Source organism: Bacillus timonensis (assembly GCF_004799755.1).
Classification (GTDB): Bacteria; Bacillota; Bacilli; order Bacillales; family Bacillaceae_L; genus Ferdinandcohnia; species Ferdinandcohnia timonensis_A.
Map to the genome: position 1 here is coordinate 1 of NZ_SLUB01000004.1, position 57,671 is coordinate 57,671.

The window sequence follows — 57,671 nt, forward strand, 5'->3', positions numbered from 1 at the left end:
ATGTGTATAAGAGACAGGTGCAAATAGTATTTATATAGCGGTTTTGATGTTGGTGTAAGGACACAAAAAAGTCATAAATTCTTAACGAAATGTTCACAAAAAACATAAAAAATGTGATTTAATATACAGAAAGGATAGTTTTTAATATAATTTATAATATATACAGTATAATAACCTTGATAAGATAAAAAATGTTCTCATTTTACATACCCCGTAACCCGAAAACGCTTTATTTATATGATTGCGTTTTTTAAGACTGATATTAGTGAAAAATGGTTAAAGAGAAATTACTTTATTACATATATGGAATTAGGTTGAGCAAGTTCCTGTATGCAGGCGATATATTGTGATGTATGAATGGATGTACGAAAATGACAAGGAGGCTTCTCGATGACGACGACAAGGTCTGTACTTGGTACAGATGAAAAAATACAAAATAAAGAAATTCGGGAACAGGAAAATGTAACAACTGCTTATAAGGATTTCCTTGCAATTATTAAAATTGGGATTGTTAATTCCAACCTAATAACGGCTTTTACTGGTGTTTGGCTTGCTTTGTTTTTTACAGAAAAAAGCTTCTTGCAGGAAATAGATATCGTCCTATATACGCTTATAGGTACAGCGTTAGTAATTGCTGGTTCCTGTGCAGTGAATAACTACTATGATCGCGATATTGATCATGTAATGGAACGTACGAAAGTACGACCGACTGTAACTGGTAGAATTAATCCAAAACATGTTTTAGGATTGGGAATATTACTCATACTAATAGGAACTGGATTTCTGCTCCTAACTACAGTTACCGCCGCTGTAATTGGTTTAATTGGAGTTTTCTCCTATATATATTTATATACAATTTGGTCAAAACGAAAGTATACAATTAATACTGTAATCGGAAGTATATCCGGGGCTGTACCTCCACTCATTGGATGGGCAGCGATTGACCCAGACTTACACGGGATTGCGTGGCTTTTGTTTTTGATAATGTTTATTTGGCAACCACCTCACTTTTTAGCACTTGCAATGAGGCGGGTTGAAGAATACCGTGCAGCAGGGATTCCAATGCTGCCAGTTGTACACGGTTTTGCAATGACAAAGAGACAAATTATGATTTGGGTTCTTTGCTTGCTGCCACTTCCTTTTTATATGTTTTCATTAGGAGCCCTATTTGTTACAATCGCTACTCTCCTAAACATCGGATGGTTAGTCCTTGGAATTAGGGGATTTAAAATGAAGGATGATATCAAATGGGCAAAACAAATGTTTGTTTACTCGCTTAACTATTTAACGATTATGTTTGTAACAATGATTATCGTGACATTAGTATAAGTGAGTTTCAAAATATACATAATTCTTCTATTTCAAGTAGGGGGATTTAATATCTTTATTATAAAGATAGCAGCAAAATATTATTGAAAGAGGGGTTTGAATAAGCTATGAAAAAATGGCTACCAAAAGTGCGCTTGTTAACACTGTTTAGTTTCATGGCGCTGCTGTTAGCGGGGTGTGGGGAACCATTCGTATCTGCACTTAGTCCGGCAGGGGAAGTTGCAAAAATGCAATTCGATTTAATGATTCTCGCAACATTAATCATGGTAATCGTAATTGCAGTTGTAACAATTATCTTTATTATTGCCTTAGTCAAGTTTAGACGCTCAAAAGTTGGTGAGGACAAGATTCCAAAGCAAGTTGAAGGAAATCACACCTTAGAAATCATTTGGACTACTATTCCAATTCTTTTGCTTTTGATTCTTGCAATTCCAACAGTATCAGCTACATTTAAATTAGCTGATGTTAAAGCGATGGAACAAGATAAAGATGCAGTTGTTGTTAATGTAACTGCAAATTTATATTGGTGGGAATTTGAATACCCTGGTCAAGGCGTTGTAACTGCACAGGAGCTAGTTGTTCCTATGGATGAAAAAGTCTATTTTAACCTCATTGCTGCAGATGTAAAGCACTCATTCTGGATTCCAGCAGCTGGTGGGAAAATGGACACGAACACAGATAATGTCAACAAATTCTGGTTAGAGTTTGACTCAGAAAGTACTGAAGAAGCAGGTGGCTTACTATATGGTAAGTGTGCTGAACTTTGTGGTCCTTCACATGCTTTAATGGATTTTAAAGTTAAGCCAGTTCCACGAGCTGAATTTGATCAGTGGATGGACAAAATGGTAGCTGCTAAAGACGCTGAACATGTTCCAGCAAATGATGTTGCTAAAGCCGGTGAAGAATTATTTACATCTAACGGCTGTATCTCATGTCACGCAATAAATCCTGGTGAAAAGCGTCCGACTGCACCAAGTTTAGCTAATTTCGGTGATCGCTCAAGCATCGCTGGTAAATTAGAATTTAACAAAGATAATTTAAAGGATTGGTTAAAGGATCCTGAATCAATTAAGCCAGGCAACAATATGACTGGAACTTATGATAATAAAGGTTTATCTGACCAAGACTTGGATGCTTTAGCTGAATATCTAATGGGACTTAAAATCGAAGAGTAAGATTAAGGAATAAGGAGGTCACATTGTGAGTACTTTAACTCAGAAAAAAGGGTTTGGTGCTGTTTTATGGGATTATCTAACTACTGTTGACCATAAAAAGATTGCTAAACTTTATATAATGGCTGGTGGCTTTTTCTTCCTACTTGGTGGAATCGAAGCCCTCATTATCAGGATTCAGCTTGCTATACCTGATAATAACTTTGTAAGTGCTGGCTTTTTTAATGAAATTTTAACAATGCATGGTACAACGATGATTTTCTTAGCAGCCATGCCACTATTACTTGGATTTATGAATGCCGTCATGCCACTTCAAATTGGTGCACGTGACGTTGCATTCCCATTTGTAAATGCTTTAGGTTTCTGGTTATTCTTCTTTGGAGGAGTATTTCTTAACTTAAGTTGGTTTATGGGTGGGGCGCCTGATGCAGGCTGGACTTCTTATGCATCGCTTGCCTTACACTCAGAAGGTCATGGTATTGATTTCTATGTACTAGGTCTTCAAATTTCTGGTATTGGTACTTTAATTGGTGGTATTAACTTCTTAGCGACAATTATCACCATGAGAGCACCAGGAATGACTTATATGCGTATGCCATTATTTACCTGGACTACGTTTGTAGCATCAGCATTAATTCTATTTGCATTCCCTCCATTAACTGTAGGGCTATTATTAATGATGTTTGACCGTATCTTTGGTACAGCATTCTTCGTTCCATCAATGGGCGGAAACACAATCATTTGGGAGCACTTATTCTGGATCTTTGGTCACCCAGAAGTGTATATCTTAATTCTCCCAGCGTTCGGTATTTTCTCTGAGATCTTTGCTACATTCTCAAGAAAAAGACTATTCGGATATTCTTCAATGGTATTCGCAACTGTATTAATTGGTTTCTTAGGATTCATGGTGTGGGCTCACCACATGTTTACAACAGGTTTAGGGCCAATTGCAAACTCCATTTTCGCGGTTGCTACAATGGCAATTGCCGTACCAACCGGTATTAAAATCTTTAACTGGCTCTTCACAATGTGGGGCGGGTCCATGAAATTTACTACACCTATGTTATATGCAGTTGCATTTATTCCATCTTTCATCATGGGTGGGGTAACTGGTGTTATGTTAGGTTCTGCTCCAGCAGACTATCAGTATCACGATTCGTATTTCGTAGTTGCTCACTTCCACTACGTTATTGTCGGTGGGGTTGTATTAGCAGTATTTGCGGGTACTCACTATTGGTGGCCAAAAATGTTTGGTAAAATGCTAAATGATACGTTAGGAAAAGTCACTTTCTGGTTATTCTTGATTGGTTTCCATTTAACATTCTTTATCCAACATTTCTTAGGTTTAATGGGTATGCCACGTCGTGTTTTCACTTTCTTACCAAACCATGGTTGGGAACTTGGAAACTTAATCAGTTCAATTGGTGCTGCATTCATGGCAGCAGGTGTGATTGTCCTTCTTTACAATGTTGTCATTACATCTATTAAAGGAGAAGACGCTAAAGCTGACGCATGGGGCGATGGACGTACACTTGAGTGGGCAATTCCATCACCGCCACCATATTATAACTATAAGCAATTACCATTAGTTCGAGGCTTGGATGCTTTCTGGGTAGAAAAAATGCAAGGCAAAAAAGAAATGACTCCTGCAGAACCTCTTGGAGACATTCACATGCCAAATAGTTCGATTTTACCTTTATTGATTTCTTTTGGACTTTTTGTTGCTGCATTTGGTTTCTTACACCATCCAGATGGTGTAGCTTGGTCAGTTCCAGTTATGATCATTGGAGGAATCATTACTTTCGGTTCTATGTTCTTACGTTCAATTATCGATGATCATGGATACCACATTCACAAAGCAGAATTAATGGATGATGATGACAAGAAAGGGGTTGAGGCATAATGCAAGTGGAAGAAAAATTAACAGCTGAAACATTTCCTGCAGAGCCTGAAAAAGCGACCCTAGAAGGAAAAAATAAATTTATTGGTTTTTGGCTCTTTCTTGGAGGCGAAACAGTACTATTCGCTTCCCTTTTTGCAACATATTTAGCACTAAACAAAAGTAATGGTACAGGACCAGCATCACAGGATTTATTTGAAATACCACTAGCTTTTGCGATGACAATGATCCTATTGACTAGTTCATTAACTAGCGTGTACGCGATGTATCATATGAAGAACTTTAATTTCAAGAAAATGCAGCTTTGGTTAGGGTTAACTGTACTACTTGGTGCCTCTTTCTTAGGATTAGAAATCTATGAATTTCAACATTATGTACATTTAGGTCATACTATTACAGGTAGCGCATTTGGTTCTGCATTCTATTTACTAGTTGGAACGCACGGTGCTCACGTACTATTTGGATTATGTTGGGCTCTTACCATAATGATACGAAACGCGAACCGTGGATTAGATTTATATAATGCACCTAAGTTTTATGTCTTCAGCCTTTACTGGCACTTTATTGACGTAGTATGGGTGTTCATCTTTACTGTTGTATATCTAATGGGAATGGTGGGATAAACACATGGCAAATAATTCAAATAACACGAATGTCGATTTAGCCTATCGTAGAAGAAAAAGTGCAGAAGAAATGAAACAACATGTTATTTCTTTTGCTCTTATGATTTTTCTTACTATCATTGCCTTTATTGCAGTGGGATCTGAGCAATTTTCACCTTATGTTGTTGTACCATTAATCCTACTTTTGGCTGTGATTCAGGTCATCTTACAATTGTATTACTTCATGCACATGAATCATAAAGGACATGAAGCACCAAAAATGTTCATGTTTTCGGGAGTATTAATTGCTGCTGTAACAGTTCTATGCTTCATGACAATCATTTGGTGGTAAGATTTTAGAAAAAGTCGGTGTAATAGCCGGCTTTTTTTTCAATTTGAAGCCTATTTTAATTTAGACAAGAAATGTTCATAATTGGTTTGTTTGCATGGCTATTTCCCTAAGAGTATAATTAATAGTATCTGAACATTGTCAATACTACTAAAAGGGGTGAGATGGAGATGTCTATCGATATCTTTGGTTTTCGGGCATTATGGAGTCCCTATTTTTTAGCATCACTATTAATCATAACGATTTTATATTTTATGATAGTCGGTCCTTGGAGACATCGATTTGCTCATTCTGAACCTACTTCGTTTAAAACGAAAATATTATTTGTAATTGGGATCATTTTACTTTATGTATGTAAGGGAAGTCCGATTGATTTATTAGGACACATGACCATGACAGCCCATATGACACAAATGGCGATTCTTTATTTAATCGTACCAGCATTTTTCATTTTAGGTGTCCCAAATTGGTTATGGCGAAAGTTTATAAATCTCAAGGGAATAAAACCAGTTTTTAAATTTCTTACGAAGCCATTAATTGCTTTAGTTCTGTTTAACGGTTCATTTTCTATGTATCATATTCCCCTCGTTTTTGACTATGTAAAAACCGGTGTATATATACATGCTGCAACGACCATTTTTATTTTTATTGCTGCCTTCTTTATGTGGTGGCCATTGATCAACAAACTAGAAGAGTGGAACACATTGAGTGGTCTCAAAAAAGTTGGCTATATTTTTGCTGACGGTATGTTATTAACACCTGCATGTGCGCTCATCATTTTTGCAGATACAGCAATGTATGCAACATATACCGATCTTGGGTCATGGATGAATGCACTCGCACTATGTGTACCAGAATCTATGTTGTCGAGTATTAATCTTACGGGGCCAGAGATGTTTAACTTTATGCCACCGCTTGAAGACCAACGTACTGGCGGTGTCATTATGAAAATAATTCAAGAGTTCGTATATGCGATTTTACTTGGCAAAGTATTCTTTGAATGGGTTCGTAAGGAACGTGAAGAAGAAAAATTATTAGATGAGCGATTAGATGAGCAATTACTAAAACCACAAACAAATTAAAGAAGAGAGACTGTGAGAGAGGTTTAACATGAATTTACCGATTCTGCCTACTATAAGCACCACTTTTATCGTGTTAAGTGCAGTAACTGTTGCCATCGGTTGGTATTTAATCAAACAGAAAAAAATTGAGGCTCATAAAAAAGCGATGACAACTGCTGCGATTTTTGCTTTGATTTTCTTCATTATTTATATGTCAAGAACGATGTTTGTCGGAAATACTTCATTCGGTGGTCCTGACGATGTGAAAATCTACTATACGATTTTCTTAATCTTTCATATCTTTTTGGCAACCACTGGTGCGATATTCGGAGTCATTACATTATATCTTGGCTATAAAAATAAAATTGCAAAGCATCGGAAGCTTGGACCGATTACAAGCATCATTTGGTTTTTTTCAGCTATAACGGGCGTAGCAGTATACTTTTTGCTGTATGTCTTTTATAAGGGTGGAGAAACAACATCCATGTTGAAAGCAATTTTAGGCTTTTAACAAGCGACAAAGAGGATTGTTTGTAATATGTATAAGGTGTTCTAGAATACAATATTCTAGAGCACCTTTTTATTTTGTAATTCGTTTCACATAATTAACACCACAGCCATTATTCATTTTCGTAAGAGGGGAGTGTTAAGGATGATTGAAATTTTTACAGAAAACTTATTATTGGTTCCATGTTCGTTGGATATTGCCAAATCGTTAGTATTTCATCGTATAGAACTTGAAAAACGATCACCTATAACGATTCCACAAAACTGGCCATCTCCATTAATAACAGGTATTCTTCCGTTTTATATAGAAAAGCTTGAAAAGGATGAGAGTTATTATGGATGGGGATTATGGCTAATTATTAATTACGCTGATAAACGAATTATTGGCGATATTTATCTTCATGGCAAACCTGATAAAAAAGGAAACGTCCAATTAACGTATACGATGAATCGTGATGATCAGAAGTCCAATTTAACGTATGAAGCCGTTGATGCTTTAATTGATTGGTTAGTTACTCAAGCCGATGCGAAAAAGGTATTAATGGAATGTAGCGACAGTAATTATCAATCCATTCGGTTGTTTGAAAAACTTGGGATGAGATGTACGAGGAAGGATGGCAGATTTTTAACTTGGGAACTTCGTAAGGTCATTTAATACAACCGATTTGGCAAAGAAATTTTCTAGACTAGTGCCCAATACAGCCCTTCTTGCATATGGTAGGAGTAACCTTTTGGCTTTGAAAATGAGAAGGAGTGTGGTTGGGATGGTTCGTAAATCATTGGAAAATGGTTCTCTTTATATTAAGAATGATGTGTTGGCAATGATTGCATCCATATGTGCTGAAGAAACTGAAGGCGTAACAATTGTTTCTGGCTTGAAGGATGGTGTTTCCAGCATTCTACACCGGAATTTCCATAAAAATGGGATAACGGTTATTGAAGAAGAGGAAGGGATTGCCCTTGAAGTAAAAATTGCCGTTGAATACGGTTTAGAAATTAAAAAGACCTGTGAACGACTACAACAAGCAATTTTACATGAGATAAAAAGTATGACTGACATTAGTGTTTCAAGTCTAACGATCAAGGTAGAAGGACTTACAAATTCAAAAGTACTAGTGACAAACTAACAAAACAGGAACAGCCTTGGCTGTTCCTGTTTTTGCTTTATTATGCGTTTACAACTGCGTCAATATCTTCTTTTACTTTTGCAAGGATGCGGTTGCATTGATCAACTAAGGAAGCTGGGAAGTTTTCATCTTCGCCATATTCAACTCCATGTGGGTAATAGTACTTACCAACAAATGGAGTAAGTAGTTTAATTACTGCATCTTTTGCATTTTCTTCGATAATTCCTTCAACCGCATACCCTTGAACACGAAGGTAATAAATATCCCCCTTGATTTCAAACTTACGGTCGTATGTAATTCGTTCATAATCCCACTGACCTGCGAGAATAAATCCTTGTGATCTCATTATGTCAGTTAATCTTGGTAGTTCGATTGTGATGTTCTCAATCCCCGTTTTTTCAAATCTCATATAAAAAATCCCTCCAAAAACCGTCAACCAACGATTTATATGTTCTCAGTATAATAATAGTACGAAAAGATACAAGTTGCAACGTTTGACATTAATATGTCACGAAAAATAAAAAATATTTTGGTGAAATTTTTCAATTTTGGTCAAACTAACATCGAAAGGAGGGACAAGATTGAAAAAAATACTTGTTATTTTTATGAGTTTATTGTTTGTTTTAAGTCATCCATTTATAGCGCATGGACAAGGTACAACTACATACACCGTACAACGAGGAGACTCGTTATGGAAAATTGCGGTACGCTACCAGGTAGGTTTGTCGGAAATTATTTCAGCGAACCCGCAGTTTAAAAATCCCAACCTGATCTATCCTGGTCAAAAAGTTACGATTCCTATCTTAGATAATGTCAAAAGTATTGAAAATCAGGTTATTTCATTAACCAACCAACAACGTGCAAAATATGGTTTGCCGGCATTAAAGACTGATTGGGAACTGTCACGGGTAGCACGCTATAAATCCATAGATATGAGAGACCGAAACTACTTTGAGCATACATCACCGACATACGGTTCACCATTTACAATGATGCGAAACTTCGGTATTTCATATCGTACGGCTGCAGAAAATATTGCAGCTGGACAAAGAACACCACAAGAAGTTGTGAATGCTTGGATGAACAGCCCAGGACACCGTGCGAATATTTTAAAGAGTGATGTTACACATATCGGTGTTGGATATGCAGAAGGTGGTTCGAAACGACATTACTGGACACAAATGTTTATTGGGAAATAGGAGGTTACAATGGATTCTGTACGCGATGTAATGAGCACTGATGTTGAATATTGTACGCCCCTTGATAATGTTTATGAAGTAGCTGTAAAAATGAAGGATTTAGATATCGGTGCGATTCCGATCTTAGAAGATAATAAATTAATTGGAATGATCACTGATCGTGATTTGGTGGTTCGTGGATATGCAGAAAAAAGGTCAGGATCAAATAAAGTGACAAATGTGATGAGTGAGGACTTAATTACATGTACACCAGATACTTCTCTTGAGGAAGCATCTGAGTTAATGGCGAAACATCAAATTAGACGCATTCCAGTTGTAGAAAATGACCAATTAGTTGGAATGTTATCACTTGGTGATTTATCGACGAATGAAAGATCTGATAATTATGCAGGTGAAGCTTTAAGTGATATTTCCGAACAAGATCAACTTCATTGAATGCAGGCACCAGATGGGTGCCTGTTTATTTTTTCTCCAACAACGCATAACTCTAGCAAAATTTTAATATACATAGTAGAAATACCTTCGATGTTAGGAAGTGGTTATTCTGAAATTGACTAAGATTGCAGTAACCATCTTACTATTGGCTTCTGGCTTTTATTATATTTCTAATAATCACGGAAGAACAGGACTCGTGAATGGTGTTGAGCATACACCAACCAAGCTAAAAGATAAAAGCATAGCGAAACAAAATATCCCTCTTCAAAAAGAAATTCACCAATATAACGGCCTAATCTCTTTCATTGGTATGGATGGTACACAAATAAAAGAAAAACTAGGAGAACCCCATCGCATTGATCGCTCATCCTATGATTATGATTGGTGGGTATATAACACAAATCCTCAAAATTATATCCAGGTGGGAATTGAAAATGGTAGAGTTGTCACCGTATTTGGAACGGGCAATGACGTTCTCGTTGAACCCTTTGAAATTGGACAACCAGTATCTGAAATCCGGTCAAAAGGGTTAATAAAGCCAAAAATTTCATTAAACGTGGATAAGAATCCTTATCGATTTGAGTTAACAGATCAGGAAATGGAAGTAAGACCATTAATTGCAATGGGAAATGTCTATATTCAACTATACGTGGATACATTCACGGACAAAATATCAAGTGTTCGTTTTTTAGACGGGAGAACTTTAGTCAAACTTCGTCCCTATGAATTAGCCTACCGAGGAGAATTACTCTCCGCAAAAGAGATCACTGCGGCAGAGTGGAAAGAAATTGAGCAGGGTAACAAAGCGCAAATCCTTGATATTACGAATGTCATCCGGAGAAGACATGGAATACATCCATTAAAAAGCGACGAACAATTAGCAGAAGTGGCTTATTTACATAGTAAAGATATGCAAGAAAATCAATATTTTGACCATGTTTCCCCAACAAAAGGTGGTCTTGCGGACAGACTTGAGGAAGGAGAGGTTCGGTATCAATTGGCAGGAGAAAACATTGCAGCAAAATATGTGGACGGAATTGCTGCTGTCGAAGGCTGGCTAAATAGTGAAGGTCATCGTGAAGCCCTTTTAAATGAAGAATACAATTACCTGGGAGTTGGGGTGTACGAAAAATACTACACACAAAACTTTATACAAGCATGGGACGAAGAAGACCAGTAAGCGAACCTAACATGGTTTTGCTTACTGGTCTTTTATCTCCTGTTTTTATTTTGTTGGTCGATCAATAATAAAGAAACTTCCGGTTGCATGTGCGATTAATCTTCCGTCATCACGGTATACCTTTCCTTCGGTTACACATATTTTTGTTCCCTTATGAATCATGTGTGCTACACACCGTAATTCTTTTCCGATTCCTGGCGCCACGTAATTTATTTTCATTTCAGTTGTTACAGCGGCTTTTTCTCGAGGGAGGACATGGTGTACTACTGAACCCATTGCAGAGTCAAGTAAAGTGGCAGTGATACCACCATGAACAATTTGTAATGGATTTTGAATTAGTTCCGTATTTGGAATAATAATTTCATAGGTTTCGTCATCAACAACACGTCGATTTGTTTGCAATAAGGCTCCAATATAGGAGCCATTTTCTTTTGTTTGTTTACGAATCACCGCATCGATTACATGCTCCATTATTTGTTTTTCTGTTTCATCTGCCTCATGGAAAAATGTTTGTAATTTATGTAGAATCCGATCTTCCATTATCATAACCTCAAATCCATAATATTTTTATAATTCTCATTTTATCAATATACATCTCGTTTTGGCAATTTGGGCGAACCATTCAATTTAATAAAGATAAACTATAGTAGGCAATTGTATGAATATCGAGGTGATTTAAATGGGGAGAAAACTTCATCCAACCGTTCAGGAATTTAAAGCCTTCGTCAAAAAACATCCTTTACTTGTTCAGGAAGTGAGAAAAGGAACACTTAAGTGGCAGGAAGTATATGAAGACTGGTATATACTCGGTGAGGAAGATGAGAAGTGGATTAAGTTTAAAGACAAGGATAGTAAAAAAGAAGATAGTGGAAAAGGCGATTTTATTGGAAAAATTTTTTCATCCATTAAAAATGCAGATATGGATAATCTCCAGCAGACAATCACAAATGTAGGCGAAGCCATTTCAACCATTCAAGCCGTGATTCACCAGTTTCGTGGGGATGATAATCAACAGCAGGTGAACACTACCCAAAAGCATCAACATCCTTTTGCTTTTCGAAAAGATTAGGTGAGAAGGGAGTTTAGGATGCGACAAGAAACATATGAATACCTCAAATCCAAAAAACAATTACAAGCGTTTGTCCGTCAAAATCCAATTTGGTACCGAAAATTAACGAGAAATCCAAGAGACTTTCAAGTCTTGGAAAATGAGGCAAAAGCTTATTTCAAACAAACCATTCCACATAAAGTACAAAAAATAAACCAGTCTTTAGAGATGGCCTCATTTATGCTACAGATGTACCAAGGGATGCGACAAAGTGATTAAGAATGGAGCCGCACCTTTTTAGGGCTCCTTCTTTTTAATGTTCAAGGATATTTGAAGGGTTCAAGGAAAAACTAGGAAAAAAGGAGTTGAAGAATGTGTTCCAGTTTTTTTTCCTTCTTTCTTTTCTATGCTTCCCGATTCACATAAATGAAATATCCGTTGCAGCCCAGAATATTAACCAAACCTCTTTTAGCGAAACCAGTGAGGTAGAAAATGAACGATTCCTTCAAGTGGAGCATCATGTTAGAGGGAATGATGTATATCTAGAGTGCATAATCCCGAATTTTACATTCAAACAAAGTGGTGGTCAAAAAAGAGATGGTGAGGGCCATCTAAATGTCATAGTCGACGGGAAGAGGATCGAAAAAGTTTCGACAGCAGCCTTTATTATTAAAGGTCTTTCTAAGGGAGAACATACATTAACGATTCAAGTTGTACATAATGACTTAACTAAATATCCTCTTGAACATAAAATTCATGTCCAAATTCACTAAATTTTATTAGCTTTTCGTTTTCGCAGTAGATGCGATTCACAAAAATTCGTGGTATAGTGATAATGGAGGTGTTAATTTTGATTGCCACAATTGAAAAAATTGAAATTCTTGACGAGGCTCAAGAAATTTCATCGATGATTCTACATTCAGAACTAGCAGAGGAATACCGAAGCTGTTTATATAATTTACAACAAGATAGAGAAGCACAAAAGTTAATCGCTGAATTTCAAAGAATGAAGGAAAAATATGAAGAGGTTCAACGATTTGGAAAATACCATCCTGATTTTCGAACAGTTTCTAAGGAGACCAGGGAATTAAAAAGACAGCTTGATCTTCAAGAATCCATTGCTAATTTTAAAAAAGCTGAAGATAATTTACAAAAGGTGCTTGATGAAATTAGCGTACTACTTGGTGAAGCTGTATCGAAGCATATTAAAGTCCCAACTGGGAATCCTTATTTTGATTCCATCTCAAGCTGTGGTGGCGGCTGTGGAAGTGGTGGAGCTTGCGGTTGTAAGTGATGCTAGTAAAAATATACCAAGCTAAGGTTATTTTCAGAAAAAGGTAAGTTTTCTACTTTATTTCATATTGTAAAATTTTAACTTGTTATGCTACACTATTAAATAATCTAATGTAATCTAATGAAATAAGGAGAAAACACAATGATTGGACAACGCCAAGGAATTATCGTTTGGCTACATTCGCTCAAACATTCAAAAATGCTGCGTAAATTTGGCAATATTCATTATGTGTCTAAACGACTAAAATACGTGGTCCTATATAACGATTTGGAAAATACGGATTCAATTGTAGAAAAATTAAATTCTCTAGCCTTTGTAAAAAGGGTGGAGCCGTCCTACAAACCATTTTTGAAGATTGAATTTGAGAATAAAAAACCAGATCGTGCAAAGGAATACGACTATAAGATTGGTTTATAAAAAGCTTATCAAAGGCAGCTTGCTTTTGATAAGCTTTTTTAAGGTTTGTAAGTGCAAATCAACGTGTTTTCGGCTTTTGTTCTTACTTCATCGGCGGGATATAGCGGTTCATTCGTAAAATTCCAATTAAATGCTGATAATACAGTTCTTTTTCATGGAACATCGTAGAAGGCTTTACTTCTAGTGTGATGATTTGTAAATCTAGTTCTTTCGCTACTTCCTCAAATAGAGTGTAGCGTTGATTCGGTTTGATAGTAGGATTAGGAATTCCTTCTCTACAAATATAGACCGCTTGGAAATCCCCAGGAATCGTCGGTTGAAATGCTACAGCCAAAGAGGTAACCTGTTTATCCTGGATAGTTGTATGAAATGCAAATAGCTTTGAAACTCTGTGTTTATTTCCTCTTATAAGCTCAAGGAGTTCACATATATCTGAGTATCCTTCACCTATCTCAATAAAACGTTGTATCATACTAAATTCCCCTCAAATTCATATTTTCCATGTCTACTTTATCATGAATAGAATTGAATTAACAAATAAAACAAAAAAACCCTGCAAGTTTGCAGGGTCCTTCCATTCCATGTTTTTCGTTACCGTTCACATGGAAGAAGGCAAAGGGAGAGGAGAAACCGGAGGAAGAACTTATGGGGAAACGTAAGTCTTCTCCGCGGTTGGCAACAACATCCTCGAATGATGTTGTTATTACTAATTATGACCAATTGAAACTTGTGTATACATCAAGTTACATATTTTTATTATCCGAGAAAAATTTTTGCTAGACATAAGACCTAGAATTTTTCATATTTCATTAACAAATGTTTATGTTTATGATAGGATTATGATATTCAATTTACATAGACAGTGGTGATTAAGTGAGAGTCGTATCCGGGTCGAAAAAAGGTATTCACTTGAAAGCGGTACCAGGTATGTCAACTAGACCAACAACAGACAAAGTGAAGGAAGCCATCTTTAATATCATCGGTCCTTATTTTGATGGAGGGATTGGACTTGATTTATTTGGAGGAAGCGGAGGACTTGGAATTGAGGCTCTAAGCCGTGGAATCGAAAGGGTCATCTTTGTTGACCGTGATCAAAAAGCAATTCAAACGATTAAAGGAAATTTAGAAACATGCCGACTTGATGACCATGCGGAAGTGTATCGAAACGAAGCCTTCAGAGCATTAAAGGCCATTGTAAAACGAGATATTCAATTTGATTTAATCTTTTTAGACCCACCATATAAACAACAAAAATTAACAGAGTTAATTGAAGAAATAAGCAAACATCAGTTGTTAACGAAACAAGGCTATATTGTAGCGGAACATGGGTCAGAAGTTTTGTTAGAGCAATCCATTGGCAACCTTCGTTTAGTTCGTCATGAAGTGTACGGAATCATAGGGGTATCGATCTATAGACTTGAAGAGGAATAGAAAGGGGAAACGAAATGACTAGAATTGCCGTCTGCCCAGGGAGTTTTGATCCAGTAACAAATGGTCACCTGGATATTATCAAAAGGGGAGCAAAGGTGTTTGACAAGATGTACATATGTGTATTAAATAATTCTTCTAAACAACCCTTGTTCACCGTAGAAGAACGAATAAAACTATTGCAGGAAAGTACGAAGGAATTACATAATATCGAAGTTGAATCCTTTTCTGGTCTATTGATGGACTATGCAAGCCAGAAGAATGCGAATGCCATTTTACGAGGTCTTCGTGCTGTTTCCGATTTTGAGTATGAAATGCAAATTACTTCAATGAATCGTATCTTAAATGAAGAAATTGAAACTTTTTTTATGATGACAAATAATCAATATTCCTTTTTAAGCTCAAGCATTGTAAAGGAAGCTGCTAAATACCATGGAGAAATTTCTGAACTTGTACCAAAGCCAGTTGAGTTGGCACTCAAAGAGAAATTCAAAAGCCCTGCACATTAAGTGCGAGGGCTTTTCATTTTAGTTGAGTAAACGACAATATAACACATTAACGAAATAATCGTTACGAGTGGTCCGTACGTTAATAACCCGTTCCATAACGATTCGACCCATAGGGAAGTCTGTTCCGAAACGAATGGAGAGAAAACACCGAGAGTTTCCTTTGAACCAGTATTTTTTGCATAAAGTGGATTCCATAAAAGAAAAGTGATGACCCCAGCTAAAAAGCCGTGCATAATTCGCGCAATAAAAAATGGTGTAAACCTAACATCTGTTTCTGCTAAAATGCTTGCAACCTGTGCTTGTACAGAAAGTCCACAAAATCCTAGGATAAAACTTACAGTTATTACTTTAGGGAGTAGGTCAATATGTTCCAATTTACTTGTCATCATGGAACCCGTCGTTATTTCAAAAATTCCAGAAATAAGAGGGATGCTAAGTTCTGTAGGCAACTGAAAGAGTTTTAATAAGATGGATAGTCCAGCCCCTACTAATGCGATCACATTAATGAGTGAAAGGAGCTTGTTAAAAACAGAAAATAGAATGATAAATCCGCCGATCATTAACAATGTATGAATAGAGGTAGTTACAGCGTCACCTAATAATTGACCAAATGGTCTTTTTTCCTTTAGTCTGGTTCGGTGAAGTTCCTGTAAAGCTTTTACAATGATGCTTTTCTTTGCTTCATCTTTAGGTGTTTGTTCATCCCCTTTTTTACCATGGAATCTCATGATTAAACCTACACAAAAATTGCCAACATAATGGCTGACTGCAAGTAAAATGCCTAACTCTGGATTTTCAAAAAAACCGACGGAAATAGCGGCAAATATAAAAAGGGGATTTGAAGCATTTGCAAAAGAAACAAGCCTTTCTGCTTCCACCCTCGTAATCTGTTTCTCCTGTCTTAGTCGTGCAGCCAATTTTGCTCCTGCTGGAAATCCAGAAGCCATCCCCATGGCCCATGCAAATCCACCCACACCCGGGACTCGGAATAGAGGTCTCATTAATGGCTCGAACAGCACACCAATGAATTTAACAATCCCAAAACCAATTAATAACTCTGATAGTATTAAGAAAGGGAGTAAGGAAGGAAATACAATCTTCCACCACATTTCCAAACCAACCCTTGAAGCTTCCAGTGATTCTTTTGGAAAATAAATAAGTGCAATTGTTAATAATGAAATTCCTGCTGCAATTGTTACTGTTTTAAATCTAGAACTTATCAATGGTACTCCTCCTACTGAAGTCTTCTTTTTATACAGTGAGATCATATAAGTGATAGAATAAAAGAGCCCACAATTTTTCACAATCCCCTATTGTTTTCTAGAATGCTCATTAGAAAAAATGAAAAATGCAAAACAACCGTATGGTTTGTGCATCTATTTAAATATACGTGGACAGGTAGCAAATTTAGACCAAAAGAATGTACAAGTTTTCAATTCTTTTTTCATATAATGATATCAATTTAATCAAATTAATGCAGGGGATGATTCTAATGAACAAACCTATAATTGGATTGGCACTTGGGTCGGGTGGAGCAAGAGGATTCGCCCATTTAGGGGTCATTAAAGTACTTTTAGAAAATAAAATTCCGATCGATCTTATTGCAGGAACAAGCATGGGTTCATTGGTCGCAAGTTTCTATGGAGCGGGGTTAGATATCGATCGACTGTATAAGCTTGCACTTGCTTTTAAGCGGAAGTATTATTTGGATTTCACTGTACCGAAGATGGGCTTTATTGCAGGAAAAAGAGTAAAGGAATTAATTCGTGTCTTTACCCATGGGAAAAACATCGAGCAACTAGATATTCCTATAGGTATTGTGGCAACTGATTTATTAACTGGTGAAAAAGTAGTGTTTCGAGATGGACCTGTCGCAGATGCAGTTCGAGCAAGTATTGCCATCCCCGGAATTTTTGTACCTGAAAAAATAGAGGGGCGAATTCTTGTAGATGGTGGTGTAATTGACCGGGTTCCTATTTCCGTGGCAAAAGATATGGGAGCTGATATAGTTATTGCGGTTGACGTCTCACATGTTAAAATAAATGAAGAGGTTTCTTCAATTTTTGATGTGATTTTACAAAGTATTGATATTATGCAAAAGGAGCTTGTAAAGTATGGAGAATTTTCTTCTGATATTATGATCCGGCCACATGTTGGACATTATAGTGCACGTGCTTTCACAAATATTGAGGACATTATCCTAGCTGGGGAAGAAGAAACGAGAAAACATCTTCCCGCAATCCAAGAGGCAATCGCAAAGTGGAAGGAGTCTTTGTTGAATGAAGAAAAAGAGAAATAAGGCTTATTTAAAAGCTCTTGCAGTTGGGGTGGCGCTAGCGATTCTAGGCACCTTTATCCAACTTCCCTATTACGTAACGAAGCCTGGAATGGCGACAGAGCTTGCGCCAATTATTGATGTTGAAAATGGCTTTAAAGATGAAGGCGAATTCATGTTAACGACGATTCGCATGGGGCAAGCAAATATTTTTAGCTATGGGTTAGCGAAATTACAAAAGTATCATGAAATTTTACCGATTAATCATGTAAGACGGGACAATGAAAGTGATGAGGAATATACCATTCGACAACTATTTTATATGGAGGACTCACAGGAATCAGCAATCACAGTTGCTTATCAGCATGCAAACAAGCCGGTAACGGTCAAAAATCATGGAATTTACATCATGGGTATTGTTGAAGGAATGCCTGCGGAAAAAGAACTAAAAGCAGGTGATCGCATTTTTGAGGTAGACGGAAAGCCAATTGAAGAACATACAGAATTTATGGAGTATGTAGCGGGAAAGAAAGAAAATGAAGTCATTAAAATCTCAGTTGAACGAAATGGCGAAGAGAAAACAGTTTCTGTTCCACTTTCCCCTTTTCCAAACAATCCCGATAAAATTGGAATTGGAATTGAATTAATTACAGATATTGAAGTGGTGACCGATCCGAAAATTGAAATAGACACAAAAAAAATTGGAGGTCCTTCTGCAGGACTTATGTTTACTCTTGAAATCTATAATCAATTAACGGAAAAGGACCTAACCCATGGTTTGCGGATTGCGGGTACAGGGACAATTAATATCGATGGACAAGTTGGTCCAATAGGTGGAATTGGTCAAAAAATCATTGCTGCCAACAATTCCGATGTAGATATTTTCTTTGCGCCAAATGAAAATGGGGCAGCGGATTCAGATTATCGCCAAGCCTTAGAGACGGCGAAGGATATCAAGAGTGATATGAAAATCGTACCTGTTGATACATTTGAAGACGCCCTCCACTATTTAGAGAATCTTGATAAGAATAAATAATGCAAAAACAGTCGCTGCCATTTGTGCGACTGTTTTCTTTTTATAGGTATATTTGTTGTTCTTCATTAAATCGAATGGGCGGTTTGGCGTATTCCTGTCGTAGAAGTTGGGTGCGAAGAGGTTCAGGGAAAATAGCCAAATAAGTTTGAGCAGCCTTCTGGTCAAGTGTAAAGAGGTCATCAGAAAAGCCTGTGGCTTTTGAAAGAATGGGTATTTCAACATCCTTCTTCACATGATTTAAAAAGCGCTGTCCTTTTTGGGACATCCCAAGCAAGCGAATATAGGTTGCAACCGGGTTTTCATTGATCTTTTTTAGTTGATCCTTTGTTGTATTAGTTAAAATATGTACGCATAATCGTTGTAATCTGGTCCATGTGTAGCGTTTTGTTTTAATTTTTTCCATAAAGTCTTGGAAAGAAGTTGATTCCGAAATAAATGCGAGTAACCTATTTTCAATTCCTTCTTCAGCCTCATATATATTAGCTAATTCAGATGGCGAAGATGTGAGAAGCTTGTATTTTAATAATGTAAAATATTCCTCCCACCGATGGAAAAGCTTATATTCCTCGAAATAAGCAGAAAGCCATTTGGTAGTGGATTGGGGTAGATAGTTTTGAATTTCTTTGATGTCTCTTTCAGCAGAAAATAATGCTTTGCGAATGCTAGTTGCACTAGCAATGGATTCGTGTGAAAAACGTTCATCATGATAACCAGCAGATGTCCTCATAATGGTTTCTGCTTTTAGTGAACTTTTCTGGTCGTGGATGGCTTTAACGTAATGATAGCCCAAAATATTATTGGGTTTTGATAAATCTACATATGTATCATGATTGGCAAGTGAAGAATAAGCAAGCGATGCTGATTTTGGATAGCTATATCCTTCTTTCAAGTATTGTCGGGTGGTGTGGTCATACGCTTGTTGATTTTTTTTCATAAATGAAACAGTAGATGTAAAGTCGTCGATCGTTCCATTTTCACTGCCGAAACAAACTTCTTCACAATGAAGTGCACTCAAAAGTGATATTGCTCCGTTTGCAAAGTTTTCTGCTTTTTGAGTCGCAAATGCATATGGCAATTCAATAACAAGATCAATGCCAGCTTCCAATGCCATTTTCGTTCTTGCCCATTTCGAAACTAGGGCAGGCTCTCCACGTTGTAGAAAGTTTCCACTCATTACTGCAATTGTACAATCCGGGTTTGTCTTCCGCTTCGTTTCATCAAGATGGTACTTATGTCCATTATGGAATGGATTATATTCAACGATTACACCAACAGCCTTCATTATTTCACCTATTCATCCTTTAGTATTAAAATCTTCTTTTTTTTTAGCACTTCTTTTATTTTGAAAAAACCACTGATTGAAGTTTCACTTTAATGGAAAAGCTGATATAGTAGAAAAGTATCTTACACTAAGTATAGTGTAAAGAAAAAATATTGACAAATGTAATCTGCAAAGCTATAATTACCTTTGTTGCGCTTCGAGGTGATTTCAATTGAAATGGACAATTAATCAATTAAATCAGTTGGCTCATAAAGGCCTAACGATTGATGAAACTGTTGATGTAAAAGACATAATGGAGCTTGAAAAATCGATACGAGACATTTCGCCGGTGCACGTAACCGGGCGTGCTGATCTTAGTTCTACAAAAGCGAGCTTTCATATAACAATTTCAGGATCAATGATTCTGCCTTGTTCTCGAACATTGGTTGATGTAAAATTTCCATTCGAAATCGGAACAACTGAAACGTTTCTACTCAAAGATACATCTGTTTATGACCTAGAGTCGGACGAGGATGTTCATCTAATTCGAGGCGAAGTAATTGATTTACTTCCGATAATCAAGGAAAATATTTTACTTGAAATTCCAATGCAGATTTTTTGTGATGATTCGAACTCAGAAGATGCTGCGCCACAATCAGGACAAGATTGGGAAGTTATCACCGAAGATGAAAATAAGAACAAGATTGATCCTCGATTGGAAGGACTAGCAAAATTCTTTGAAGACGAATAAAGTCCATCTTTATCTATTCATTTTTTTAAGGAGGTGGGAATAATGGCTGTACCTTTTAGAAGAACATCTAAGACAAGAAAAAGATTACGTCGTACACATTTCAAATTACAAGTGCCAGGTATGGTGGCTTGCCCAAACTGTGGTGAAATGAAATTAGCACACCGCGTATGTAAAGAATGCGGTACTTACAAAGGAAAAGAAGTTGTTAGCAAATAATTTTTGTTAACAAGTTAAAAGCGTATGAATAACATTGTTATTCATACGCTTTTTAATTTGTCTAAGTTGCGAATTCTTGTTTTTTACCAGTACAATTAGTGTAAAAAGCGATAAAGGGGAATACGATGTCTAAATACATAGTTAACCGTGATGCACAAGGGATTGTTTGGTTTACGATCAATCGTCCTGAAAAATGGAATGCCATTGATTATGATGTTATGAATGGACTTTTACAGACGATTACAGAGGTAGAAGAGAACAAGGATGATCGGATATTCGTACTAACAGGAGCTGGTAAAAAAGCGTTTTGTTCAGGTGGAGATTTATCGGTTTTCCAAAACCTTCAAACAGTAGAAGAAGCATATCAAATGCTTAGCAAGATGGGTATGATCTTATACAAACTTGCAACATTATCCAAACCAACGATTGCTCTATTGAATGGACTAGCAATTGGTGGAGGATGTGAGCTTGCAACAGCCTGTGATTATAGACTAGCATCCCGTCAAAGTAGATTTGGTTTTGTACAAGGGAAGCAAGGGATCACGACAGGGTGGGGTGGTGCAACGCTCCTACTAGAAAGAGTATCTATTGATAAAGCATTTCACCTTCTTATGACAGGAGAAGTTATTTCTGCTGAAGAAGGAAAAGAACTTGGCTTTATTCAACATGTCCTATCAGGCGACGATGTGATGAAGGATTGTGAAGAGTATATATCAAAAGAATTCTTGCATACTCCAAAAGTAGTAAAAGCTTATAAAAAAGTAGTGATTAGAAAATGGTTGGCTACAGGATTGAAGGAGAGAATGCTCAAAGAAATGGAGGATTGTTCAGCTTTGTGGGTAACGGACGAACATCTTGAGGCCGTTCGGAAAATCATGCGAAAAGAATAATTATTTTCTTACTAGAGTGAGAGTAGTCTATCTTTTCTACTACATGCATATGTATAAGTAAAAAAGTATAGGAGGGAAAGATATGACTTCAACACGTCAAGATGCATGGACCCAAGATGAGGATTTATTACTTGCTGAAGTAGTATTGCGCCACATCCGTGAAGGCGGAACACAATTAGGCGCATTTGAAGAGGTAGGTCGTACACTATCACGTACTGCGGCTGCCTGTGGGTTTAGATGGAATTCATATGTGCGCAAACAATATAAATCTGGAATTGAACTTGCGAAAAAACAGCGTAAAGAATTAAAAAAGCAAAATAATGGTGAACAGCTTCAGGAAAAACAAGCACCTGAAACTACTGAAATTACTACCAGTCAATCGTCTGAGCTACATCTAAGGGACGTCATCCGTTTCCTTGAAGAATATGAAAAAACAGAAAAAGAGCTCCAGTCTGTTGTTCAAGAGAATCAGAGCTTGAACAACCAAATAAGCAAACTTCAAGAACAAGTGAAAGCCCTGAAGGCTGAGAATAATACATTAGAAAATAATATTCAATTAATTGAAGAAGATTATAAGGCCTTAATTGAAATTATGGAACGTGCCCGCAAAATGGTGGTTCTTCAAGAAGATGAACGAAGTAAAAAGGTGAAATTCCAAATGGACAGAAATGGAAATCTTGAAAGAGTTGAAAAATAAAGAAGAAAACAGCTGACATGGTGTTCAGCTGTTTTCTTCTTTTAGTATCTAAACATTGTTTAGTCGATTTCATGTACACCTTTAGGAAACCAAAGCAGTGGATTTTCCCCAAGGTCACGTTCCATATTATATGCTGCAGGTGTAAAACCCATTTTCTCCCAAAATTCAGACGATTTTACACGTGGATTTGTTTTGATCGGTAGATTATAGGATTTTGCATAATCCACTAATGCCTTACCAAAGCCTTTTTTCTGATAATCAGGAAGTACTTCAAGTTTCCACAGTTCTAAGTAGTCCTGTGCGGGTTCAAAGTATTTGTTGAATTTTTTATCAACACGATAAAGGCTCATTCGTGCCACTAATTTATCACCAAAGAATATCCCATAAAAAGGTGAAACGCTATCATTTTCAATAATATTTGATTCAAGGTCTTCTAGCATGGAAAGCTCCTGGAGACCGTATTCCTTAAATGCTTTAAATTCTTCAAGAGTTTTATAGTTTACTAATAATTTTTCAACCTTTGCCGTATACATTTGATATCCCCCTTGCAATTCTACTATATAAAAACTGTTTTAATTTGAACTTACATTCATTATATAACAAAAAAACAAAAAATTCTGTAGAAAAATATAGAAAGCGTTTTCAATTCAGTGCAGGAATATGTAGATATGTGTAGAAATTATATATTGCACCTTTTAACTTTATTCAGAAGAAGTCCTCTATTTTTATATGTGGGGGATGAAAGCATACGGGTAAACAATTGAGTTGGTGTTCAAACCCCGCCTGAATAAAGTTAAGCCTCCGGCGGATGCCACGATTTTTCAAATGAAGTTTTTCGAGCGTAAGTTCAAAGACTAAGAACGCCACTTCCTGTGGCAACGTCTTTGTGACCCACCTCGTGTGGGCCTAAAAAAATCGGGCACAAATACGCCGAAGCATATTTGATTTTTTGGCGAAAGGGGAAATGAGCTTGAAAAAAGTGCTAGTTGCAAACAGAGGCGAAATTGCATCACGGATTATAAAAACATGCCATGAGATGGGGATTGAAACAGTCGCTGTCTATTCTGATGCTGATCAAGAATTACCGTTTGTAAAAAATGCAACTGTAGCTCATCGAATCGGCGAGCCGCCGGTGATGAAATCATATCTTCAAATGGATAGGATTATGGAAATTGCAGAAACAGAGCAAGTTGATGCAATCCATCCTGGTTATGGATTTTTATCTGAGAATGCAACCTTTGCAAAAGCAGTAGCTAAGAAAGGGATTGTTTTTATTGGGCCAACCCCCGAGGTCATCTCCTTAATGGGGGACAAGGTAAAAGCAAGACAAACCATGATTGATGCAGGTGTACCTGTAGTGCCAGGCAGTGATAAGGACGTTCAGACTTTAGATGAAGCCTTGAAGCTTGCAAAAGGATTTGATTATCCTGTCATGTTAAAAGCAAGTGCTGGTGGAGGCGGAATTGGAATGATATGTTGTCATACGGAAGAAGATTTACAAAAAGCCTTTCAAACAACAAAGACAAGGGCGAAATCGTATTTTGGAAACGATGACATGTTTATTGAAAAATTCATTCCGAACGCAAGGCATATCGAGGTGCAAATTTTTGGTGATCAGCATGGAAACATTGTCCATCTTTTTGAAAGAGATTGTTCCATACAACGCCGCAACCAAAAAGTGATTGAAGAAACACCATCTCCTTTTCTTTCGGAAGCGACTCGTGAAAAAATCTGCCATGCCGCAACAATGGCTGCAGAATATGTAGGCTATACAAACGCCGGAACAATCGAGTTCATTGTGGATGAACAGGAAAATTTCTATTTTTTAGAGATGAATACGAGGCTTCAAGTTGAGCATCCCATTACAGAGATGATAACCAATCTTGATCTAGTAAAATGGCAGTTGCTTGTTGCAAGGGGAGAAAAGCTTCCATTGACTCAGAATGAAATCATGCGTTCAGGACATTCAATCGAATTTCGCGTGTATGCAGAAGACCCGTTAAAATTTTTCCCTTCCCCAGGAAAAATTGAGGAATTTACGTTACCTCAAAACGTGAAGGGTGTCCGAATTGATAGTGGTTATGAAGCAGGGACGACGGTCACACCATTTTACGATCCAATGCTTGCCAAAATAATTGTGAAAGCAGAAAATCGTCCAGAAGCAATTCAAATAGCAAAGGATTACTTTAGTCAAATTGAGATAAAAGGAATCAAAACCAATATCCCTTTATTTCAAGAAATTATCGATGAAGTATTGTATACCAAAGGCGAATATAATACGAACTACATTTCGTTGATGAAAAAACACTAGGAGGAATGATTATGAATGAAATCACAGCAAGCATGGCAGGGACTGTTTTACAAGTATTAGTTTCAGAAGGTGATGAGATCTCAGAAGGTCAAGTAGTTGTCATGCTGGAATCAATGAAAATGGAAATTCCGATTGAAAGTGAGCTAAATGGAAAGATTGCTAGTATAAAAGTAAATATTGGTGATTTTGTAAATGAGGATGAGGTACTGCTTGTACTAGAATAATCTCAGAAGGAGGGTAATCATGCTTCGCACTACTAAGGATTTAGACCAAAAGCTCGTTGAAAAAAGCAATGAAATCGAAGCGGGGGGCCATCAAAAATACCATCAAAAGTTGAAGGAACAAAATAAATTATTTGTTCGTGATCGTCTCGCCATTCTATTTGATCATGGAGTTTATCAAGAAGATGGAAAATTTGCCAACAATATAGCGGGAGACCTTCCGGCGGATGGTGTCGTTACTGCGATTGGAGAGATAAATGGACAAAAAGTATGTGTGATGGCGAATGATTCCACCGTAAAGGCGGGATCATGGGGCGCTCGTACAGTTGAGAAAATTATACGGATCCAAGAAACGGCTGAGAAGTTACGCGTACCACTTTTGTATCTAGTAGATTCAGCTGGGGCACGAATTACGGATCAACTTGAGATGTTCCCGAATCGACGCGGAGCGGGGAGAATTTTTCATAATCAGGTAAGGTTATCAGGTATGATACCTCAGATCTGTATTTTATTTGGTCCATCTGCAGCGGGAGGCGCCTACATACCTGCTTTTTGCGATATCGTCATCATGGTTGACAAGAATGCCTCCATGTATTTGGGTTCCCCAAGGATGGCTGAAAAGGTCATTGGTGAAAAGGTTACGTTAGAAGAAATGGGTGGTGCTAGAATGCACTGTACCGTTAGTGGCTGTGGTGATGTGCTTGCTGAAAATGAAGAGCAAGCAATCCAAAGTGCGCGGGATTATTTAAAATTTTTTCCTGCTAATTATTTGAATAAACCGGCGATTACAGAAACAGTCTCACCAAAGGAAGGCAAGAGCCTACAAGAAATTATTCCTGTTAATCAGAATGCTCCTTTTAATATGTACGAAGGGATTGATGCCCTCGTTGATGAAGGAAGTTTCTATGAGATAAAAAAACTATTTGCCCCTGAAATCATTACAGGTCTTGCTCGTATTGATGGTAGACCAGTCGGAATCATTGCAAATCAGCCTAAGGTGAAGGGAGGCGTCTTGTTTGTAGATTCAGCAGACAAAGCAGCTAAATTTATTACTTTATGTGACGCGTTCCATATACCTTTAGTGTTTTTGGCTGATGTTCCAGGATTTATGATCGGTACAAAGGTTGAAAGAGCAGGAATTATTAGACATGGTGCAAAGTTAATTGCGGCCATGAGTTCTGCAACTGTTCCGAAAATCTCAGTCATCGTCAGAAAAGCATATGGTGCAGGTCTTTATGCAATGGCTGGTCCTGCATTTGAACCTGATTATTGCGTTGCGCTGCCAACAGCTCAAATTGCGGTAATGGGACCAGAGGCGGCGGTAAATGCTGTTTATTCAAATAAAATTAATGAAATTGAAGATCCGAAAGAACGCATTGCTTTTGTACAGCAAAAGCAACAAGAGTATAAAGAGACAATCGATATCTACAAATTAGCCTCTGAGCTTATCATCGATGATATTGTTCCAGCAGCTGAATTACGGAATGTTCTCATCCGACGCTTAGTTGTATATGAGAAAAAAGAACTCAATCTCCCGCAAAAGAAACACCCTGTATATCCGGTTTAGGTTATTGGTACAGACCCCAAAGAAAGAACTTTGGGGTTTTGTCATGTTCATACGTTTTTACGCATTTTTCATTGTCGAGGTACTAGGCATTTTGTCGGACTTTTTGGTAAAATGAAGGGAAGGACAAACTATGGAGTTGGGGCAATGAAAATTGGAATCATTGGTGGTGGGTCCATCGGATTGCTTTTCGGAGGATATTTGGCAGAACAACATGAAGTAACCCTCTATACACGAACCGAACACCAAGCAAACGAAATAAACAAAAATGGTGTAACCATTGATCAACAAAATACGTCAAAAACATATAGAGTACAAGCTTTTACAAGCACAAGTTCTGTAATTGAAGAGGATATCGTTATCTTTGCAGTAAAACAATACATATTAGAAGAAGTATTATCAAAAACTCTGGACTTAGACAAAGTACATACGGTCTGCTTCCTTCAAAATGGAATGGGGCATATGGACATCATTGAAAAATTGAGGAATCCTACGATTCTTATAGGTGTTGTTGAACATGGCGCACTTAAAGTTAGTGAAAACCAAGTCATCCACACAGGTGTCGGTCGCACGAAAATAGCTGCAATTAAGGGTGAAAATAAGGCATTCGACGTTAAACTCAATGAGTTTATATTTGAATACCATGACAATTGGTATGAAATCGTAACATCGAAGTTAATTGCAAATGCTGTCATCAACCCATTAACAGCCCTTTATGGTGTGAAGAATGGGAGGTTGCTGGAAAATACGTATTTTCACAACCAAATGAAAGCATTATTCAATGAAATCACCTCTGTCATCCCTTCTAATCATGAAAAAATGTGGGAGCTTGTGAAGAACATTTGTAAAAATACAGCCCAAAACAAATCATCCATGCTGCGCGACATTGAAGAAGGAAGAAGAACAGAAATAGATGCGATTCTAGGATATGTTTTAGCTGAAGCAGTAAAAAAGAACATGGAAGTAGCGATTACAAAGTTTCTATATGATTCAATAAAGGGTTTTGAAAACTAAAGGGGGATAAGGAATGGTCGACTTTTTTGCCGGAATAGCTGCAACATTTGTAACAATTCCACTACTAGGATTCATCCTAATCTACTTGATTAGTAGATTTATCATAAAAAACACTCGGAAATCTTTTTTTCTATCAGTTGATGTAACGACCGTATTTTTTCTTATTGCAGTGCACTATTTATTACTTGTGATTGTTGGCAAAAGCATGCTTTGGCTAATCCTCCTTATCCTCTTTATGACCATTTTGTTTATTGGCTATATGACCTGGAGGAAAAGCCATGAGATTGAGACAGTGAAAGTGTTAAGGAAGTCTTGGCGTTTCGTTTTCCTTGCTTCCGCGGTTGCGTATTTTCTACTACTATTTATAGGACTCGTTCAACGTATTTTTGTCACGGCATAATTTTTTGAAACACTGAGCAGTAATTTTTGGTTTCTCAAAAAAGCGTGCTATACTCAACTAAGATATAAACTGGATATGAAAGGAAGAACAAGAATTTATGGAGGTTTTGGATCTCTCTTTGCCATCTTCAAATCGATTAGTGAACGATTATCTTTCTAATAAAATGGATATACATAAATTTTTTGATTACGATATCCAATCACCCCTTATGTATGAGGTGAGAAAAAAAGAGTTAGAAAAGAGACATTTTGAACGTGAGAAACTAGTAGAGCATCTAGTTTCTTTTAATAAACGATTCAATTATCATCCGAATACGATAGAGAATATACACAAGCTATTAGACCCACAGAGTGTCGTGGTGATTGGCGGACAACAAGCGGGTGTATTGACTGGACCGTTATATACGATTCATAAGATCGTTTCTATTATTAAGCTAGCAGAAGAACAAGAGAAAAAGTTACATGTACCAGTTATACCGGTATTTTGGATTGCAGGAGAGGACCATGATTTTGCAGAAATCAATCATCTCTATGTGAATCTTCAAACGGGCATTCGAAAAAGAGCAGTTCCACAATATCACAACCGTAAGACAATGGTTTCTTCAATAGAAATTGAACAGAATGGTTTCATGGACTGGATCGAAGAAGTGTTTGAGACCTACGGTGAAACCAATCATACGAATGGTCTTTTAGAACTTCTGAGTGAATTTGTGGAAAAGTCAAAGACATATGTTGATTTCTTTATACAGATTATCAATGAACTTTTTGGGGAAGCTGGACTGGTTCTTGTGGATTCAGGCTCAAAAGAAATTAGAGCCCTTCAATCCCCTTATTTTCAAAAGATGATTGAAAAAAACAGAGAGATTCATGATTCGTTGTTGGCGCAACAGGAAGTTTTATCTTCTTATCAATACCCTAAAACAATTGAGATGAATGAATCTAGTGCAAACCTTTTTTATACGCAACATGATGAACGGATTTTGCTTGAGTACAATGTGGAGCATGATATTTTCAGCGGCAAAAATAATGAATGTATCCTTTGTGGCGACGAATTGCTGGAAGTTGCGCAAGAAAAACCGGAACTATTAAGCAATAATGTAGTAACAAGACCGGTTATGCAGGAGTTCTTATTTCCAACACTTGCTTTTATCTCAGGACCTGGCGAAGTATCATACTGGGCAGAACTTAAAAAGGTATTTGAAGTGATGGAAATAAAGATGCCGCCTGTCGTTCCACGGTTAATGATGACAATCGTAGAAAGAGCAATTGAATCTAATATAGAAGAAATTGGTTTGACTATTCAAGCGGTGTTGTCAGGGGAGCTTGCAAAAGCGAAAGAAACATGGCTGGAAAAGCAAACCGCTGATGTAGATGGAATCATCTTAGAAGCAAAGAAAGAAGTCGAGAAAATTCATAAAAAGGTTAGAAATGTGGGGCTAGAAGTGGACCCTGGGCTGGCAGACCTTTTATTAAAGAACGCCCAGAATATTCAATCACAATTTGATTTTCTAAAAAATACATTTAATCGAAGTATTCTAAAACGTAATGAAATTGAATTGAATCGTTTTGAACGAATTGAAAAATCACTTCTACCACTTGGCTCTCCACAGGAGAGATTATGGAATGTTTCTTACTATTTAAATAAATATGGCGACGATTTTATCAAAGATTTATTAGCTCTTCCGTTTGAATTTAACGGAAAACATAAAGTGATAAAGATGTAGTTCGTATTGAAAATCCTCGGAATTTCCGGGGATTTTTTTATTTGGTAAAAATTTATAAAAACTGGTGGTGGAAAGTGGGGGATTGTGGTAAGATAAATACAGAAAGTGGGGACAATGGATATGTTCATGGGAGAATACCATCATACTGTTGATATGAAAGGCCGAATGATTATACCTGCTAAGTTCCGAGACAATCTTGGTGAAACATTTGTTTTAACAAGAGGGCTTGATCAGTGTTTGTTCGGATACCCACAATCAGAATGGAAAATACTTGAGGAAAAATTAAAAACACTCCCATTAACAAAAAAAGACGCCCGTGCTTTCACACGATTTTTCTTTTCTGGAGCCATTGAATGTGAACTTGATAAACAAGGAAGAGTGAATATTGCATCGCCACTTCTTTCATATGCAGGCCTTGAAAAGGAATGTGTGGTGTTAGGAGTATCAAACCGCATAGAAATTTGGAGTAAGGACAAGTGGGAAGAATATTTTGCCGCTTCTGAGGAATCTTTTTCTGATATAGCTGAAAATATGATTGGTTTTGATATATAATTATTCTTTGTGAAATGCTAGTAAGGATATTACACAGATGATTATAAGAGGTGCTAACATGTTCGAACACAAAACGGTTCTATTAGAAGAGGCTGTAAATGGATTAAAGATTGACCCAGATGGCATTTATGTAGACTGCACACTTGGTGGAGCAGGACATAGCTCATACATAGCTTCAAAGCTTTCAAACAAAGGTAAGTTATATGCTTTTGATCAAGATGATATTGCGATCGAAAATGCAAAGGACAAGCTTGCAAAATATGGGGATATTGTAACCATCATCAAAAGTAATTTTGCTAATATAACTGAAAAATTACATGAACAAGGAGTAACAACTGTTGATGGTATTTTATTTGACTTAGGTGTTTCATCCCCGCAATTGGACACCCCGGAAAGAGGATTTAGCTATCACCACGATGCCCCACTTGATATGCGAATGGATCAGGATGCAACATTATCTGCGTACGACATCGTAAATCATTGGTCATATGAACAAATGGTACGAATCTTTTTTCAGTATGGTGAAGAAAAGTTTTCAAAACAAATTGCTAGAAAAATAGAGGCTGCACGTGAGAAAAAACGAATTGAAACCACAGGGGAATTGGTGGAATTAATTAAAGAAGGTATTCCAGCAGCGGCAAGAAGAACTGGCGGACATCCGGCTAAAAGGATTTTTCAAGCCATTCGAATTGCGGTTAACGATGAATTAAAAGTATTCGAAAATGCGATTCATCAGTCAATTGAGCTTCTTGCACCAGGAGGAAGAGTAAGTGTGATTACCTTTCACTCACTAGAGGACAGAATTTGTAAAGTTACTTTTAAAAAGGCAAGCGAAGGTCCGCCACTACCACCTGGCATTCCAATTATTCCTGATGAATACAAACCAAAATTAAAACTTATTACAAGAAAACCGATATTACCTACAGAAGAAGAAATTGAGGCAAACAAGAGGGCTCGTTCTGCAAAGTTAAGAATCGCAGAAAGACTTTAAACAATATATTACGATAGGTACTTGAGGAGGGATATGATGGGTAATTTAGCATACAAAGTAAGGCAAACAGAAAACTACCAACCAGATCAGACACCGAAGACACAACCAACTATTAAAAAGAAGTTTCGATTTACGTTAGGAGAAAAGGTATTAGGGATTGTATTCTCCGCAGCAGTGATGTTCTGCGCAATTTATATCATATCTAACCAAGTATCGATTTATCATACAAACATCGAAATCCAACAAATCGAAGCATCAATTAGTCAACAAACAAAAACAAATAATGACCTTTATGTACAAGTCCAGGAATTAAGCGAATACGAACGTCTTTGGGAAAAAGCGAGAGAACTTGGCCTTGTTTTAAATGAAAACAATGTAAAAGTTGTTCAAGGGAACTAAACCATGAAAATGAAGGTTAAAAATAACAATATAAATAGAGGAGCAGCATGTATTAGTATAATATTTGCTTTGCTCTTTTTTACATTGATGGCAAGATTTGTGTATATCCAAGGTACTGGTAAGGTTGATGGTGTTGTTTTAGCGGCGTTAGCAGAAGAAAAATATACGAAACAAAGGACAATTGAAGCAAATCGAGGAACGGTATATGACCGTAATGGAAATCCGATTGCCGAGGATACTTCTTCTTACACCGTTGTTGCGATCCTTGATAAAGATTTAACCGTAGATGAAGATAACCCACAACATGTTGTGGATCCTGAAGAAACGGCTCGCAAGCTTTCACCTCTCTTAAATATGGATGAGAACGAGATGTATAAAATATTAACAAAACCTGAAAGGAAACAGGTTGAATTCGGGACTTTTGGCCGTGATATTAGTACAGCACTCAAACAGGAGATTGAAGCACTAGAATTGCCTGGGATTGCCTTTAGAAGAGAATCAAAACGCTACTATCCGAACGGAACTTTTGCCTCACATGTTGTTGGTTATGCACAAATGGTGACTGATCCCAAAACGAAAGAGACAGAAACAATCGGAAAAATGGGGATTGAAAAAAGTCTTGATAAGTACCTTCGAGAAAAAGATGGCTACATGAAGTTCCAGAGTGATAGGAAAGGTTATAAATTACCGGATGCAAAAGAGCAAATCGTCGCACCTGATAATGGTAGTGATGTTTATTTAACAATTGACCAAACAATCCAAACGTTTTTAGAGGACGCCATGAACACGACGATGAAGGAATATGAACCTGAAAAAATTATTGGCGTTGTTGCAAATCCAAAAACGGGTGAAATCTTAGCGATGTCCTCAAGACCGAGCTTTGACCCAAATGTTCGAAACATCCAGAACTACTTGAATGATGTGATATCCTACCCGTTTGAGCCAGGTTCAACGATGAAAATCTTTACCTTAGCTGCAGCGATTGAAGAAGGAGTCTATAATGGGAATGCAACCTTTGCTTCAGGAAGCTACACAGCCGGAGGAGAAACAATCCGTGACCATAACAGGAGAGGTTGGGGAACAATTACCTATGATGAAGGTGTCCTTAAATCCTCAAACGTTGCGTTTGCGAAGATCGCAAATGAACAGTTAGGGACGGATAAATTATTGGAGTATTTGGGACGTTTTGGACTTGATCGACCAACCGGCATTGATTTAGCAGGTGAAGTTCAAAACACAATTAATTTTAAATGGGAGATTGATAGAGTATCAACGGCATTTGGCCAAGCATCCTCTGTTACTCCAATTCAGCAGATACAAGCGGCTACAGCAATCGCCAATGGCGGCAAAATGATGAAACCATATGTTGTTGATAAAATCGTCGACCCTGATACAGATAAAACGGTTGTGGATCACAAGCCTCAAGTCGCAGGACAACCTGTTTCAGCAGAAACGACTAAAAAAGTGTTAAATTTATTACGCCAAGTTGTAACAGATGGTACGGGTAAAGCCTATGATCTTGAAGGATATCAAGTTGCTGGGAAAACAGGTACTGCTCAAATACCAAGTCCACATGGTGGATACTTAACGGGAAGAGGTAACTTTTTATACTCATTCCTAGGTATGGCACCAATGGATGACCCAAAATTAATTGTGTATGTTGCTGTAGAGAAACCTAAGCTTAAAGATACCGACATTGGTCACGAACCTGTTGTGATGGTATTTAATCATGTGATGAAAAATAGCTTACAATATTTAAATATACAACCAATTGAACAAAAAACAGAAAATAATGTGAATGTTGATAAAGAAGTTGAAGTTGCTTCCTATGTAGGAAAATCAATTGAAGAGGCTAAATCATCAATTGATAAGCTGCAGCTTAAAGCAACTGTGATTGGAAAAGGTAAGAATATTATCGCTCAAAGTCCAGTTCAAGGTGAAAAAATACTACCTAACGAACAGGTCATTCTACTTACTGATCAGGAAGCGACTTTGCCAGATATGACAAATTGGTCAATAAGAGATGTTATGAGAGTTGCTGATTTAACAAATATTAAAGTTTCATATAGTGGTAATGGGTATGTCGTACAGCAAAGCTTAGAACCGGGTGCTATTATTAAAGACGGTGATACATTATCCGTCAAATTAGAACGACCGTACTCTCCACAAAAGGAAACAACTGAGGAACCAGTAGTTGAAGAAAATAGTGAGAAGGAACAAGAAGGGAACTGATTTTTTTCAGTTCCTTTTTTTTTATGACCAAAGCAATTCGATATCCATACAATCGTTCTATTCATTCTTGTACAAGCATATAATTAGACGAGCCTTGATTTGTAAGTTTAATAGGAGGTACATCTATATGCGTGTTTCGAATGTAACAGTACGAAAAAGATTATCATTAGTACTATTTATAGGTTTTTTATTATTTTTGATTATTGATGTGCGACTGGGATATGTTCAGTTTTTTGTGGGAAATAAGCTAACTGCACTGGCAAAGGATTCATGGAGCCGGGATATTCCATTTGAGCCGGAACGAGGAAAAATCATTGACCGTAATGATGTCGTCCTTGCAACAAACCAGAGTGCACCGACTGTTTTAGTGGTTCCACGGCAAATTGAAAATCCTGCAGAAGCAGCAGAAAAACTTGCTGCTGTTTTAAATATGTCAAAAGAAAAAGCGTATAAAAAAATAACTGAAAACGAATCAAAAGTCTATATCAATCCAGAGGGCAGAAAGATTTCTCACGAAAAAGCGAATGAAGTTCGCGCGCTAGGGATTAAGGGCGTCTATATTGCAGAGGACTCAAAACGTCATTATCCATTTGGTAGCTATCTTTCCCATGTATTGGGCTTTGCTGGGATTGATAATCAAGGGTTAACAGGACTGGAGAAAAGTTATGATAAAGAGTTAAAGGGTGAAAAAGGGAGTGTGCAATTCTATTCCGATGCAAAAGGAAGAAGAATGCCAGATATCGCTGATGACTATACACCGCCAAAGGATGGTCTTGATTTAAAGCTAACGATTGATACAAGAATTCAATCCCTTATTGAACGTGAACTTGATAATGCCGAAGCACAATACAATCCAGATGGAATTATTGCGATTGCAATGAATCCCAATAATGGTGAAATCTTAGGAATGTCTTCAAGACCTGATTTTGATCCAGCAAACTTTCGAAATGTTCCACAAGAAGTGTACAACCGTAATCTCCCTGTTTGGAGTACCTATGAGCCAGGTTCTACCTTTAAGATCATAACTCTAGCTGCCTCATTAGAAGAAGGGAAAGTAAATCTCGATAAAGATCATTTTAATGACCCGGGTTTTGTAAAGGTCGGGGGAGCAACGCTTAAATGTTGGAAACGGGGCGGACATGGCCACCAATCGTTCCTAGAGGTTGTTCAAAACTCTTGTAACCCTGGTTTTGTCGAGTTAGGAACAAGATTAGGGAAAGATACATTGTTTAAGTATATTCGCGATTTTGGATTTGGACAAAAAACAGGCATTGATCTTCAGGGGGAAGGTACTGGAATCCTCTTTAAACCAGAAAATGTAGGTCCCGTTGAATTAGCAACAACATCCTTTGGGCAAGGGGTAGCGGTAACGCCGATTCAACAGGTAGCAGCGGTTTCTGCAGCGGTAAATGGTGGAACCTTATACCAGCCATATGTCGCGAAGGAATGGATCGATCCGGTTACAGGAAAAGTAGTAAAGAGTAATTCTCCTATAGCGAAACGCAAAGTCATTTCCGAAGAAACGTCCAAACAAGTTAGATATGCACTTGAAAGTGTTGTAGCAAAAGGTTCTGGTGGGGGCGCTTATGTGGATGGATACCGTGTAGGTGGAAAGACGGGTACAGCTCAAAAATCCAAAAAGGGTGGAGGCTACCTTCAAAATAACCATATCGTATCCTTTATTGGCTTTGCACCTGCAGATGACCCGCAAATTGTCGTCTACATAGCTGTTGATAATCCGAAGGGTACCGTTCAATTTGGTGGGGTTGTTGCGGCACCAATCGTTGGAAATATCATGCGTGAAAGCCTGCCGTTGTTGGGAATTGAAAAGCGAGAGAATCAGATTGAAAAAGAAATCAGATTGTGGACGGATAAAAAATATCTTGAAGTTCCAAATGTAATTGGATTAACAAAACGGGAATTGCAGCAGCAATTAATGAATATAAAATTAGATATTACCGGAGAAGGAAATGTAGTTGTTGACCAAGCGCCAAATGCTGGAGAACGGGTTCAAGAAGGGACAACATTACGGATCCATCTTGGGGAAGCAACAGATCAGAAAGAAAAAAATGAGGAGAACTAACTAGTCAAGGGGGATTTCCTCCCTTTCTAACTTCTTTTTTCTGTAAAAAGGAATACCTTTAATATAGAAGAATAAAATTTTTGGTAAGGTGTCCTTTTTAACCGATGGATTAATAGGAAAATAGGGTACTAGACAACACACGGGGACTAGCGTATTATGTTAATCTGATGCAATTCCTGAGTGAATTTTTCGAGAGGGAATGGTAAAATTCATGATGAAATTACAGGACATATTAGCGAACCTGCATGATTTTACGGAAAAAGGTAATGCCAATCCTTTTATCACATCTCTTGAAATGGACTCGAGGGAGGTAGAAAAGGGATGTTTATTCTTTTGTGTAAAAGGTAGTACATTCGATGGTCATGTATTTGCATCAGAAGCTGAATCAAAAGGTGCGGTTGCGATCATCGCTGAAAAGGATGTGGAGGTATCCATTCCTGTTATCAAAGTGAAGGATACAAGAAGAGCAATGGCTGTATTGGCAGATGCTTTTTATCAGCAACCGACACATAAACTCCAGCTAATAGGGGTAACCGGGACGAATGGGAAAACATCAATTAGCCATATTGTTGAAGAAATTTTTAAAGAAGCTGGCGAAAAAACAGGCCTTATTGGAACGATGTATACGAAAATCGGAGAAAAAACAATTGAAATGAAGAATACGACTCCGGAATCAGTAACACTTCAAAAGTTTTTTCATCAAATGGTGTCTGATAAAGTAACAAGGGCTGTAATGGAGGTCTCTTCCCATGCCCTCGATATTGGCAGGGTACACGGATGTGATTTTGACATTGCGGTGTTTTCGAATTTGACACAAGATCATTTGGATTACCATCGAACAATAGATGAGTACCGAAGAGTGAAAGGTTTATTGTTTGCTAGTTTAGGGAATCGTTTTGATAAAGATAATCCGAAATACGCGGTTCTGAATAATGATGACCCTGCTTCAGAGGAATACACAAGATCCACTTCAGCCACAATCGTTACATATGGAATCCAACAGAAGGCAGATATTATGGCTGCTAACATTCGGATGACTGCCTCTGGGACAGAATTTGATTTAAAAACACCGTTTGGTTCATATGAAGTGAAGATCAATTTAATTGGACAATTTAGTGTTTATAACGTATTAGCAGCAGTTACTACTTGTATCGTGTCTGGAATCCCGATTTCAACAATCATTCGTGCAATCAAAAAGGTAAAGGGTGTACCAGGAAGGTTTGAAATCGTAAACCAAGGGCAAAATTTTACTGTAATTGTAGATTATGCACACACACCCGATAGCCTAGAAAATGTATTAAAAACGGTTAAACAGTTTGCGAAAGGGAAAATCAACGTAATTATTGGGTGTGGTGGAGACAGAGACCGTTCAAAGCGTCCAATCATGGCCAAAATTGCAACAGAATTCGCGGATGTCCCCATTTTTACATCTGATAATCCTCGCTCGGAAGACCCTCTTGAAATTTTAAAGGAGATGGAGGCAGGTGTAGAAGGAAAATTTTATATCACCATCCCGGATCGTGAAAAAGCAATTATTTATGCTATTTCAAATGCGTCGGAGAATGATATAATAATCATTGCTGGAAAAGGACATGAAACCTATCAAATCATTGGGAATAAAACTCATTCATTTGATGACCGCCTTGTTGCTGCTCGTGCAATTAAGGAGTTGAATTAATTGTTATCCAATCAAGATATGTGGACTCTTTTTGAAGAAGCGTACGGGTTTAATCATGAGAATTTTGAGTTTGAGGAAGTGATCACTGACCCTAAGATTGTAACGAAAAGAGGACTTTATATTTCAATTGAACAAGAAAAAAGGGATGAATTTTTAAAGCAAGCACTTTATAATGGTGCTGTTGCAGCAGTTTGGCCAAAGAATGAAAAATTACCCCTGTTTCTTCCCAATCATTTCCCTGTATTCGTAGTAAAAGATCCACTACCAGCACTCAATCAAATCTTGGAATTTTATCTTAAAAAAATTGAAGAAAATGGGTATGATACAATGACAAAATTTAAACTATTTACAAACGAAGTGAAAAGTATGAAGCAAAACGATCAAACAGTAGAACAAATAAAAATGATTGCAAGAAAATTAGCAACGTACGAAAAAGGGAGGGGAAAAAGATGATTGAAGAAGTCGTCATCTATTCGATTGCCATAGGATTTATCATAAGCGTCATTCTCTCCCCCATTTTTATCCCTTTCTTACGTAGATTAAAATTTGGACAAAGTATCCGTGAGGAAGGTCCTAAATCACATCAAAAAAAGTCGGGAACACCTACGATGGGTGGAATCATTATATTAGTGTCGATTTCACTTACGACGATTTTAGTGTCGACTCGATTAGGGGAATTGTCGGTTACGACATATTTACTATTATTTGTAACATTGGGATACGGGGTATTAGGTTTCTTAGATGATTTTATTAAAGTAGTACTAAAGAGGAATCTCGGTTTGACCTCCTTACAAAAACTACTTGGTCAAATCGTCATAGCCATCATTTTTTATTTTATTTATAAACAGAATAATTTCTCGACTGCCATTTCAATTCCAGGGACAGACTTTGAATTTGATTTAGGAATTCTCTATGTCCTCCTTTTAATTATTTGGTTAGTTGGATTCTCCAATGCTGTCAATTTAACCGATGGTTTAGATGGATTAGTTTCGGGTACGGCTGCGATAGCGTTTGGTGCGTTTGCCGTATTAGCTTGGAATCAAGCACAATATGATGTTGCCATCTTCTCTGTTGCTATAGTTGGAGCAGTACTTGGGTTCCTTGTATTTAATGCAAACCCAGCAAAGGTATTCATGGGTGATACAGGATCACTTGCACTTGGTGGGGCGATTGCAACAGTTGCCATTACTCTAAAGCTTGAGATCTTACTGATTTTAATCGGTGGTGTTTTTGTAATTGAGACATTGTCTGTTATTATTCAAGTTATCTCTTTTAAAACAACGGGTAGACGTGTGTTTAGAATGAGTCCTTTACATCATCACTATGAATTGGTGGGTTGGTCCGAATGGCGGGTTGTTGTAACATTTTGGACGGTAGGATTATTATGTGCGATTCTTGGAATTTATATCGAGGTGTGGATTTAATTGAAAAATGCAAATAAATTTTCTAACAAACAAATTTTAATACTGGGTCTTGCGAAAAGCGGCTTCGCTGCAGCTAAGGTTCTTTCTAATCTCGGCGCACGCCTCACTGTTAATGACCAGAAGCCATTTGAAGAAAACGAGCCCGCACAGGAACTCGAAAAATTGGGAATAAAGGTAGTATGTGGAGGTCATCCAATCGGAATTTTGGATGATCATTTTGACTTTATTGTTAAAAATCCGGGAATCCCATACAGCAATCCCCTTCTTGTTAAGGCGAAAGAAAAAGGAATTCCCGTCATCACCGAGGTTGAACTTGCCTATCATATTACTCCTGCAGAGTTTATTGGTATTACAGGATCTAATGGAAAGACAACCACAACGACATTGATTTTTGAAATGTTAAAGCATGGTGAGAAATCTCCTTTAATCGCAGGAAACATTGGGACAGTGGCCTGTGAGGTTGCACAAGGGGCAGAGAAGGAAAATATGATCGTGACCGAACTATCCTCGTTCCAATTAATGGGAATTGAAGATTTTGCACCAAAGATTGCCGTTTTACTAAATATTTTTGACGCGCATCTTGATTATCATGGAACGAAGGAGGAATATGTGAAAGCAAAGGCAAGAATCTTTGAAAATCAAACGGAAGATGATTACAGTGTGATCAATGTCGATGACAAAGATGTTCTATTTGCAGCAGAGGGTAGCAAAGCTAAGAAAATACCATTCTCCACTACGAGGGTATTACAAACGGGTGCCTATATGAAGGAGCAAAGTATTTATTTTGATGATGAAAAAATCATTGAAATTAAGGATATTGTTTTACCGGGTGTCCATAATCTTGAAAATATATTGGCTGCTGTTGCGGTTGCCAAGCTCGTCGATACACCAAATAGTGCAATTACCCAAGTGTTAACAACTTTTACGGGGGTAAAGCATCGATTACAATATGTTACTTCCATTCAGAATCGCAAATTTTATAATGATTCTAAGGCAACGAATATCCTGGCAACGAAAAAGGCAATATCCGCTTTTGAACAACCGATTATATTGTTAGCTGGCGGACTTGATCGTGGAAATGAATTCGATGATCTCGTTCCTGAACTAACCCATGTAAAAGCAATGGTTCTGTTTGGTCAAACAGCCAAAAAGCTTGAACGCGCGGGGAGACTTGCCAGAATAGAAATGATAAAACTGGTCGATAATGTTGAAGCAGCGGTTAAAGAAGCTTATACTCTTTCAAATGAAGGTGATGTCATTTTATTATCACCTGCGTGCGCTAGCTGGGATCAACATAAAACATTTGAAGAAAGAGGAGACATTTTTATAAACGCCGTGCATAAGCTTAAGTAAGGGCTTGGACAATCTAGAGCTCTGAATCTAGAATGTAGAGGTGGTTTGATTGTGACCCAAAGAACGACTCCGGATATTATCTTAATTATTACTACTCTTACACTTTTAGCAGTTGGATTGATCATGGTATACAGTGCCAGTGCGGTATGGGCTACATATAAATTCGATGATTCATTTTTCTTTGCTAAAAGACAGCTCCTGTTTGCGAGTGTTGGAGTCATTGCCATGTTTTTTATTATGAATGTAGACTATTGGACATGGAGGACGTGGGCAAAAGTCTTAATCATCATTTGTTTTGTATTATTGGTAGCTGTATTAATTCCTGGAATTGGAATGGAACGTAATGGATCGCAAAGTTGGATCGGAGTCGGTGCATTTTCCATTCAACCTTCAGAATTTATGAAATTAGCGATGATTGCTTTTTTGGCCAAATTCCTATCTGAAAACCAAAAAAAAATCACATCCTTTAAAAAGGGGTTAATGCCCTCACTGTCTCTTGTTTTTTTAGCATTTGGAATGATCATGCTGCAGCCGGATTTAGGGACAGGAACGGTTATGGTAGGTACATGTATTGTCATGATTTATGTGGCAGGAGCAAGAATCTCCCACTTTGTTGGTTTAGGTCTAATTGGTGTGGTGGGGTTTGTTGCGTTAATTTTATCAGCACCATATCGTATTAAACGGATCACATCCTTTTTAGATCCATGGGAAGATCCATTGGGAACCGGGTTTCAAATCATTCAATCCCTTTATGCAATTGGTCCTGGCGGATTATTTGGTTTAGGATTAGGACAAAGCCGGCAGAAGTTTTTCTATTTGCCAGAACCACAAACAGACTTTATTTTCGCTATCCTAGCCGAAGAATTGGGCTTTATTGGTGGTTCGTTTGTCATCATATTATTCAGTATTCTACTCTGGAGAGGTGTACGAATTGCTTTGGGTGCACCTGATTTATATGGAAGCTTTCTTGGAATTGGAATTATTGGAATGATTGCAATCCAAGTTATTATCAATATCGGAGTCGTTACAGGTCTAATGCCAGTAACTGGAATTACTCTTCCGTTCTTAAGTTATGGAGGTTCATCCTTAACCTTAATGCTCATGGCGGTCGGAGTCCTTTTAAATATTAGCAGGTATTCAAGGTATTAACCCAAAATCACATGAATATATGTTATACTATAAAATGGTTTAACCCTGTTTACACGAACAGGGTTAAACTACTTTTAACGATAAACTTCCAAATGGGAGGAAACAAACCTTGAAGATTGTAGTGAGTGGTGGAGGTACAGGAGGTCATATTTATCCTGCACTTGCCTTAATTAAAGAAATAAAAAAGCTTAACCCTTCAGCTGAGTTTCTTTATGTCGGTACCGAAAAAGGGCTAGAAAGTGGAATTGTGGTTCGTGAAGGGATTCCTTTTAAAACGATTCATATCACAGGATTTAAACGAAAGATCTCCATTGATAACATTAAAACAATCGCACGTTTTATTAAAGGAGTAAATCACAGTAAAAAAATAATCAAGGATTTCAAACCTGATGTGGTGATTGGTACAGGCGGTTACGTGTGCGGACCCGTTGTATATGCAGCATCAAAATTACATATCCCAACCATTATTCATGAACAAAATAGTATTCCAGGACTTACCAATAAATTTTTAAGTCGCTACGTTGATAAAGTGGCAATATGTTTTGAAGAAGCTAAAACCTTCTTTCCTAAGGAAAAAGTGATTCTAACAGGAAACCCAAGGGCTTCTGAAGTCATTGGGAAGGATGGTCGAGCAGGCAGAGATTCTGTTGGTCTTAATAATTCCCAAAAGTCCGTTTTAATAGTGGGAGGAAGCAGAGGTGCTAGGCCGCTAAATGATGCTTTTTTACATGCTTTACCTGAAGTAAAGGAAAAGGATTATCAATTCCTTTATGTAACAGGTGAGGTTCATTATGAAAATGTACTTAAACAGGTAAAAGCAGTTGGAAATCCTGATAATGTCATTATCAAGCCGTTTATTCATAATATGCCAGAAGTATTAGCGGGTGTAGACCTTGTGGTTGCCCGAGCAGGTGCGACAACATTGGCTGAATTAACTGCTCTAGGTCTGCCAAGTATTTTGGTACCTAGCCCATATGTAACAAACAATCACCAAGAGAAAAATGCGAGGTCCTTAAGTGATAAAGGGGCTGCGATTTTACGACTTGAAAAGGACTTAACGGGTCCTCAGCTTCTTAAGGACATTGACTCAATCCTTTTAAATCAAATAAAACTTGAGGAAATGAAAAAAGCATCTTCTCAAATAGGTATCCCAGACGCTGCAAGACGGTTGTACAATGTTATGAAGGATTTAATGTAGAAAAACGTTTTTGTTCAGTTTATGAACGAAGTCAAATATAGGCAAATGTACCATGAAGCACACGTGGAGCATATACTACATTATAGTTTGTTCCTAGTGGGAATGCTGATAAAGGAGGTTAATATGGACAATATTGTAAAGGAACTTCAAGAAGCGAATGTTGGCAAGGTTTTAGTGAATGAACCTTTATCAAAGCATACAACAATTAAAATTGGTGGTCCGGCTGACGTATTCATTGAACCAGATAGTATTGAATCATTAAAAAAGACGCTTGAAATTATTAAAAAGCACGGTATTAAGTGGCGAGCAATCGGTAGAGGATCAAATCTCCTCGTATCTGATAAAGGGATTGAGGGTGCTGTCATTAAGATTGGCAATGGCCTTAACCATATGGAACTTGATGGTACCACACTTACTGTTGGGGCAGGATATTCAATTGTAAGTCTAGCCGTTCAAATTGCAAGAAAGGGATTATCAGGACTTGAATTTTCAAGTGGGATTCCTGGTTCAATCGGTGGAGCTGTTTATATGAACGCAGGGGCACATGGTTCGGATGTATCGAAAGTATTAACAAAGGCTCATATATTATTTGATGATGGTACCTTTGAATGGCTATCAAATGAAGAAATGGAATATTCGTACCGCACCTCTATTCTACAAAAAAAGCGACCAGGGATTGTGGTTGAAGCTACATTTCAATTAACAGAAGGAGATAAAACAGATATCTCTGCAGTTATGAAGAAAAATAAAGAGTATCGAAGAGATACGCAACCATGGGATCTTCCATGTGCCGGAAGCATTTTTCGTAATCCACTTCCAAATTACGCTGGACAGTTAGTTGAAAAATCAGGTTTGAAAGGTCATTCTATTGGCGGAGCGAAAATTTCAGAAATGCATGGGAATTTTATTGTCAATGCAGGTAATGCAAAAGCTCAGGATGTTCTTGACCTCATTCAATTTGTAAAAGAGAAAATCTATACTATACATGGTGTACGAATGGAAACGGAAGTTGAAATAATTGGTCGAATGTAGACAGTTTCTACACCCATTTCTTAGGGAAATATGATATAATACAATAACATGTATGTGTTACTGTACTGGTTGAATAAACGGCATGTATACATGCCGTTTATTCTTTCGTTCTACCCATTTTTTAAAGTGAAATAATGACTGATTAAACATACATACGATTTTATTTTTATTGGCTCTCATAGAGCGGGGTGAATGTATTTGGCGAAGCAAAAGGTTGTTACAATAGAAGACCGAATTCCAAAGCTTAAGCAGAGGAGAAAACAAAAGGCGAATCGACGACTGATTATGTATATTACGTTTTTCTTTTTCTTGCTTTCAGGAATACTTTATTTTCAATCTCCTTATAGTAAAATTGGCGAAATCACCATTACGGGCAACCAAAATATCTCATCCGATCAAATTTTAAAGCTTAGTCAATTAAAAGTTGGGACAAGCTTTTGGAAGGTCGATAAGGATAACGTCATCCAAAATATAAAAAAACACCCTGAAATTAAGGAAGTATCGATTGAAAAAAGACTACCGAATCATATTAAGTTAAATGTTAGCGAATTGAAAAGGGTAGGCTATATAAGTGGTTCTAATACTTTTTACCCGATCCTTGAAAATGGTGAAATTATCGAAAAACCACAGGAGTTTGGTTCCAAGGCGATTCCAGTGGATGCACCGATCTTGGTTGACTGGAAAGATGAAGCTTTAACATTGATCGCAAAGGAACTTAATAAAGTTCAACCGTCAATTTCAAAACTCATCTCTGAAATTCATCATACACCTACAGAATATGATCCTCTGCAGATGACACTGTATATGGTTGATGGGTATGAGGTGAAAGCAACTGTAAGAAATTTCGCGAAAAATATAACGGCTTATCCAACGATTATTAGTGAATTGGATCCGTCTCTTAAAGGATATATTGAACTAGATGTTGTACCAACATTTATTCCATACGAATACGAAAACACCAATGAAGATGAGGAGATGGTAACAGATGAAGGTGAAGGGTAAGCACGTCATTCTCTCATTTGTTTGCTTAGTCCTCGGCTTTATGATTTCATTCTCGTACCAATTTACTAAGGAACAATTGGAATCAAATCAGGTGACTGAACAACAATGGAATGAAGAAGCTAAAATTCGAACAGAGCTGAATGAACAGAATGAAAAAAATAATGAACTTCAATTAAAGTTGATAGAAAAACAAAATCAAATTCAAGCAATTGAAGAAGAACTCGCAAAAGAAGAACAGGAGCAGATTTACTACAATCTCGTCGAGGAAGTCGAAAAATACCGTATGGTTGTTGGTGAGATTGGGGTCAAAGGTCCGGGAGTTGTCGTTACACTTGAAGATGCCTCCTACGTACCTTCTGGGCAGGATGTGAACAATTATTTAGTTCATGAAAGTCATTTATTCAAGGTTATTAATGAACTTTATGTATCTGGTGCACAAGCTGTTTCTGTTAATGGTAAGCGACTTCAGTCTAATTCTTTTATTTACTGTAATGGTCCTGTTGTTGTAGTAGATGGTGCACCTTTTCCTGCTCCATTTGTCATTTCAGCAATTGGTGACCCAGATGTACTGGTGCCTGCCTTAAATATGAATGGAGGAATCACTGACCAATTGATACAGGATAATATTGTCGTGAAAATTGAAAACAAGGCACAAATTGAAATGGACCCATTAATTAACGCGAAATAGGTGGTTTTATTGGACAAAAAAACAGGCATTAGCTTCACGGTCATTACGTGTATAATAGGTTTCATGGTTGCTGTCCAATTTCAAACCATTAAAGAACCTGAAGTGCGTGATACCCGTGATTTATGGGAGTTACGAGAGGATTTAAAACAATCCCAAGAATTATATACGGATCTTTTAACAAAAATTTATACATATGAGGCGAAGGTTGAGCAATATGAAAGTCAACGTGATGATAGTAAAATAATGATTCTTAAGGATACCCTTGATGAGTTAAAGAAAGAGGCTGGTCTTACACAAGTTTCAGGTCCAGGCATTACAATCACAGTTGAGCAATCGTTCAATGAAGTTGGCAAACAAGCAACGACCATCACCCCAAGTTTGTTGAGATGGTTAATAAATGAATTAAATTCTTATCAAGCAAAGGCAATTTCAATTGATGGTCATCGAGTAATTTCCACCACGGTGATTCGGGAAATTCAAGGAAGACCGAAAATCGATTCATATTCAATCAGTCCATTGCCAATTGAAATAAAAGTCATTGCTGATGACGCAGAGCGACTTTACAATAAGTTGAAAGCATCAGAAGCGGAGCGCCAGTTTTTTATTGATAATTTACGCTTGAAAATTTCAAAGCCAAGTAAAGTCGTAACGATACCTGCGTATGACGACCCAATTAGGATTACAGAAATGCAACCTAATATGGAACCAGATAAAAAGTGAAAAAGGTGGAACATCGATATGTGGCTCCCAATCTTCGGTCTAATAGTCGGAATCATTCTCGGACTGTTATCGGAATTCAAAATTCCGGCAGAGTATTCAAATTATTTATCAATTGCGGTATTAGCAGCACTTGATACATTATTCGGTGGCATTCGTGCACACCTGCAAAATATTTATGATCAGTCCGTCTTTGTTTCTGGTTTCTTTTTTAATATTTTATTGGCAGCAAGTTTAGCTTTTCTAGGTGTACATCTTGGTGTAGACTTGTATTTGGTAGCCGTTTTTGCATTTGGTGTAAGGTTATTCCAAAATATTGCGGTTATCAGACGAATAATTTTATCCAAATGGAGCCTTTCTCGTGATAAAATAGAAAAAAATTGATTTTTTATAAAGGGAAAATCCCTATGATTGTTGAATATTTTTCATATGTGAAAAAAATCATATGAAAATAGCAGTTGTTGTTCGAAATCAATGTAAATGTGTAATGTAAAAAAAGGAGGTGCCACAGAATGAACAGCAATGAAATATGTGTTAGTCTTGACATCGGTACATCCAGTGTTAAGGTGATTATCGGGGAAATGGTTGATGATTCTCTTAACATAATAGGTGTGGGTAATGTTAAATCAGAAGGTTTGAAAAAAGGTTCAATTGTAGACATAGATGAGACCGTTCATTCTATTAAAAAGGCAGTTGAGCAAGCAGAAAGAATGGTAGGCATTTCTATTAATCAAGTAGTTGTATCTGTTCCTGCGATTAACGTACAGTTACAGGATGCCCACGGCGTAGTGGCAGTTTCTACCGAATCTCGTCAAAATCGTGAAATTAGCAATGAAGATGTTCTACGTGTAATTGATGCCGCACAATTTATTTCTCTACCACCAGAAAGAGAAATTATCGATATGATTCCTAATCAATTTATTGTGGATGGATATGATGAAATTAGTGATCCGCGTGGTATGTTAGGTGTTCGACTTGAAGTGGAAGGTACAATTATTACAACTTCACGTACAATCTTACATAACCTGCTTCGGTGTGTAGAAAAAGCAGGACTTGATATTACAGCAATTTCTTTACAGCCTCTTGCCTCGGGTTCAATCTCATTATCTGATGATGAGAAAAACCTAGGTGTTGCTCTCGTTGATATTGGTGGAGGTTCTACGACCGTTGCTCTTTTCAATCATGGTTATTTAAAAGCAACAAGTGTTCTGCCTGTTGGTGGAGACCATATTACAAAAGATTTAGCAATTGGATTGCGAACGTCTACCGAAGATGCAGAGAAAATTAAAATTAAACATGGACATGCCTTCTATGATGATGCTTCTGACGAAGAAGTATTCAATGTTTCAATTATTGGCAGTGATCAACAAGAACAATTTACCCAATTACAAATTTCTGAAATCATCGAAGCAAGATTAGAAGAAATTTTACTGCTAGTTCATAAGGAAATTAAGAAAATGGGTGTAGGAGATCTTCCTGGTGGCTTTGTTCTTACAGGTGGAGTAGTAAATATGCCTGGAGTATTAGAGTTATCTCAACTTGTATTACGTAGCAATGTTCGAATTGCAAAGCCTGACTATATTGGAGTTAGAGAACCTCAATATGCAACAGGTGTAGGCCTATTGCAGTTCGCTTATGAACAAGCAAGAGTTCAAGGAAGAAAAATTAGTACGACGGTCCAAGTGGAAAATACTGAGAAAAGACCGTCAAGACAGCCTCAAGCGAAAAGTCACCCTAAAAACTCAAAAGATGAACAAAATATTGGGAATAAGGTTAAGAGGTTTTTTGGTCTCTTCTTTGAATAACACACAGTTACAAGAGTAGTATATTTGCAAATTAGGAGGATCTTATAATGTTAGAGTTTGATACAAATGTTGATCAATTAGCTACAATAAAGGTAATAGGTGTAGGTGGCGGTGGAAATAATGCGGTTAACCGAATGATTGAACACGGTGTTCAAGGTGTTGAATTTATCGCAGTTAATACCGACGCTCAAGCTTTAAATCTTTCAAAAGCAGAAGTTAAAATGCAAATCGGCGGGAAATTAACCCGTGGTTTAGGTGCTGGAGCAAATCCAGAAGTAGGTAAAAAAGCTGCGGAAGAAAGCAGAGAACAAATCGAAGAAGCTCTTAAAGGGGCTGATATGGTATTCGTTACAGCTGGTATGGGCGGTGGAACAGGTACAGGTGCTGCTCCTGTGATTGCACAAATTTCAAAAGATTTAGGTGCTCTTACAGTAGGTGTAGTAACAAGACCATTCACATTCGAAGGTAGAAAGCGTCAAACACAAGCAGCTGGCGGAATCTCTGCAATGAAAGAATCAGTAGACACTTTAATCGTCATTCCAAATGATCGTCTTCTTGAAATTGTGGATAAAAACACACCGATGCTTGAAGCTTTCCGTGAGGCTGATAATGTACTACGTCAAGGTGTACAAGGTATTTCTGATTTAATCGCTGTTCCTGGATTAATCAACCTTGACTTTGCTGACGTCAAAACAATTATGTCTAACAAAGGTTCTGCACTTATGGGAATCGGTGTTGCAACAGGCGAAAACCGTGCTGCAGAAGCAGCTAAAAAGGCGATTTCAAGTCCATTACTTGAAACATCAATTGATGGTGCACAAGGTGTCCTCATGAACATCACAGGTGGAACAAACTTAAGTCTTTATGAAGTACAAGAGGCTGCCGATATTGTTGCATCAGCTTCAGATCAAGAAGTTAACATGATTTTTGGATCTGTTATTAATGAAAACTTGAAAGAAGAAATTGTTGTTACTGTAATTGCGACTGGATTTAAGGAGACTGAGCTTGACCCAACGCGTCCATCTCGTCCTTCTTTCGGTGGTGTTAAACCACAACCTCAGGTTCAGGCTGCACCAAGAAGAGAAGTGAAGCGTGAAGAGCCAGTACAAGAAGTAAATACCCGTGGCGCAGTTCATGTTGAAGATGAAATCGATGTACCAACATTCCTGCGTAACCGTAAAAGAAGAGGTTAAATAGAAAAGCGCAAGGTGCCTGCATATCGGCGACAAGCAAAAGAACAGCGCTGACAGAAGGCGCTCTATGCCTTCAGAAGCGATGGGCTTTTGACCTCGAGCCGATGGCACCTGGAGCTAGACAATTCAAGATTATTTAGTTATAAAGTAAAGGCATTTGACAACGAGATTGTCAAATGCCTTTTTTTCTTTTTCCCACGTTATATTCCACCCTTTCCTCATTTACAGGGGAACTGACAAAATAAGATCTAATCTTTCAAAATTTCTCTTTTATTATCGGCATGAAGTGACAGACTCCATATAAGATGTACTATATACTATTTTTTAAGCTAACTAGTTTACGTTAATTGCGTTCGAAAAAGAGCAGTGACTATTAGTGAAAGGAGAAATAGGTTGTCCATTTATTTAGATGTAATCTGGTTATTAAACTTTTTCTTTGACGCCTTGTTATTACTTTTAACAGCGCTAATACTTAAGCGAAAAATTGTTAAATGGCGAATCTTAGTAGGTGCTTTTATCGGATCTTTAGTAGTCTTAATCGTGGTTTCTCCTTTTGCGGCAATCGGGTCACATCCTCTTACAAAACTACTCTTTTCAATCGCAATCGTAGGAGTTGCTTTTGGGTATAAACGATTCCGATATTTTATACAGGGGCTATTAACCTTTTATTTTGCTACTTTCATGATTGGAGGTGGAATGATAGGGGTCCATTATTTCTTAGAATTTGATGTTCAAGCATTTGATGGTACAATCCTTACGCAATCTAGAGGTTTTGGTAATCCAATTAGTTGGGGATTTGTATTAATTGGGTTTCCTCTATTATGGTATTTCTCTAAAAATAGAATAGCTGACATCGAAACAAAACAAGTTTTCTATGACCAGATTGTCGACGTGAAGCTTGAAATAGATGATGTTACCCTAAGAGTAAAAGGTTTGGTTGACAGTGGAAATCAATTATTTGATCCGATTACAAAAAGCCCGGTTATGATTTTAGATACGACGAAATATGAAGAGCTATTTCCTAAATCATTAATCGAACAATCAAAAAATATTGAGTTATTAACAAATGATACTTCAACTGAACCCCACAAATGGGAAAGCAGAGTAAGGCTTATTCCATATCGGGGCGTTGGACAAGAGCACCAATTTTTACTTGCCATTAAACCAGACCAAATCACGATTTTTCAAGGAAATGAAGAAAACATCGTGAAAAAAGGCCTTGTTGCATTTAACCATACAACATTGTCTACTGATGGCGAATATGATTGTATCGTCCATCCGAAAATGCTTATATCATCCTCCATTAAGTCAGCTTCTTAATGGGGAAAAGGAACGATTAGGTTCCTATAAATATCATACTCACACTTTTTACAAATTAGAAGGGAGAACTTACCTGTGGCTAAATTAAAATTAAAACTTACATATTGGTGGTATAAACTTTTAATAAAATTAGGCTTAAAAACGGATGAGATCTATTATATTGGTGGGAGTGAGGCATTGCCACCGCCATTATCCAAGGATGAGGAAGAAGTCCTATTAAATAAGCTTCCTAGCGGTGATAAGGCAGCAAGGTCAATCTTAATTGAAAGAAATTTAAGACTTGTCGTATACATTGCTCGGAAATTCGAAAATACCGGGATTAATATAGAGGATTTAATTAGTATTGGAACTATTGGTTTGATTAAGGCAGTGAATACTTTTAATCCTGAAAAGAAAATTAAACTCGCTACGTATGCATCAAGATGTATTGAAAATGAAATTTTGATGTATCTACGACGTAATAATAAAATTCGGTCTGAGGTGTCATTTGATGAGCCATTAAATATCGATTGGGATGGCAATGAATTATTACTCTCTGATGTTCTAGGAACAGAGGATGACATCATTACAAAGGATTTGGAAGCAAATGTTGATCGTAAATTATTAGTAAAAGCTCTCCATCAGCTTAATGATCGCGAGAAACAGATTATGGAGCTCCGATTCGGACTAATTGGTGGTGAGGAAAAGACACAAAAAGACGTTGCTGATATGCTTGGGATTTCACAGTCCTATATTTCAAGATTGGAAAAGCGAATCATAAAACGTCTTCGAAAAGAATTTAATAAAATGGTGTGAAAAAATTTTTACACTTTGTAGTTGTTGATTTATCTGTTTTCCACATCTATTTTGGAAATAGCTGTGAATTCAAAATGCATATTTTTCCCTCTAACGGAGATACTTAACTTTGTACAGCAACTCCTGTTAGGAGGGAAAGAATTGACTCGAAATAAAGTAGAGATTTGTGGTGTTGATACTTCAAAGCTTCCAGTATTAAAAAATGAAGAGATGCGGGAATTGTTTAGACAAATGCAAAGTGGGAATGATTTGTCTGCCCGCGATAAGCTTGTAAATGGAAATTTACGACTTGTTCTCAGTGTAATTCAACGTTTCAACAACAGAGGAGAATTTGTGGACGATTTATTTCAGGTTGGCTGTATCGGCCTAATGAAATCAATCGATAATTTTGACCTCAGTCAAAACGTAAAATTCTCCACCTATGCAGTTCCGATGATCATCGGTGAAATTCGGCGTTATTTACGAGACAACAATCCTATCAGGGTGTCGCGCTCACTAAGGGATATTGCTTATAAGGCATTGCAGGTAAGAGAGCGTCTAATGAGTGAAACCTCTAGGGAACCCACAGCAGAAGAAATCGCAAAGGTCTTAGAAGTGCCGCACGAGGAAATCGTCTTTGCACTTGATGCAATTCAAGACCCTGTATCATTATTTGAACCAATATATAACGATGGCGGGGATCCTATTTATGTGGTGGACCAATTAAGTGATGAGCGAAATCGAGATTCAAATTGGATTGAAGAGATTGCTTTAAAAGAAGGAATGAGACGATTAAATGATCGCGAGAAACTCATCCTTCGGAAACGATTTTTTCAAGGAAAAACACAAATGGAGGTTGCTGAAGAAATCGGAATCTCTCAAGCCCAAGTTTCACGTCTTGAAAAAGCAGCCATTAAACAAATGAATAAGAATATCCAAAATTAATAATGGGGGTAAACCCATTTTGTGGACAAGTAATCGTCCAAAGAAGATAAAATAACTAGACATTCGTATGATTCGAATGTCTTTTTTTCGTTGCCAATCTGATGTATTCCACTCTCTCTATTTTTTGTCACATAAAACGTGATGAGACAGTCATATAGTTACTATAAGGAGGCGGAGGATATGGTGAAAATTTCTGATTTTCAGGCAAAGGATGTTGTAAGTGTTGTTGACGGAAAAAGACTTGGCAATATTGGTGATATCGATATTAACTTAACAACTGGTAAAATCGATTCCATTATTATTGGCGGCTATGGAAAAGTATTAGGTCTATTCGGTCGTGATGAAGAGGTTGTGATTCCATGGAGAAATATTATAAAAGTCGGTAAGGATGTTATTTTAGTTAGAACACAAAATAATATTGAATAAACACGGCTAAATTTTGACATTTTTCCTAACATATTCTCCTTTCTTTTGCTAAGATGTGATAAAATAGGCAGGAGAAGGGTTCATTTTTCGAAAAAAATAAACGATTGTCAGCCTTATCGTGGATATGGTTGAAATATGAATAAAGGATGTTGTTATGAAGCTTGAACCATTTATTGAGGATACAAAACAGGTTTTAATGGCCCGGGCTTGGAGCCAGTACTCCGAAAACCTAGTTGTAGGGTTTTCTACCAAAAATGGGGGAGTAAGTGAAGAACAATTTGAATCCCTAAATTTAGGGCTGCATGTACATGATGAACCCGACTCTGTTATCTCAAATCGAAAAAAACTTGCAGACATTCTTCATTTTCCACTAGAATCCTGGGTATGCTCTGAACAAACACATAAAAATAAGATTGCTAAGGTCACTAAAAAGGATCTCGGTGCAGGGGTTTTTACATATGAGGAAGGCATCAAAGATACTGATGGATTATATACCGATGAGAAAAATATTCTGTTAACCCTTGGTTTTGCGGACTGTGTTCCACTCTATTTTTTTGCACCATCAAAACAACTGATTGGAATTGCGCATGCGGGCTGGAAGGGAACGGTTCAGGATATTGCAGGTGAGATGGTTCTTGCTTGGAAAAAAGAAGATGTTAATCCAAATGAAATTCAAGCTATCATCGGACCATCTATTGGTAAATGCTGCTATATCGTTGATGATTATGTGATGAATTTCGTCAAAGATTTGGACAATGTAGATTCAAAGCCATATGAGAAAATGAGCGATAATCAGTATCGATTGGAGCTAAAAGAGCTTAATTATCAACTGCTGGTAAGAGCAGGAATTCCTCCTGAAAATATACAAGTTTCCTCGTATTGTACATCTTGTGAGAATCAGCTTTTCTTTTCGCATCGAAGGGATGGCGGGAAAACAGGTAGAATGATGAGTTTTATTGGATTAAAGGAGGACTAAATGTTAAATGAGTGTGAAAGAAAATCTTTTAAACATACAAAAAAAGATAGAACAGGCATGCAAGCGGGTAAACAGGTCTGCTGAAGATGTTTCAATCATTGCCGTTACCAAATATGTGAGTGTTGAAACTGCGAAAGAAGGGATAGAGGCTGGAATTCATCATATTGGAGAAAATCGTGACGAAGGTCTGATAAAGAAACGAGAGGACATTGGGGATGATCCGACTTGGCATTTTATCGGTTCACTTCAAACAAGAAAGGTAAAAAACATTATTGATAAGGTGGACTACATTCACTCGCTTGACCGCATTACTTTGGCTGAGGAAATACATAAACGGGCAAGTGGAAAAATAAAATGTTTTGTACAAGTTAATGTTTCAGGAGAAGAGTCCAAACATGGAATGCTACCTGAACAACTTGAACCTTTCTTTCAGGATTTAGAAAAATTCCCTTCAATTGAGGTTGTCGGATTAATGACGATGGCGCCATTTACTGATGACAAAAGCATCATACGTGAATGCTTCCAAAGACTTCGAAAGCTAAGAGATAATGTACAAGCTCTTGGACTTCCATATGCACCATGCACAGAGTTATCTATGGGAATGTCTAATGATTACGAAATCGCAATAGAAGAGGGAGCTACCTTCATACGGATAGGTACTTCGCTAGTCGGAAAAGAATTCTAAAAAGAGAGGTGTTATAAATGAGCATAAAGTCAAAATTTAAAAGTTTTTTTGCATTAGAAGATGAATATGATTATGATGAGGAAGAATATTTTGAAGAAGAGGAAGTTGAACCTACAAGACCTACAAGATCTGCTGCAAAGCAAAATGTGGTAAGCTTGCAAAGTGTTCAAAAATCATCAAAGGTTATTTTATTCGAACCTCGAGTGTATGCAGAGGCTCAAGAAATTGCCGATCATTTAAAAAACAGACGAGCAGTAGTTGTTAACCTTCAACGAGTTCAACATGATCAAGCTAAACGGATTGTTGACTTTTTAAGTGGAACTGTATATGCAATCGGTGGAGATATTCAACGCATAGGTTCAAATATATTCTTATGTACTCCAGACAATATTGACGTCTCTGGAAATATCTCTGAGATTGTTTCCAACGAAGAATACGCTGAAAAGGGGTGGTAGTCGAAAATGAGTATTATTTTCGGGATTATCGGTAATGTGATCGTACTTTATTCGTATGCACTAATCATTTATATATTAATGTCATGGTTTCCAAATGCGCGTGAATCAGGAATTGGTCAATTTTTAGCAAGAATTTGTGAACCTTATCTAGAACCATTCCGCAGATTTATTCCTCCACTAGGGATGATTGATATTTCTCCAATCGTCGCAATCCTAGTTCTTAATTTTGCTGGTAGAGGAATTGATGCATTACAATTCATGTTTTAACTTTATTCAGTAGAAGTCCCTATTTTTAAAGAGGGAATCTAAGTAAAAACGCATAAAATTTAGTTGGGTTCTAACCTAGCTGAATAACGTTTAGCCTCCGGCGGATACCACGATTTTTCAAAGGAAATTTTTCCTGTATAAGATCAAAGACTGAGAACGCCACTTCCTGTGGCAACGTCTTTGTGACCCACCTCGTGTGGGCCTAAAAAAATCGGGCGCAAATACGCCAAGGCGCATTTGATAAAAAGGACCTCATATATTAGGTCCCTTTCTTATTTCAACCTGAGGTAATAAACATATGAATTTATATCAACATTTTCGAAAAGAAGAGCATGCTTTTATTGATCAAGTTTTAGAATGGAAGCAGACTGTAGAGAACCAATATAGTCCTAAGCTAACGGATTTTCTTGATCCACGTGAACAAGAAATTGTAAAACAAGTGATTGGAACAAATGGGGAAATCCTTGTTGATTTTTTTGGTGGAAAAGATGGGCTTGAACGAAAACGAGCATTATTGTATCCAACTTATTTTGAACCTAATGAAGACGATTATCATCTTGCCTTTTTTGAAGTGAAGTATCCAGTTAAATTTGTTACAGTCGATCATCGCAAAGTACTCGGTTCATTAATGTCTCTTGGTCTAAAACGTACCAAGTTTGGTGATATTTTAACACAAGATGAGCAGATTCAAATTGTAGTAGCAAACGAGATTGCAGACTACGTCCGTATGAATTTAACGGCTGTTGGAAAAGCAACCATTTCACTTTCAGAAATAAATTCGACTGATTTGCTTGAGGTAAATGAAGAATGGACAGAGCAAACCGTTACTGTTTCTTCTTTACGATTGGATGTGGTCCTGTCATCCATTTTGAATTTGTCCCGACAAAAGGTTCAAGTCTTAATTGAGAATGGTCTTGTTAAGGTGAATTGGAAAAAAATCGAGCAAACTTCATTTGAATGTAAGGAAACGGATGTCCTCTCAGTTCGTGGGTATGGAAGAAGTAAACTTCATTCAATTGAAGGAAAAACAAAAAAGGAAAAATGGCGAATTATTGTTGGAAGACAAAAATAATTGAAAAGAGTGCAGGAATTTCTTCTTTTTTGTCGAATTGTAAAGTATCATACATATAGGTATTGAATCTAATTTTAACAATTTACTAATTTTTGGAGGTGGCATTCGTGCCTTTAACGCCATTAGATATTCATAATAAGGAATTTAATAAAGGTTTTCGCGGCTATGATGAGGACGAAGTAAATGAGTTTCTCGATCAGGTCATTAAAGATTATGAAATGGTTATACGTGAGAAAAAAGAACTTGAATCAAAGCTATCAGAGCTCAATGAAAAACTAGGACATTTTACAAATATTGAAGAAACATTAAATAAATCGATTTTAATTGCACAAGAAACAGCAGAAGAAGTGAAACGCAACGCTTCAAAAGAAGCAAAGCTCATTATTAAAGAAGCTGAGAAAAATGCGGATCGTATTATTAATGAATCTTTAGCTAAATCCAGAAAGATAACCATTGAAATCGAAGAATTAAAGAAACAATCAAAAGTATTTAGAAACAGATTTAAAATGTTAATTGAAGCACAATTAGACATGCTTAGTAATGATGATTGGGATCATCTCATGGAATACAATGTTGAACCCGTTTTTGCAGAATCAGAAGAAAACTAACTTCTCTACTTGACTCTTCTGTTTAATACGAATATAATTTTAAAACAACTAATTAAACTTAAATATTTTAAGCAGCTATGATGGGGACAGTAGTTCTTATATCGTCTTATCCATTTTGAAAGCGAGTCAGGGATGGTGGAAGCCTGATATAAGCGTTAAGAATGAAGATCACCCCGGAGTTCGGTGCTGAACACATAAAAATGGTTGAAGGCTGTCCTTTAATCATTTCTAAGTAAGCATTTCGCGAATCATTCACGTTACGAATGTCGAGTGGACGAATGAGAAATATTCGTCTATAAGGGTGGTACCGCGAGAGACCTTCTCGTCCCTTTTTGGGATGAGAAGGTCTTTTTGTATTAAATGAGAAACATTAGCCACATACTGTAACAAGCTGCAACAAAGTTGGAACGATTATTAGGAGGAAATGGTTATGGAATACAAAGACACGTTATTAATGCCAAAAACGGATTTTCCGATGCGTGGAAATCTCCCAAATCGGGAACCTCAGATTCAAGAACAATGGAAAGAAATGAATATTTATCAAAAGGTTCAAGAACGTACAAAAGGGCGTCCATTATTCGTCCTACATGATGGACCACCTTATGCGAATGGTGATATTCATATGGGGCATGCCCTAAATAAAATTATCAAGGATATGATTGTTCGTTTTAAATCAATGAATGGCTATTGTGCACCATATGTCCCAGGTTGGGATACGCACGGACTGCCGA

General features: G+C 37.2%; 66 protein-coding genes and 1 other annotated feature (1 of these 67 running past the window's edge). Of the genes, 60 read left to right on the forward strand and 6 right to left on the reverse strand.

Features of this window, described 5'->3' with window-relative positions:
• Positions 1-390 precede the first annotated feature (390 nt).
• The 9 genes from cyoE to E1I69_RS03490 all read left to right on the forward strand — a co-directional run bounded on the left by cyoE (position 391) and on the right by E1I69_RS03490 (position 8,047).
• Positions 391-1,329: a heme o synthase gene (gene cyoE, locus E1I69_RS03450; protein WP_136378220.1), complete on the forward strand. Its 939-nt coding sequence runs from the start codon at positions 391-393 to the stop codon at positions 1,327-1,329.
• Positions 1,330-1,436: 107 nt separating this feature from the next.
• A complete protein-coding gene (gene coxB / locus E1I69_RS03455) occupies positions 1,437-2,504 on the forward strand; it encodes a cytochrome c oxidase subunit II (protein ID WP_136378221.1) in 1,068 nt (355 codons plus the stop codon).
• A 25-nt stretch (positions 2,505-2,529) separates the two neighbouring features.
• Positions 2,530-4,404 carry a cytochrome c oxidase subunit I gene (ctaD, locus tag E1I69_RS03460; RefSeq protein WP_136378222.1) on the forward strand — a complete coding sequence of 625 codons (1,875 nt, stop codon included), beginning with the start codon at positions 2,530-2,532 and terminating at the stop codon, positions 4,402-4,404.
• Complete coding sequence (locus tag E1I69_RS03465; RefSeq protein ID WP_136378223.1) at positions 4,404-5,024, forward strand: cytochrome (ubi)quinol oxidase subunit III; 621 nt, start codon at positions 4,404-4,406, stop codon at positions 5,022-5,024. The genes ctaD and E1I69_RS03465 overlap by 1 nt, the downstream gene beginning before the upstream one ends.
• Positions 5,025-5,028: 4 nt before the next feature.
• The gene (gene ctaF / locus E1I69_RS03470) at positions 5,029-5,355 is read left to right on the forward strand and encodes a cytochrome c oxidase subunit IVB (RefSeq protein WP_136378224.1); all 327 of its coding nucleotides are present in this window, start codon (positions 5,029-5,031) and stop codon (positions 5,353-5,355) included.
• Between the two features lie 161 nt (positions 5,356-5,516).
• Positions 5,517-6,434 (forward strand): cytochrome c oxidase assembly factor CtaG, encoded by a 918-nt coding sequence (gene ctaG, locus E1I69_RS03475; RefSeq protein ID WP_136378225.1) that lies wholly within the window; start codon positions 5,517-5,519, stop codon positions 6,432-6,434.
• Positions 6,435-6,462: 28 nt separating this feature from the next.
• Positions 6,463-6,924 carry a DUF420 domain-containing protein gene (locus E1I69_RS03480; protein WP_136378226.1) on the forward strand — a complete coding sequence of 154 codons (462 nt, stop codon included), beginning with the start codon at positions 6,463-6,465 and terminating at the stop codon, positions 6,922-6,924.
• A gap of 141 nt (positions 6,925-7,065) precedes the next feature.
• Entirely contained in the window at positions 7,066-7,575 is a 510-nt protein-coding gene (locus tag E1I69_RS03485; RefSeq protein ID WP_136378227.1) for a GNAT family N-acetyltransferase, read from the forward strand.
• A 76-nt stretch (positions 7,576-7,651) separates the two neighbouring features.
• Positions 7,652-8,047 (forward strand): Asp23/Gls24 family envelope stress response protein, encoded by a 396-nt coding sequence (locus tag E1I69_RS03490; protein ID WP_136378228.1) that lies wholly within the window; start codon positions 7,652-7,654, stop codon positions 8,045-8,047.
• A 40-nt stretch (positions 8,048-8,087) separates the two neighbouring features.
• Here the strand turns inward: E1I69_RS03490 and E1I69_RS03495 are convergent, their stop codons facing one another.
• The gene (locus E1I69_RS03495) at positions 8,088-8,456 is read right to left on the reverse strand and encodes a YugN family protein (protein ID WP_136378229.1); all 369 of its coding nucleotides are present in this window, start codon (positions 8,454-8,456) and stop codon (positions 8,088-8,090) included.
• A 196-nt stretch (positions 8,457-8,652) separates the two neighbouring features.
• On the opposite strand from E1I69_RS03495, the gene safA reads away from it, so the two are divergent.
• From safA to E1I69_RS03510, 3 genes are all read left to right on the forward strand, one after another.
• On the forward strand, positions 8,653-9,246 hold the full coding sequence (safA, locus tag E1I69_RS03500) for a SafA/ExsA family spore coat assembly protein (RefSeq protein WP_431731856.1): 594 nt from the start codon (positions 8,653-8,655) through the stop codon (positions 9,244-9,246).
• Positions 9,247-9,255: 9 nt separating this feature from the next.
• On the forward strand, positions 9,256-9,681 hold the full coding sequence (locus tag E1I69_RS03505; RefSeq protein ID WP_136378231.1) for a CBS domain-containing protein: 426 nt from the start codon (positions 9,256-9,258) through the stop codon (positions 9,679-9,681).
• Between the two features lie 115 nt (positions 9,682-9,796).
• Positions 9,797-10,861 carry a CAP domain-containing protein gene (locus E1I69_RS03510; protein WP_242634528.1) on the forward strand — a complete coding sequence of 355 codons (1,065 nt, stop codon included), beginning with the start codon at positions 9,797-9,799 and terminating at the stop codon, positions 10,859-10,861.
• Positions 10,862-10,906: 45 nt separating this feature from the next.
• Here the strand turns inward: E1I69_RS03510 and E1I69_RS03515 are convergent, their stop codons facing one another.
• Positions 10,907-11,401, reverse strand: coding sequence for a PaaI family thioesterase (locus E1I69_RS03515; protein ID WP_136378232.1), 495 nt, complete (start codon positions 11,399-11,401; stop codon positions 10,907-10,909).
• 139 nt (positions 11,402-11,540) lie between these two features.
• Between E1I69_RS03515 and E1I69_RS03520 the strand changes: the two genes are divergently transcribed.
• The 5 genes from E1I69_RS03520 (at position 11,541) to E1I69_RS03540 (ending at position 13,620) form a co-directional block, all read left to right on the forward strand.
• Positions 11,541-11,930, forward strand: coding sequence for a YlbD family protein (locus E1I69_RS03520; RefSeq protein ID WP_136378233.1), 390 nt, complete (start codon positions 11,541-11,543; stop codon positions 11,928-11,930).
• 18 nt (positions 11,931-11,948) lie between these two features.
• Positions 11,949-12,188 carry a YlbE-like family protein gene (locus E1I69_RS03525; RefSeq protein ID WP_136378234.1) on the forward strand — a complete coding sequence of 80 codons (240 nt, stop codon included), beginning with the start codon at positions 11,949-11,951 and terminating at the stop codon, positions 12,186-12,188.
• A gap of 95 nt (positions 12,189-12,283) precedes the next feature.
• Positions 12,284-12,682 (forward strand): hypothetical protein, encoded by a 399-nt coding sequence (locus tag E1I69_RS03530; RefSeq protein ID WP_136378235.1) that lies wholly within the window; start codon positions 12,284-12,286, stop codon positions 12,680-12,682.
• 77 nt (positions 12,683-12,759) lie between these two features.
• Positions 12,760-13,203: a YlbF family regulator gene (locus E1I69_RS03535; protein ID WP_136378236.1), complete on the forward strand. Its 444-nt coding sequence runs from the start codon at positions 12,760-12,762 to the stop codon at positions 13,201-13,203.
• Positions 13,204-13,344: 141 nt separating this feature from the next.
• Entirely contained in the window at positions 13,345-13,620 is a 276-nt protein-coding gene (locus tag E1I69_RS03540; RefSeq protein WP_136378237.1) for a YlbG family protein, read from the forward strand.
• 82 nt (positions 13,621-13,702) lie between these two features.
• Here E1I69_RS03540 and E1I69_RS03545 read toward each other — a convergent pair whose 3' ends face one another.
• Complete coding sequence (locus tag E1I69_RS03545; protein ID WP_136378238.1) at positions 13,703-14,092, reverse strand: DUF7147 family protein; 390 nt, start codon at positions 14,090-14,092, stop codon at positions 13,703-13,705.
• Between the two features lie 401 nt (positions 14,093-14,493).
• Here E1I69_RS03545 and rsmD point away from each other — a divergent pair, with 401 nt between their 5' ends.
• Both rsmD and coaD read left to right on the forward strand, forming a co-directional pair.
• Complete coding sequence (gene rsmD, locus E1I69_RS03555) at positions 14,494-15,051, forward strand: 16S rRNA (guanine(966)-N(2))-methyltransferase RsmD (protein WP_136378240.1); 558 nt, start codon at positions 14,494-14,496, stop codon at positions 15,049-15,051.
• A gap of 14 nt (positions 15,052-15,065) precedes the next feature.
• Entirely contained in the window at positions 15,066-15,557 is a 492-nt protein-coding gene (gene coaD / locus E1I69_RS03560; RefSeq protein WP_136378241.1) for a pantetheine-phosphate adenylyltransferase, read from the forward strand.
• Here coaD and ylbJ read toward each other — a convergent pair.
• A complete protein-coding gene (gene ylbJ, locus E1I69_RS03565) occupies positions 15,554-16,780 on the reverse strand; it encodes a sporulation integral membrane protein YlbJ (protein WP_136378242.1) in 1,227 nt (408 codons plus the stop codon). The genes coaD and ylbJ overlap by 4 nt on opposite strands.
• Before the next feature lie 269 nt (positions 16,781-17,049).
• On the opposite strand from ylbJ, the gene E1I69_RS03570 reads away from it, so the two are divergent.
• The gene (locus tag E1I69_RS03570; protein WP_136378243.1) at positions 17,050-17,856 is read left to right on the forward strand and encodes a patatin-like phospholipase family protein; all 807 of its coding nucleotides are present in this window, start codon (positions 17,050-17,052) and stop codon (positions 17,854-17,856) included.
• Complete coding sequence (locus tag E1I69_RS03575) at positions 17,837-18,868, forward strand: SepM family pheromone-processing serine protease (protein ID WP_136378244.1); 1,032 nt, start codon at positions 17,837-17,839, stop codon at positions 18,866-18,868. The genes E1I69_RS03570 and E1I69_RS03575 overlap by 20 nt, the downstream gene beginning before the upstream one ends.
• A gap of 40 nt (positions 18,869-18,908) precedes the next feature.
• On the opposite strand, the gene E1I69_RS03580 is transcribed toward E1I69_RS03575, so the two are convergent.
• A complete protein-coding gene (locus E1I69_RS03580; RefSeq protein ID WP_136378245.1) occupies positions 18,909-20,150 on the reverse strand; it encodes a nucleotidyltransferase in 1,242 nt (413 codons plus the stop codon).
• A 211-nt stretch (positions 20,151-20,361) separates the two neighbouring features.
• Here E1I69_RS03580 and E1I69_RS03585 point away from each other — a divergent pair, with 211 nt between their 5' ends.
• The 4 genes from E1I69_RS03585 (at position 20,362) to gerR (ending at position 22,683) form a co-directional block, all read left to right on the forward strand.
• Positions 20,362-20,880: a YceD family protein gene (locus tag E1I69_RS03585; RefSeq protein ID WP_136378246.1), complete on the forward strand. Its 519-nt coding sequence runs from the start codon at positions 20,362-20,364 to the stop codon at positions 20,878-20,880.
• A gap of 42 nt (positions 20,881-20,922) precedes the next feature.
• The gene (gene rpmF, locus E1I69_RS03590; RefSeq protein WP_116350684.1) at positions 20,923-21,096 is read left to right on the forward strand and encodes a 50S ribosomal protein L32; all 174 of its coding nucleotides are present in this window, start codon (positions 20,923-20,925) and stop codon (positions 21,094-21,096) included.
• A gap of 125 nt (positions 21,097-21,221) precedes the next feature.
• Entirely contained in the window at positions 21,222-21,986 is a 765-nt protein-coding gene (locus E1I69_RS03595) for an enoyl-CoA hydratase/isomerase family protein (RefSeq protein WP_136378247.1), read from the forward strand.
• Positions 21,987-22,068: 82 nt separating this feature from the next.
• Positions 22,069-22,683 carry a sporulation-specific transcriptional regulator GerR gene (gene gerR, locus E1I69_RS03600; RefSeq protein ID WP_136378248.1) on the forward strand — a complete coding sequence of 205 codons (615 nt, stop codon included), beginning with the start codon at positions 22,069-22,071 and terminating at the stop codon, positions 22,681-22,683.
• Between the two features lie 59 nt (positions 22,684-22,742).
• Here the strand turns inward: gerR and E1I69_RS03605 are convergent, their stop codons facing one another.
• A complete protein-coding gene (locus E1I69_RS03605; protein ID WP_136378249.1) occupies positions 22,743-23,216 on the reverse strand; it encodes an N-acetyltransferase in 474 nt (157 codons plus the stop codon).
• 437 nt (positions 23,217-23,653) lie between these two features.
• Here E1I69_RS03605 and E1I69_RS03610 point away from each other — a divergent pair, with 437 nt between their 5' ends.
• The 35 genes from E1I69_RS03610 to ileS form a co-directional block, all read left to right on the forward strand.
• Complete coding sequence (locus tag E1I69_RS03610; RefSeq protein WP_136378250.1) at positions 23,654-24,994, forward strand: acetyl-CoA carboxylase biotin carboxylase subunit; 1,341 nt, start codon at positions 23,654-23,656, stop codon at positions 24,992-24,994.
• A gap of 11 nt (positions 24,995-25,005) precedes the next feature.
• The gene (locus tag E1I69_RS03615; RefSeq protein ID WP_136378251.1) at positions 25,006-25,218 is read left to right on the forward strand and encodes a biotin/lipoyl-containing protein; all 213 of its coding nucleotides are present in this window, start codon (positions 25,006-25,008) and stop codon (positions 25,216-25,218) included.
• A gap of 19 nt (positions 25,219-25,237) precedes the next feature.
• Positions 25,238-26,782: an acyl-CoA carboxylase subunit beta gene (locus E1I69_RS03620; protein ID WP_136378252.1), complete on the forward strand. Its 1,545-nt coding sequence runs from the start codon at positions 25,238-25,240 to the stop codon at positions 26,780-26,782.
• A gap of 144 nt (positions 26,783-26,926) precedes the next feature.
• Entirely contained in the window at positions 26,927-27,793 is an 867-nt protein-coding gene (locus tag E1I69_RS03625; RefSeq protein WP_161974831.1) for a 2-dehydropantoate 2-reductase, read from the forward strand.
• A 13-nt stretch (positions 27,794-27,806) separates the two neighbouring features.
• Positions 27,807-28,193, forward strand: coding sequence for a DUF3397 domain-containing protein (locus tag E1I69_RS03630; protein WP_136378254.1), 387 nt, complete (start codon positions 27,807-27,809; stop codon positions 28,191-28,193).
• 97 nt (positions 28,194-28,290) lie between these two features.
• Entirely contained in the window at positions 28,291-29,916 is a 1,626-nt protein-coding gene (bshC, locus tag E1I69_RS03635) for a bacillithiol biosynthesis cysteine-adding enzyme BshC (RefSeq protein ID WP_136378255.1), read from the forward strand.
• A gap of 120 nt (positions 29,917-30,036) precedes the next feature.
• Positions 30,037-30,468, forward strand: coding sequence for a division/cell wall cluster transcriptional repressor MraZ (mraZ, locus tag E1I69_RS03640; protein WP_136378406.1), 432 nt, complete (start codon positions 30,037-30,039; stop codon positions 30,466-30,468).
• A 58-nt stretch (positions 30,469-30,526) separates the two neighbouring features.
• Positions 30,527-31,459, forward strand: coding sequence for a 16S rRNA (cytosine(1402)-N(4))-methyltransferase RsmH (rsmH, locus tag E1I69_RS03645; protein WP_136378256.1), 933 nt, complete (start codon positions 30,527-30,529; stop codon positions 31,457-31,459).
• Between the two features lie 36 nt (positions 31,460-31,495).
• Positions 31,496-31,858, forward strand: a complete 363-nt coding sequence (ftsL, locus tag E1I69_RS03650) for a cell division protein FtsL (protein ID WP_136378257.1) — start codon at positions 31,496-31,498, stop codon at positions 31,856-31,858.
• Positions 31,859-31,861: 3 nt separating this feature from the next.
• Positions 31,862-34,090, forward strand: coding sequence for a penicillin-binding protein (locus tag E1I69_RS03655; protein WP_136378258.1), 2,229 nt, complete (start codon positions 31,862-31,864; stop codon positions 34,088-34,090).
• A 127-nt stretch (positions 34,091-34,217) separates the two neighbouring features.
• Positions 34,218-36,173, forward strand: a complete 1,956-nt coding sequence (locus E1I69_RS03660) for a stage V sporulation protein D (protein WP_136378259.1) — start codon at positions 34,218-34,220, stop codon at positions 36,171-36,173.
• Positions 36,174-36,387: 214 nt separating this feature from the next.
• Positions 36,388-37,851 carry a UDP-N-acetylmuramoyl-L-alanyl-D-glutamate--2,6-diaminopimelate ligase gene (locus E1I69_RS03665; RefSeq protein WP_136378407.1) on the forward strand — a complete coding sequence of 488 codons (1,464 nt, stop codon included), beginning with the start codon at positions 36,388-36,390 and terminating at the stop codon, positions 37,849-37,851.
• Positions 37,852-38,304: a hypothetical protein gene (locus E1I69_RS03670; protein ID WP_136378260.1), complete on the forward strand. Its 453-nt coding sequence runs from the start codon at positions 37,852-37,854 to the stop codon at positions 38,302-38,304.
• Positions 38,301-39,275 carry a phospho-N-acetylmuramoyl-pentapeptide-transferase gene (gene mraY, locus E1I69_RS03675; RefSeq protein WP_136378261.1) on the forward strand — a complete coding sequence of 325 codons (975 nt, stop codon included), beginning with the start codon at positions 38,301-38,303 and terminating at the stop codon, positions 39,273-39,275. Before E1I69_RS03670 ends, mraY begins: the two co-directional genes overlap by 4 nt.
• Positions 39,276-40,628, forward strand: coding sequence for a UDP-N-acetylmuramoyl-L-alanine--D-glutamate ligase (gene murD / locus E1I69_RS03680; protein WP_136378262.1), 1,353 nt, complete (start codon positions 39,276-39,278; stop codon positions 40,626-40,628).
• Positions 40,629-40,676: 48 nt separating this feature from the next.
• Positions 40,677-41,777, forward strand: coding sequence for a stage V sporulation protein E (spoVE, locus tag E1I69_RS03685; protein WP_136378408.1), 1,101 nt, complete (start codon positions 40,677-40,679; stop codon positions 41,775-41,777).
• A 109-nt stretch (positions 41,778-41,886) separates the two neighbouring features.
• A complete protein-coding gene (gene murG / locus E1I69_RS03690) occupies positions 41,887-42,975 on the forward strand; it encodes an undecaprenyldiphospho-muramoylpentapeptide beta-N-acetylglucosaminyltransferase (RefSeq protein ID WP_136378263.1) in 1,089 nt (362 codons plus the stop codon).
• A 123-nt stretch (positions 42,976-43,098) separates the two neighbouring features.
• Complete coding sequence (gene murB / locus E1I69_RS03695) at positions 43,099-44,007, forward strand: UDP-N-acetylmuramate dehydrogenase (RefSeq protein WP_136378264.1); 909 nt, start codon at positions 43,099-43,101, stop codon at positions 44,005-44,007.
• 192 nt (positions 44,008-44,199) lie between these two features.
• A complete protein-coding gene (locus tag E1I69_RS03700; protein ID WP_136378265.1) occupies positions 44,200-45,009 on the forward strand; it encodes a cell division protein FtsQ/DivIB in 810 nt (269 codons plus the stop codon).
• Positions 44,993-45,697, forward strand: coding sequence for a DUF881 domain-containing protein (locus E1I69_RS03705; protein ID WP_207308500.1), 705 nt, complete (start codon positions 44,993-44,995; stop codon positions 45,695-45,697). Before E1I69_RS03700 ends, E1I69_RS03705 begins: the two co-directional genes overlap by 17 nt.
• A gap of 9 nt (positions 45,698-45,706) precedes the next feature.
• On the forward strand, positions 45,707-46,417 hold the full coding sequence (locus E1I69_RS03710) for a DUF881 domain-containing protein (protein ID WP_136378266.1): 711 nt from the start codon (positions 45,707-45,709) through the stop codon (positions 46,415-46,417).
• Between the two features lie 18 nt (positions 46,418-46,435).
• Entirely contained in the window at positions 46,436-46,798 is a 363-nt protein-coding gene (locus E1I69_RS03715) for a small basic family protein (protein ID WP_010282644.1), read from the forward strand.
• 128 nt (positions 46,799-46,926) lie between these two features.
• Entirely contained in the window at positions 46,927-48,219 is a 1,293-nt protein-coding gene (ftsA, locus tag E1I69_RS03720; protein ID WP_136378267.1) for a cell division protein FtsA, read from the forward strand.
• 47 nt (positions 48,220-48,266) lie between these two features.
• Positions 48,267-49,412, forward strand: a complete 1,146-nt coding sequence (ftsZ, locus tag E1I69_RS03725) for a cell division protein FtsZ (protein WP_136378268.1) — start codon at positions 48,267-48,269, stop codon at positions 49,410-49,412.
• Between the two features lie 393 nt (positions 49,413-49,805).
• Complete coding sequence (gene spoIIGA / locus E1I69_RS03730) at positions 49,806-50,732, forward strand: sigma-E processing peptidase SpoIIGA (RefSeq protein WP_136378269.1); 927 nt, start codon at positions 49,806-49,808, stop codon at positions 50,730-50,732.
• A 75-nt stretch (positions 50,733-50,807) separates the two neighbouring features.
• Positions 50,808-51,527, forward strand: coding sequence for an RNA polymerase sporulation sigma factor SigE (sigE, locus tag E1I69_RS03735; protein ID WP_136378270.1), 720 nt, complete (start codon positions 50,808-50,810; stop codon positions 51,525-51,527).
• Positions 51,528-51,668: 141 nt separating this feature from the next.
• Positions 51,669-52,451, forward strand: coding sequence for an RNA polymerase sporulation sigma factor SigG (sigG, locus tag E1I69_RS03740; RefSeq protein ID WP_116350658.1), 783 nt, complete (start codon positions 51,669-51,671; stop codon positions 52,449-52,451).
• Positions 52,452-52,631: 180 nt separating this feature from the next.
• Positions 52,632-52,877 (forward strand): YlmC/YmxH family sporulation protein, encoded by a 246-nt coding sequence (locus E1I69_RS03745; protein ID WP_136378271.1) that lies wholly within the window; start codon positions 52,632-52,634, stop codon positions 52,875-52,877.
• A 154-nt stretch (positions 52,878-53,031) separates the two neighbouring features.
• Positions 53,032-53,853 (forward strand): peptidoglycan editing factor PgeF, encoded by an 822-nt coding sequence (pgeF, locus tag E1I69_RS03750; protein WP_136378272.1) that lies wholly within the window; start codon positions 53,032-53,034, stop codon positions 53,851-53,853.
• A gap of 7 nt (positions 53,854-53,860) precedes the next feature.
• On the forward strand, positions 53,861-54,538 hold the full coding sequence (locus E1I69_RS03755; protein ID WP_136378273.1) for a YggS family pyridoxal phosphate-dependent enzyme: 678 nt from the start codon (positions 53,861-53,863) through the stop codon (positions 54,536-54,538).
• 17 nt (positions 54,539-54,555) lie between these two features.
• Positions 54,556-54,993: a cell division protein SepF gene (locus E1I69_RS03760; RefSeq protein WP_136378274.1), complete on the forward strand. Its 438-nt coding sequence runs from the start codon at positions 54,556-54,558 to the stop codon at positions 54,991-54,993.
• Positions 54,994-54,999: 6 nt separating this feature from the next.
• Positions 55,000-55,260: a YggT family protein gene (locus E1I69_RS03765; RefSeq protein ID WP_116350653.1), complete on the forward strand. Its 261-nt coding sequence runs from the start codon at positions 55,000-55,002 to the stop codon at positions 55,258-55,260.
• Between the two features lie 298 nt (positions 55,261-55,558).
• A complete protein-coding gene (locus E1I69_RS03770; RefSeq protein WP_136378275.1) occupies positions 55,559-56,332 on the forward strand; it encodes an RNA-binding protein in 774 nt (257 codons plus the stop codon).
• 107 nt (positions 56,333-56,439) lie between these two features.
• Complete coding sequence (locus E1I69_RS03775) at positions 56,440-56,940, forward strand: DivIVA domain-containing protein (RefSeq protein WP_136378276.1); 501 nt, start codon at positions 56,440-56,442, stop codon at positions 56,938-56,940.
• Between the two features lie 68 nt (positions 56,941-57,008).
• Positions 57,009-57,273: a binding site (T-box leader), on the forward strand.
• Positions 57,274-57,370: 97 nt separating this feature from the next.
• On the forward strand, positions 57,371-57,671 hold the beginning of the coding sequence (gene ileS, locus E1I69_RS03780; RefSeq protein WP_136378277.1) for an isoleucine--tRNA ligase. 2,468 nt of this gene lie beyond the right edge of the window; 301 of the gene's 2,769 nt are visible here — the first part of the coding sequence; the start codon lies at positions 57,371-57,373; the stop codon falls past the right edge of the window.

Coding starts and splice junctions, on each gene's coding strand:
- E1I69_RS03715 (WP_010282644.1), top strand. CDS start 46,436: ATGTGGCTCCCAATCTTCGGTCTAATAGTCGGAATCATTCTCGGACTG.
- E1I69_RS03630 (WP_136378254.1), top strand. CDS start 27,807: ATGGTCGACTTTTTTGCCGGAATAGCTGCAACATTTGTAACAATTCCA.
- E1I69_RS03580 (WP_136378245.1), bottom strand. CDS start 20,150: ATGAAGGCTGTTGGTGTAATCGTTGAATATAATCCATTCCATAATGGA.
- E1I69_RS03655 (WP_136378258.1), top strand. CDS start 31,862: ATGAAAATGAAGGTTAAAAATAACAATATAAATAGAGGAGCAGCATGT.
- E1I69_RS03755 (WP_136378273.1), top strand. CDS start 53,861: ATGAGTGTGAAAGAAAATCTTTTAAACATACAAAAAAAGATAGAACAG.
- safA (WP_431731856.1), top strand. CDS start 8,653: ATGAGTTTATTGTTTGTTTTAAGTCATCCATTTATAGCGCATGGACAA.
- E1I69_RS03480 (WP_136378226.1), top strand. CDS start 6,463: ATGAATTTACCGATTCTGCCTACTATAAGCACCACTTTTATCGTGTTA.
- E1I69_RS03525 (WP_136378234.1), top strand. CDS start 11,949: ATGCGACAAGAAACATATGAATACCTCAAATCCAAAAAACAATTACAA.
- E1I69_RS03595 (WP_136378247.1), top strand. CDS start 21,222: ATGTCTAAATACATAGTTAACCGTGATGCACAAGGGATTGTTTGGTTT.
- E1I69_RS03665 (WP_136378407.1), top strand. CDS start 36,388: ATGAAATTACAGGACATATTAGCGAACCTGCATGATTTTACGGAAAAA.
- E1I69_RS03765 (WP_116350653.1), top strand. CDS start 55,000: ATGAGTATTATTTTCGGGATTATCGGTAATGTGATCGTACTTTATTCG.
- E1I69_RS03570 (WP_136378243.1), top strand. CDS start 17,050: ATGAACAAACCTATAATTGGATTGGCACTTGGGTCGGGTGGAGCAAGA.
- E1I69_RS03545 (WP_136378238.1), bottom strand. CDS start 14,092: ATGATACAACGTTTTATTGAGATAGGTGAAGGATACTCAGATATATGT.
- coxB (WP_136378221.1), top strand. CDS start 1,437: ATGAAAAAATGGCTACCAAAAGTGCGCTTGTTAACACTGTTTAGTTTC.
- E1I69_RS03745 (WP_136378271.1), top strand. CDS start 52,632: ATGGTGAAAATTTCTGATTTTCAGGCAAAGGATGTTGTAAGTGTTGTT.
- E1I69_RS03620 (WP_136378252.1), top strand. CDS start 25,238: ATGCTTCGCACTACTAAGGATTTAGACCAAAAGCTCGTTGAAAAAAGC.
- E1I69_RS03760 (WP_136378274.1), top strand. CDS start 54,556: ATGAGCATAAAGTCAAAATTTAAAAGTTTTTTTGCATTAGAAGATGAA.
- E1I69_RS03495 (WP_136378229.1), bottom strand. CDS start 8,456: ATGAGATTTGAAAAAACGGGGATTGAGAACATCACAATCGAACTACCA.
- E1I69_RS03515 (WP_136378232.1), bottom strand. CDS start 11,401: ATGGAAGATCGGATTCTACATAAATTACAAACATTTTTCCATGAGGCA.
- E1I69_RS03540 (WP_136378237.1), top strand. CDS start 13,345: ATGATTGGACAACGCCAAGGAATTATCGTTTGGCTACATTCGCTCAAA.
- coaD (WP_136378241.1), top strand. CDS start 15,066: ATGACTAGAATTGCCGTCTGCCCAGGGAGTTTTGATCCAGTAACAAAT.
- ftsL (WP_136378257.1), top strand. CDS start 31,496: ATGGGTAATTTAGCATACAAAGTAAGGCAAACAGAAAACTACCAACCA.
- E1I69_RS03700 (WP_136378265.1), top strand. CDS start 44,200: ATGTATTTGGCGAAGCAAAAGGTTGTTACAATAGAAGACCGAATTCCA.
- E1I69_RS03660 (WP_136378259.1), top strand. CDS start 34,218: ATGCGTGTTTCGAATGTAACAGTACGAAAAAGATTATCATTAGTACTA.
- E1I69_RS03465 (WP_136378223.1), top strand. CDS start 4,404: ATGCAAGTGGAAGAAAAATTAACAGCTGAAACATTTCCTGCAGAGCCT.
- E1I69_RS03575 (WP_136378244.1), top strand. CDS start 17,837: ATGAAGAAAAAGAGAAATAAGGCTTATTTAAAAGCTCTTGCAGTTGGG.
- E1I69_RS03520 (WP_136378233.1), top strand. CDS start 11,541: ATGGGGAGAAAACTTCATCCAACCGTTCAGGAATTTAAAGCCTTCGTC.
- ftsA (WP_136378267.1), top strand. CDS start 46,927: ATGAACAGCAATGAAATATGTGTTAGTCTTGACATCGGTACATCCAGT.
- rpmF (WP_116350684.1), top strand. CDS start 20,923: ATGGCTGTACCTTTTAGAAGAACATCTAAGACAAGAAAAAGATTACGT.
- gerR (WP_136378248.1), top strand. CDS start 22,069: ATGACTTCAACACGTCAAGATGCATGGACCCAAGATGAGGATTTATTA.
- E1I69_RS03770 (WP_136378275.1), top strand. CDS start 55,559: ATGAATTTATATCAACATTTTCGAAAAGAAGAGCATGCTTTTATTGAT.
- cyoE (WP_136378220.1), top strand. CDS start 391: ATGACGACGACAAGGTCTGTACTTGGTACAGATGAAAAAATACAAAAT.
- E1I69_RS03615 (WP_136378251.1), top strand. CDS start 25,006: ATGAATGAAATCACAGCAAGCATGGCAGGGACTGTTTTACAAGTATTA.
- E1I69_RS03625 (WP_161974831.1), top strand. CDS start 26,927: ATGAAAATTGGAATCATTGGTGGTGGGTCCATCGGATTGCTTTTCGGA.
- mraY (WP_136378261.1), top strand. CDS start 38,301: ATGATTGAAGAAGTCGTCATCTATTCGATTGCCATAGGATTTATCATA.
- pgeF (WP_136378272.1), top strand. CDS start 53,032: ATGAAGCTTGAACCATTTATTGAGGATACAAAACAGGTTTTAATGGCC.
- murB (WP_136378264.1), top strand. CDS start 43,099: ATGGACAATATTGTAAAGGAACTTCAAGAAGCGAATGTTGGCAAGGTT.
- ftsZ (WP_136378268.1), top strand. CDS start 48,267: ATGTTAGAGTTTGATACAAATGTTGATCAATTAGCTACAATAAAGGTA.
- E1I69_RS03505 (WP_136378231.1), top strand. CDS start 9,256: ATGGATTCTGTACGCGATGTAATGAGCACTGATGTTGAATATTGTACG.
- E1I69_RS03605 (WP_136378249.1), bottom strand. CDS start 23,216: ATGTATACGGCAAAGGTTGAAAAATTATTAGTAAACTATAAAACTCTT.
- rsmH (WP_136378256.1), top strand. CDS start 30,527: ATGTTCGAACACAAAACGGTTCTATTAGAAGAGGCTGTAAATGGATTA.
- E1I69_RS03485 (WP_136378227.1), top strand. CDS start 7,066: ATGATTGAAATTTTTACAGAAAACTTATTATTGGTTCCATGTTCGTTG.
- ctaG (WP_136378225.1), top strand. CDS start 5,517: ATGGAGATGTCTATCGATATCTTTGGTTTTCGGGCATTATGGAGTCCC.
- bshC (WP_136378255.1), top strand. CDS start 28,291: ATGGAGGTTTTGGATCTCTCTTTGCCATCTTCAAATCGATTAGTGAAC.
- ctaF (WP_136378224.1), top strand. CDS start 5,029: ATGGCAAATAATTCAAATAACACGAATGTCGATTTAGCCTATCGTAGA.
- E1I69_RS03705 (WP_207308500.1), top strand. CDS start 44,993: ATGAAGGTGAAGGGTAAGCACGTCATTCTCTCATTTGTTTGCTTAGTC.
- mraZ (WP_136378406.1), top strand. CDS start 30,037: ATGTTCATGGGAGAATACCATCATACTGTTGATATGAAAGGCCGAATG.